The organism is Bradyrhizobium sp. R2.2-H (assembly GCF_004346455.1).
GTDB lineage: Bacteria > Pseudomonadota > Alphaproteobacteria > Rhizobiales > Xanthobacteraceae > Bradyrhizobium > Bradyrhizobium diversitatis.
In genome coordinates this window covers 1-57,671 of sequence record NZ_SMBR01000012.1, presented here as the reverse complement: position 1 = coordinate 57,671, position 57,671 = coordinate 1, and the positions used below count along the sequence as shown (strand labels likewise).

48 protein-coding genes, 1 tRNA gene and 1 pseudogene (1 of these 50 running past the window's edge) are annotated in these 57,671 nt (G+C 64.1%); 27 read left to right on the top strand and 23 right to left on the bottom strand.

Annotated elements, in window-relative coordinates; genetic code table 11:
• Both rbbA and EDE08_RS27750 read left to right on the top strand, forming a co-directional pair.
• Positions 1-472, top strand: partial view of a ribosome-associated ATPase/putative transporter RbbA gene (gene rbbA / locus EDE08_RS27755; RefSeq protein WP_165936228.1) — the 3' end only. It extends 2,303 nt beyond the left edge of the window; 472 of the gene's 2,775 nt are visible here — the last part of the coding sequence; the start codon falls outside the window, past its left edge; the stop codon is at positions 470-472.
• A 2-nt stretch (positions 473-474) separates the two neighbouring features.
• Positions 475-1,587 carry an ABC transporter permease gene (locus tag EDE08_RS27750; protein WP_131872041.1) on the top strand — a complete coding sequence of 371 codons (1,113 nt, stop codon included), beginning with the start codon at positions 475-477 and terminating at the stop codon, positions 1,585-1,587.
• Positions 1,588-1,772: 185 nt separating this feature from the next.
• Here EDE08_RS27750 and EDE08_RS27745 read toward each other — a convergent pair whose 3' ends face one another.
• Positions 1,773-4,820 (bottom strand): ATP-binding protein, encoded by a 3,048-nt coding sequence (locus EDE08_RS27745; protein ID WP_131872088.1) that lies wholly within the window; start codon positions 4,818-4,820, stop codon positions 1,773-1,775.
• Between the two features lie 256 nt (positions 4,821-5,076).
• On the opposite strand from EDE08_RS27745, the gene EDE08_RS27740 reads away from it, so the two are divergent.
• Positions 5,077-5,568: a hypothetical protein gene (locus EDE08_RS27740; protein ID WP_131872042.1), complete on the top strand. Its 492-nt coding sequence runs from the start codon at positions 5,077-5,079 to the stop codon at positions 5,566-5,568.
• Between the two features lie 449 nt (positions 5,569-6,017).
• Positions 6,018-6,353, top strand: a pseudogene (locus EDE08_RS27735) (DsbA family oxidoreductase); the annotation flags it as partial.
• Between the two features lie 92 nt (positions 6,354-6,445).
• Here EDE08_RS27735 and EDE08_RS27730 read toward each other — a convergent pair.
• Positions 6,446-7,618 carry an FAD-dependent oxidoreductase gene (locus tag EDE08_RS27730; protein ID WP_131872043.1) on the bottom strand — a complete coding sequence of 391 codons (1,173 nt, stop codon included), beginning with the start codon at positions 7,616-7,618 and terminating at the stop codon, positions 6,446-6,448.
• Positions 7,619-7,665: 47 nt separating this feature from the next.
• Here EDE08_RS27730 and EDE08_RS27725 point away from each other — a divergent pair, with 47 nt between their 5' ends.
• The 6 genes from EDE08_RS27725 to EDE08_RS27700 all read left to right on the top strand — a co-directional run bounded on the left by EDE08_RS27725 (position 7,666) and on the right by EDE08_RS27700 (position 15,313).
• Complete coding sequence (locus tag EDE08_RS27725; protein ID WP_131872044.1) at positions 7,666-8,352, top strand: TetR/AcrR family transcriptional regulator; 687 nt, start codon at positions 7,666-7,668, stop codon at positions 8,350-8,352.
• 648 nt (positions 8,353-9,000) lie between these two features.
• A complete protein-coding gene (locus tag EDE08_RS27720; RefSeq protein ID WP_131872045.1) occupies positions 9,001-9,924 on the top strand; it encodes a formylglycine-generating enzyme family protein in 924 nt (307 codons plus the stop codon).
• A complete protein-coding gene (locus EDE08_RS27715; protein ID WP_131872046.1) occupies positions 9,921-11,597 on the top strand; it encodes an arylsulfatase in 1,677 nt (558 codons plus the stop codon). Before EDE08_RS27720 ends, EDE08_RS27715 begins: the two co-directional genes overlap by 4 nt.
• A 77-nt stretch (positions 11,598-11,674) precedes the next feature.
• Positions 11,675-12,700, top strand: a complete 1,026-nt coding sequence (locus EDE08_RS27710; RefSeq protein ID WP_207913106.1) for an HAD family hydrolase — start codon at positions 11,675-11,677, stop codon at positions 12,698-12,700.
• Positions 12,701-12,745: 45 nt separating this feature from the next.
• A complete protein-coding gene (locus EDE08_RS27705; protein WP_131872047.1) occupies positions 12,746-13,138 on the top strand; it encodes a cyclic nucleotide-binding domain-containing protein in 393 nt (130 codons plus the stop codon).
• A gap of 24 nt (positions 13,139-13,162) precedes the next feature.
• Complete coding sequence (locus EDE08_RS27700; protein WP_131872048.1) at positions 13,163-15,313, top strand: adenylate/guanylate cyclase domain-containing protein; 2,151 nt, start codon at positions 13,163-13,165, stop codon at positions 15,311-15,313.
• Between the two features lie 303 nt (positions 15,314-15,616).
• On the opposite strand, the gene EDE08_RS27695 is transcribed toward EDE08_RS27700, so the two are convergent.
• Positions 15,617-15,693 (bottom strand) — tRNA-Met (locus EDE08_RS27695).
• 307 nt (positions 15,694-16,000) lie between these two features.
• On the opposite strand from EDE08_RS27695, the gene EDE08_RS27690 reads away from it, so the two are divergent.
• A complete protein-coding gene (locus EDE08_RS27690; protein WP_131872049.1) occupies positions 16,001-17,434 on the top strand; it encodes a coniferyl aldehyde dehydrogenase in 1,434 nt (477 codons plus the stop codon).
• Positions 17,435-17,552: 118 nt separating this feature from the next.
• Positions 17,553-19,145 (top strand): GMC family oxidoreductase, encoded by a 1,593-nt coding sequence (locus EDE08_RS27685; protein ID WP_131872050.1) that lies wholly within the window; start codon positions 17,553-17,555, stop codon positions 19,143-19,145.
• 223 nt (positions 19,146-19,368) lie between these two features.
• Here EDE08_RS27685 and EDE08_RS27680 read toward each other — a convergent pair whose 3' ends face one another.
• Positions 19,369-20,130 carry an SDR family oxidoreductase gene (locus tag EDE08_RS27680; RefSeq protein ID WP_131872051.1) on the bottom strand — a complete coding sequence of 254 codons (762 nt, stop codon included), beginning with the start codon at positions 20,128-20,130 and terminating at the stop codon, positions 19,369-19,371.
• 141 nt (positions 20,131-20,271) lie between these two features.
• On the opposite strand from EDE08_RS27680, the gene EDE08_RS27675 reads away from it, so the two are divergent.
• Positions 20,272-20,784, top strand: coding sequence for a CvpA family protein (locus EDE08_RS27675; RefSeq protein ID WP_131872052.1), 513 nt, complete (start codon positions 20,272-20,274; stop codon positions 20,782-20,784).
• A 127-nt stretch (positions 20,785-20,911) separates the two neighbouring features.
• On the top strand, positions 20,912-21,694 hold the full coding sequence (locus EDE08_RS27670) for an SDR family oxidoreductase (RefSeq protein ID WP_131872053.1): 783 nt from the start codon (positions 20,912-20,914) through the stop codon (positions 21,692-21,694).
• A 172-nt stretch (positions 21,695-21,866) separates the two neighbouring features.
• Here the strand turns inward: EDE08_RS27670 and EDE08_RS27665 are convergent, their stop codons facing one another.
• The gene (locus tag EDE08_RS27665; protein ID WP_131872054.1) at positions 21,867-22,343 is read right to left on the bottom strand and encodes a DUF3775 domain-containing protein; all 477 of its coding nucleotides are present in this window, start codon (positions 22,341-22,343) and stop codon (positions 21,867-21,869) included.
• A 113-nt stretch (positions 22,344-22,456) separates the two neighbouring features.
• On the opposite strand from EDE08_RS27665, the gene EDE08_RS27660 reads away from it, so the two are divergent.
• The 7 genes from EDE08_RS27660 to EDE08_RS27630 all read left to right on the top strand — a co-directional run bounded on the left by EDE08_RS27660 (position 22,457) and on the right by EDE08_RS27630 (position 29,770).
• Positions 22,457-23,305, top strand: a complete 849-nt coding sequence (locus EDE08_RS27660) for an MBL fold metallo-hydrolase (RefSeq protein WP_165936226.1) — start codon at positions 22,457-22,459, stop codon at positions 23,303-23,305.
• Positions 23,306-23,390: 85 nt separating this feature from the next.
• Positions 23,391-24,233: a fumarylacetoacetate hydrolase family protein gene (locus EDE08_RS27655; protein WP_131872055.1), complete on the top strand. Its 843-nt coding sequence runs from the start codon at positions 23,391-23,393 to the stop codon at positions 24,231-24,233.
• Between the two features lie 154 nt (positions 24,234-24,387).
• Entirely contained in the window at positions 24,388-24,999 is a 612-nt protein-coding gene (locus EDE08_RS27650; protein WP_131872056.1) for a glutathione S-transferase family protein, read from the top strand.
• Positions 25,000-25,014: 15 nt separating this feature from the next.
• Positions 25,015-25,881: an MBL fold metallo-hydrolase gene (locus EDE08_RS27645; protein ID WP_131872057.1), complete on the top strand. Its 867-nt coding sequence runs from the start codon at positions 25,015-25,017 to the stop codon at positions 25,879-25,881.
• Between the two features lie 126 nt (positions 25,882-26,007).
• Entirely contained in the window at positions 26,008-27,156 is a 1,149-nt protein-coding gene (locus EDE08_RS27640) for an alpha/beta hydrolase (protein WP_131872058.1), read from the top strand.
• A 66-nt stretch (positions 27,157-27,222) separates the two neighbouring features.
• Positions 27,223-28,194 (top strand): iron exporter MbfA, encoded by a 972-nt coding sequence (gene mbfA, locus EDE08_RS27635; RefSeq protein WP_131872059.1) that lies wholly within the window; start codon positions 27,223-27,225, stop codon positions 28,192-28,194.
• A 103-nt stretch (positions 28,195-28,297) separates the two neighbouring features.
• Entirely contained in the window at positions 28,298-29,770 is a 1,473-nt protein-coding gene (locus EDE08_RS27630; protein WP_131872060.1) for an amidase, read from the top strand.
• Positions 29,771-29,936: 166 nt separating this feature from the next.
• Here EDE08_RS27630 and EDE08_RS27625 read toward each other — a convergent pair whose 3' ends face one another.
• Entirely contained in the window at positions 29,937-31,025 is a 1,089-nt protein-coding gene (locus EDE08_RS27625; protein WP_131872061.1) for a Zn-dependent alcohol dehydrogenase, read from the bottom strand.
• A 213-nt stretch (positions 31,026-31,238) separates the two neighbouring features.
• Positions 31,239-33,023, bottom strand: a complete 1,785-nt coding sequence (locus tag EDE08_RS27620; RefSeq protein ID WP_131872062.1) for an acyl-CoA dehydrogenase family protein — start codon at positions 33,021-33,023, stop codon at positions 31,239-31,241.
• Positions 33,024-33,256: 233 nt separating this feature from the next.
• On the opposite strand from EDE08_RS27620, the gene EDE08_RS27615 reads away from it, so the two are divergent.
• On the top strand, positions 33,257-33,958 hold the full coding sequence (locus EDE08_RS27615) for an SDR family NAD(P)-dependent oxidoreductase (RefSeq protein WP_131872063.1): 702 nt from the start codon (positions 33,257-33,259) through the stop codon (positions 33,956-33,958).
• A 117-nt stretch (positions 33,959-34,075) separates the two neighbouring features.
• Complete coding sequence (locus tag EDE08_RS27610) at positions 34,076-34,906, top strand: enoyl-CoA hydratase (protein WP_131872064.1); 831 nt, start codon at positions 34,076-34,078, stop codon at positions 34,904-34,906.
• Between the two features lie 229 nt (positions 34,907-35,135).
• Here the strand turns inward: EDE08_RS27610 and EDE08_RS27605 are convergent, their stop codons facing one another.
• Both EDE08_RS27605 and EDE08_RS27600 read right to left on the bottom strand, forming a co-directional pair.
• Complete coding sequence (locus tag EDE08_RS27605) at positions 35,136-35,759, bottom strand: GNAT family N-acetyltransferase (RefSeq protein ID WP_131872065.1); 624 nt, start codon at positions 35,757-35,759, stop codon at positions 35,136-35,138.
• Between the two features lie 68 nt (positions 35,760-35,827).
• Complete coding sequence (locus EDE08_RS27600) at positions 35,828-36,031, bottom strand: DUF1127 domain-containing protein (RefSeq protein WP_131872066.1); 204 nt, start codon at positions 36,029-36,031, stop codon at positions 35,828-35,830.
• A gap of 110 nt (positions 36,032-36,141) precedes the next feature.
• On the opposite strand from EDE08_RS27600, the gene EDE08_RS27595 reads away from it, so the two are divergent.
• Positions 36,142-37,041, top strand: a complete 900-nt coding sequence (locus tag EDE08_RS27595; RefSeq protein ID WP_131872067.1) for a transcriptional regulator GcvA — start codon at positions 36,142-36,144, stop codon at positions 37,039-37,041.
• Between the two features lie 145 nt (positions 37,042-37,186).
• Positions 37,187-38,515, top strand: coding sequence for an MFS transporter (locus tag EDE08_RS27590; protein ID WP_131872068.1), 1,329 nt, complete (start codon positions 37,187-37,189; stop codon positions 38,513-38,515).
• Positions 38,516-38,675: 160 nt separating this feature from the next.
• On the opposite strand, the gene EDE08_RS27585 is transcribed toward EDE08_RS27590, so the two are convergent.
• Genes EDE08_RS27585 through EDE08_RS27575 form a run of 3 tightly spaced genes read right to left on the bottom strand, consistent with a single transcriptional unit; the run spans position 38,676 to position 41,337 of the window.
• Positions 38,676-39,089: a Rieske (2Fe-2S) protein gene (locus EDE08_RS27585; protein ID WP_061024077.1), complete on the bottom strand. Its 414-nt coding sequence runs from the start codon at positions 39,087-39,089 to the stop codon at positions 38,676-38,678.
• 52 nt (positions 39,090-39,141) lie between these two features.
• The gene (locus tag EDE08_RS27580) at positions 39,142-40,254 is read right to left on the bottom strand and encodes an amidohydrolase family protein (protein WP_131872069.1); all 1,113 of its coding nucleotides are present in this window, start codon (positions 40,252-40,254) and stop codon (positions 39,142-39,144) included.
• Between the two features lie 24 nt (positions 40,255-40,278).
• On the bottom strand, positions 40,279-41,337 hold the full coding sequence (locus tag EDE08_RS27575; RefSeq protein ID WP_165936225.1) for an amidohydrolase family protein: 1,059 nt from the start codon (positions 41,335-41,337) through the stop codon (positions 40,279-40,281).
• Positions 41,338-41,480: 143 nt separating this feature from the next.
• On the opposite strand from EDE08_RS27575, the gene EDE08_RS27570 reads away from it, so the two are divergent.
• Complete coding sequence (locus EDE08_RS27570) at positions 41,481-41,963, top strand: CinA family protein (RefSeq protein ID WP_131872071.1); 483 nt, start codon at positions 41,481-41,483, stop codon at positions 41,961-41,963.
• A gap of 35 nt (positions 41,964-41,998) precedes the next feature.
• Here EDE08_RS27570 and EDE08_RS27565 read toward each other — a convergent pair whose 3' ends face one another.
• The 11 genes from EDE08_RS27565 to EDE08_RS27510 form a co-directional block, all read right to left on the bottom strand.
• Positions 41,999-42,274 carry a DUF1488 family protein gene (locus EDE08_RS27565; protein WP_131872072.1) on the bottom strand — a complete coding sequence of 92 codons (276 nt, stop codon included), beginning with the start codon at positions 42,272-42,274 and terminating at the stop codon, positions 41,999-42,001.
• Positions 42,275-42,356: 82 nt separating this feature from the next.
• Positions 42,357-43,826 (bottom strand): AMP nucleosidase, encoded by a 1,470-nt coding sequence (locus tag EDE08_RS27560; RefSeq protein ID WP_165936224.1) that lies wholly within the window; start codon positions 43,824-43,826, stop codon positions 42,357-42,359.
• A 239-nt stretch (positions 43,827-44,065) separates the two neighbouring features.
• Positions 44,066-45,400 carry an HlyD family type I secretion periplasmic adaptor subunit gene (locus EDE08_RS27555; protein WP_131872073.1) on the bottom strand — a complete coding sequence of 445 codons (1,335 nt, stop codon included), beginning with the start codon at positions 45,398-45,400 and terminating at the stop codon, positions 44,066-44,068.
• A gap of 163 nt (positions 45,401-45,563) precedes the next feature.
• Complete coding sequence (locus EDE08_RS27550) at positions 45,564-47,312, bottom strand: type I secretion system permease/ATPase (RefSeq protein WP_131874823.1); 1,749 nt, start codon at positions 47,310-47,312, stop codon at positions 45,564-45,566.
• Positions 47,313-47,812: 500 nt separating this feature from the next.
• Complete coding sequence (locus EDE08_RS27540) at positions 47,813-48,790, bottom strand: ABC transporter ATP-binding protein (protein ID WP_131874822.1); 978 nt, start codon at positions 48,788-48,790, stop codon at positions 47,813-47,815.
• A complete protein-coding gene (locus tag EDE08_RS27535) occupies positions 48,787-50,202 on the bottom strand; it encodes an amidase (RefSeq protein ID WP_131874821.1) in 1,416 nt (471 codons plus the stop codon). The genes EDE08_RS27540 and EDE08_RS27535 overlap by 4 nt, the downstream gene beginning before the upstream one ends.
• On the bottom strand, positions 50,199-50,396 hold the full coding sequence (locus EDE08_RS27530; RefSeq protein ID WP_131874820.1) for a hypothetical protein: 198 nt from the start codon (positions 50,394-50,396) through the stop codon (positions 50,199-50,201). The genes EDE08_RS27535 and EDE08_RS27530 overlap by 4 nt, the downstream gene beginning before the upstream one ends.
• Entirely contained in the window at positions 50,393-51,454 is a 1,062-nt protein-coding gene (locus tag EDE08_RS27525; protein WP_165936223.1) for an ABC transporter ATP-binding protein, read from the bottom strand. Before EDE08_RS27525 ends, EDE08_RS27530 begins: the two co-directional genes overlap by 4 nt.
• Before the next feature lie 185 nt (positions 51,455-51,639).
• Complete coding sequence (locus EDE08_RS27520) at positions 51,640-52,542, bottom strand: ABC transporter permease (protein ID WP_131874819.1); 903 nt, start codon at positions 52,540-52,542, stop codon at positions 51,640-51,642.
• 233 nt (positions 52,543-52,775) lie between these two features.
• Complete coding sequence (locus EDE08_RS27515; protein ID WP_131874818.1) at positions 52,776-53,729, bottom strand: ABC transporter permease; 954 nt, start codon at positions 53,727-53,729, stop codon at positions 52,776-52,778.
• Between the two features lie 220 nt (positions 53,730-53,949).
• Positions 53,950-55,611 (bottom strand): ABC transporter substrate-binding protein, encoded by a 1,662-nt coding sequence (locus EDE08_RS27510; protein WP_131874817.1) that lies wholly within the window; start codon positions 55,609-55,611, stop codon positions 53,950-53,952.
• A 199-nt stretch (positions 55,612-55,810) separates the two neighbouring features.
• Here EDE08_RS27510 and EDE08_RS27505 point away from each other — a divergent pair, with 199 nt between their 5' ends.
• Positions 55,811-57,406: an ABC transporter substrate-binding protein gene (locus tag EDE08_RS27505; RefSeq protein WP_131874816.1), complete on the top strand. Its 1,596-nt coding sequence runs from the start codon at positions 55,811-55,813 to the stop codon at positions 57,404-57,406.
• The last annotated feature ends 265 nt before the right edge of the window (positions 57,407-57,671 follow it).

The window sequence follows — 57,671 nt, the reverse complement described above, 5'->3', positions numbered from 1 at the left end:
GACGCGGCTGGAGTTCCTGCTCGGCACGCAACTACCCTATGTCGTGCTGGCATTCGGAAACTTCCTCCTCCTCGTCGGCTTTGCCCTCGCCGTCTTCCGCGTACCTTTCACCGGGAGCTTTCCGACCTACGCGCTGGCCGCGCTGCTCTACGTCACGGCCACGACCGGCATGGGGATGGTGATCTCGGCCTTCATGAACAGCCAGATCGCGGCCCTGTTCGGCACCGTCCTGATCACGCTGATCCCGGCCATCCAGTATTCCGGGCTGATCGATCCGGTTTCGTCGCTGCAGGGACTGGGCGCCCTGATCGGGCGGCTCTATCCCACCACCTATTTCGTCACGATCTCGCGCGGCACGTTCTCCAAGGCCCTGGGGTTCGACACCCTCCACAACGATCTCCTGGCGCTCGCCGTCATGGTCCCCGTCCTGGTGATCGCCGGCACGATGCTGCTGAAGAAACAGGCCCGCTGACCATGCGCTTCGACAATGTGTTTCAGCTCGGCATCAAGGAATTGCGCGGCTTGGTGCGCGACCCCATGCTGCTGGTGCTGATCGTCTATTCGTTCACGCTGGCGGTTTATGCCGGCGCAAAGGCGCTGCCGGAAACCCTGAACCACGCCGCGATCGCCATCGTCGACGAAGACCATTCGCCGGTCTCGACCCGGATCGGGATGGCGTTCACCGCGCCCTATTTCTCGACGCCGCGCCTGATCTCGCAATACGAGATGGACCGCAGGATGGACGCCGGCCTCGACACTTTCGCGCTCGACATCCCGCCGGATTTCCAGCGCGATCTGCTGGCGCGCAAATCGCCCACGATCCAGCTCAACATCGATGCGACGCGCATTTCGCAGGCGTTCAACGGCGGCGGCTATATCGAGCAGATCGTCAGCGCGGAGGTCGCGGAGTTCCTGGCGCGTGCGCGCAATGCGCAGGCCGCGCCGATCGAGCTGACGCTGCGGGCAAGGTTCAACCCGGAGCTGAAGAAGTCGTGGTTCGGCGCCATCGATCACATCATCACCTCGATCACCATGCTCTCGATCATCCTGACCGGCGCCGCGCTGATCCGCGAGCGCGAGCACGGCACGATCGAGCACCTCCTGGTGATGCCGGTCACGCCCCTGGAGATCATGGTGAGCAAGGTCTGGTCGATGGGAGCCGTGGTGCTGATCGCCTCCGCGCTGTCGATCGCCTTCGTCGTCAAGGGCTGGCTGGCGGTCACGATCGACGGCTCGCTGGCGCTGTTCCTGGTCGGCGCGGCGCTGCAGCTGTTCGCCACCACCAGCATGGGCATCTTCCTCGCCACCGTCGCCGGATCGATGCCGCAGTTCGGACTGCTGCTGATCATGATCCTGCTGCCGCTGCAGACCCTGTCGGGCAGCATGACGCCGCGGGAGAGCATGCCGCAATTCGTCCAGGACATCATGCTGGCGGCGCCCAACACGCATTTCGTGATGCTGGCGCAGGCGATCCTGTTTCGCGGCGCAGGCCTGGAGGCGGTGTGGCCGCAGCTTGCCGCGCTCGCCGTGATCGGCGGCGTCTTCTTCGTGATCGCGCTGCGGCGGTTTCGCGCGTTCCTCGCCTGATTGGCCCTCCGCCACGCGGCTCGGAGCCGGTGTCCGGGCACGGCTTCGATCTGCCCCAACCAAAAAGGGCGAAAACAACCCCATGCACAGTAGCGATCCCCTTGTTTTAGCTACGGGATTTATTTGACGCGTCGGGCAGGTTCGTGGGGGCGCCGGCGCTGTCGCCAGACCGACCGGGAGCAGGCTCAGCTGAGCCGATCGTCCCGGGCGACCATCCCGGTCAGCATCGCCTCGGCTTTCTGCTTCAGCGGCAGCGCGCCGCTTTCGGAGGTGATAGCGATGGCGGCGCGCAGGGCGACGACGATGGCGGCCTTGTTCGCCGCATCCGATGGCGGCGTCACGACAGCCTCGCCGAACAGGGCCTCGGCCTCGAGGCCTGAAAACCCCTGCTGGCGGGCGGTGTTGCGGGCCTCGCGCAGCATGTTCTGCGCGGCCCTGACGTCGCCGAGGCGGTGGGTGGCGAGCGCCAGGTAGATCGAGCTGCGCAGCACCGCCGAGGTGTAGCCGACCGCCTTCGCTTCCTCGCGCGCCTCCGTCAGCATGCCGCGCGCCCGGTCGAACAGGCCCTGCTCGAGATAGGCGATGCCGAGGTGGCAGGCCAGCACCGGCACGAACAGCCGGATGCCGTGCTTCTGCGCGAGGACGAAACCTTCTTCGAGGATTACGGCGGCCGCCGCGGGATCGTTCTGCCCAAGCTTCAGCCAGCCGCCGCTATAGGCGGCGGCGACGCGGTCGTAGGGACGGCCGGTCTCCTCCGCGATCTCGGCGGCCTGTTGCTGGAGCTGCTCGGCGGCGTCGAGCTCACCCATGACCGTGTGGGTGAAGCTCTTCATCATGCAGCAGAGCAAGAGCAGAGAGCGCGGGGTCGTGCCGATCGGGGCACTCGGCGCGGAGCCCGCGAGATGGGCCCGGGCGGTCGCCAGCATCTTCTCGGCGGCGTGGTACCGACCGGCAAGAAAATACGCCTGCCCAAGCCCGTATTGCGCGAGATTGCGCCAGCCGGAATTGCCCGAGCTTTCCGCCAGGTGCACGACGGCTTCGCCGATCGCGACCGCTTCGAGCGGCGTTCCATAGAAGTTCTGAGCACCCGCTCTCATCGTCATGGCCGCGATCTTGCGTCCGGTGTCGTTGATCGCATCGGCTCGCCGTTCGGCCTCGCTTCCCAGGTCCAAGGCTTCGGCCACACGCCCAGATCCGGCAAAGGCCAAACGAGCCTCCATCCGGAGGTCGATAGCGCCCGCCTCTCTCGCGTGTGTCACAGGGGTCTTGTCGAGCGCTTCCATCGCGATCTCGAAATAATCGACCGCCTCGGCATAGGCTGAGCGAGCCAGGCATCTACGAGCAGCGCTCCTGCCATGTTGAAACGCCTTCTGCCAATCCTTCGCCCTCGTCGCGTGATAACAGAGCGTATCCGGCCCGTCGGTCCATGCTTCCTCGCCCTCGATAGCCGCGAGGATGCTGGCATGGATGCCTTCGCGCACCTTTTCGACCATCGAATCGTAGGTCACCTGTCTGACCATCTCGTGCCGGAATTCGAGTGAATCCTCCAACTCGCTATCGATCCTGACGAGTAGTTCAGCCCGGTCGAGCGCGGTGAGGCAATCTTGCAGGACGTCTTCCGGCAAGCGCGCTACTTTTCGCAGCAGGGCCTGATTTGCCCGGGGGCCGAGCGCCGCCGCGATCTGGAGAAGCGACCGCTCCTGTCGCGACACCCGATCAAGCCGCGCCGCGATCACTCCTTGAATGCTGCTGGGGATGCCGAGTTCATCAATGGGACGTGCGAGAGAAAGGTCGCCCCACTGTCCAAGCAGCATGCCGCTGTCCTTCAGACTGCGGCAGACCTCCTCGATGAACAGAGGAACGCTGGATGTATGAGAGATAATCCGGTTCTTCAACTCTGAGTTCGTCGTGGCGGGGCCAAGTATCTCCGCGAGCATGGCAAGGCCCGAATCATCGTCAAGAGGCCGCATGGCCACGATTTCCGCGTGACACCGCGCGATCCACACCGGCATTCCATTGGGCCGCGTCGTCAGCAGCACGAGCAAATCGGGGCATTGCAGGGTGGAGAGAGTGGCCACGACCGCGTCGCTGGCCCGGTCGATCCAGTGCAGATCCTCGATCAGCAGGACCGTACGCTGGCGCCGGGCGACGCTCTCGACGAGAGAGCAGCTTGCGTCTGCAATGGCGCGGCCGCGGGCGTGAGGCTCCAATTCGTCCCATTGCGGATCGGAGATCGGCAGGTCCAGAATCGCATCGATGGCTCGCTGCTGCACCACAGGCAATGCGTCTCTGAGATTGTCCAGATCGCGCACGGCCGCATCAAGTATCGACAGCACCAGGCGCTTGAGGGCGCTGTACGGCGCGCCCTGGAGATTCGGGCTGCACTCGGCATCGACCAGCCGCCAGCCACCGGCCCGAAGGTCCTGTGCGAACTCATGTGCAAGGCGCGACTTTCCAATGCCGGCATCCCCCGTCAGCAATACCGTTTGCCGGCCGGCGGCGACTCTCTCTGTGGCGCGCCACAGCAGCGCCCGCTCGGCCGCGCGATCGACGAATCGGGAAACACTGCGCGCGCGTCGGACCCGCCAGCTCGAAAGATCGCTTGCGCCCATGACGCGGTACACGGGCAGCGGATCGCCGAAGCCACGGAGCGCCTTGCGGCCCAGGAATTCAAAGCGGACATGCCCTTCCGCAAGCTCCCGGCAGGCTTCCGACACGTAGATCTGGTTCGCCTCGGCCGCCGACTCCAGCCGCGCCGCCAGATGCTGGGCGGCACCGCCGATCTCGTAGACCTTGGAAAATTCACTGGCGACCATATAGGCCACCACATGGCCGGAGTGCAGGCCGACCCGGACCTGAAGTCGGGGATCGCCCAGGCTGGCGACACGCCGGACCAGCTCGATCGCCGCGTGGCAGGCCAATGGCGCATGGTTGTCATCGGCGATCGGGGCGCCGAAGACCGCAGCAAGCCCGTCACCCAACTCCTTGCTGACGATGCCGCCGAACTGGCGTACTGCGCCTCGCATCGCCGCGAGAGCCGGCTCGAGGCGCGAAACCGCCTCCTCAGGCTCCAGTTCGGCAACGAGTCCCGTGGAATCAACGACGTCGGCGCGCAGAATGGTCACAAAGCGTCGCTCGCTGTCGGGGTCAACGCGCTCGCGCACCGCCGCTCCGCATTTGGCGCACCAGCTGTCGCCCGGACCGATCGTCGACTGACACGCGAAGCAATGCATTCCAGCGCCTTCAACGAACTGCCGCGGCAGTCCCGCTCCAACGCCCGCGAGGCGTTTGACGTACATTACCCATGGAGGAATGCATGGCAATTAGGCTTGCGGGATACGCGATGTTACCGGATGGCGGCTCTCTGGACGAAGCGCAACGTCGGATGGTAGCGTGCCTGCACACAACAATATGTGTGATCTGCTGCGCTGCCTGCTTCGGGCGGCCAGCTACAGGTTTTGACAAACGAACGTATCGGGGAAAGAGACGATGGCCGGACTGGTATATAGCGGCAAGGCATTTCGAGACTTGATGAACAGTAATTACTATCCCTTGGCGAACATGAAAAAGAGCGTCGCCAAGCTCAAGGCATCGGAGGACATCGACCTGCCGACCCTGGAATACGGTCAGTACCACCTGATCCTGAACCCGGCCTCGAAGTGGCCGCAGGGAAGCGCCAAGTACTGGCACAAGGAGAAGGGCCGGGCTCGTCTCGACCTCAGCACCCAGCCGAACACGGTCCCGCTGTCCAGGGACGAGCCGGGCGTGATCCCGCTGACGCGATGCGATCTGCTCGATGCCTGCGTCCGGAAATGCTTCAACTCCGAGCCGCCGATCCCGATGAAGACCAACATCATCGTCCACGGGCCGAACGACGCCTATGCCCACCGGCATGAGATCCGGTTGGAGTGGGAATACAAGAAGGGCTCGAACACGCCGACGCTGCTGAACCTGACGATGGTCTGCCCGTACCGATCCTGATTGGAAGGATTCTACTCTGTTGAATTGCGGGTCCAGTGCATTCGTGAACCTGCAGTACGTTCATTTGTCCGGGGGGATATATCCCCCCGGTCGAGATGGAGCTAAAAGCCGCTTAACCCGTCCACTTTATCGGGGGAGGATCAGGCTCCCGCCAGTACCGACCTCTCAGGCCATCGATAGAGTTGCAGAACAAGTCAAAGGTCCGAGGACTTACCCAGACCCGGAAGCGTACCTGTCGAGCCGAACGCTCCGCCTGATCTCTCGGGTTCGCTGTACGGTAGGGCTCCAACCAAGTTCTCGGAATTTTCGCCTCTGAAGCTATGGACCGCGCAATGGTCTCAAAGCCCCAGTCATCATCAAGATAACCGCGTCGATCAGCAGAGAGGTTGGAAGTATCCCACATGCACTGATCTTGCTTTGAAGAGTTAGTCTCGATGAACCGGCGCAATCTTGCCGCCAGGGAACGTGGCACGCAGCATCGGCTCGCGATGGCGATCACCGAAGCCTACTTCCTGGGCGCAAAGAACATCGGTGATGCCGATGTGCTTGCCGGTATCGCCGCAGACTATGGGTTCGAGCGTGCGGAAGCACACGCGATCGCCCTCGATCCCGTCCGGCATAAGCGGGTCGAACAAGAGGCTGTCCGGTCTGCGGAGGCAGGCGTCCGCTCGGTGCCCCATTTCATCTTTGGCGGACGTACCGCAATCAACGGTGGCCGCAGCGAAGACGAGATCGCTCTGCACATCCAAGAAGCCGCGCGCGCTCGGGTGAACCAGCATCAATAGCAAGATAAAGGTCGCGATCCAACGCCCCAAGGCACGGGTGGTGATGACGCCGAGAGATGGGCGATACTCTAACGAGCAACGGTCTCGTAGGGTCAGGTAACGTCTTTGTTTCCGGCCTGCTGAAAGAACTCGATCAATCCGTAGGGAGCACGTTCACCCAAGCAGAGATCAAGCAGCTTATGCGTTCCGGCGGCTTCAGTTGCATTACGCGGGAATAGAGCCTGCTCGTAAGCGGCAAGCGCGGCTTCCGTATCGCCGGGATGTGCAATGATGGCCTGCGCGAGTTCGGCCCCGTCGAGCATCGCGAGGTTTGCTCCCTCGCCATTAGGCGCCATTAGATGCGCTGCATCGCCAACAAGCGTCACTCCGGGAATGCGAGCCCAGCGATGTTCATCTGGCAGGTTGTAGATAAGGCGAGGGACCAGCGGGGTGTCGCTGCCAGCGATCAGCGCGGTCAGCGCGGGCGACCAACCACCAAACAAGGCCGCAACCTGCATCTTCGCCGCCGCACTTTCTGTAAAATCGATGCTGGCGGCCCAATCAACGGGACACTTGAGCTGAACGTAAGCGTGAATAACGTTCCCGGCTTCGCGATGTGCCGTAATGCCTTTGCCTGAGGTCAATGCGATCATCGATCCAACGCCAACCGCTTCCGCTGCCGCAGGGTGGCGGGCATCGACATCATGCAGATAGGTCTCCACAAAGGTTATGCCTGAGTAAGCCGGTTGGGCATCCGACAACAGCCTGCGCACCCGAGACCAAGCGCCATCCGCGCCCACGAACAGATCAGTGCTGACCTCAGAGCCATTCGCAAATGTAAGGTTATGCCGTCCGTCCCCCAGTGCGTCGACACTGACAAGCTTGCTTCCCCACTGAACTGTGCCTGGAGGTAGCGCATCGAGAAGAAGCTGGCGCAGATCGCCGCGCAAAACCTCGGGGCGCCGGTTATCGCCAGTGTCAGGTATATCGAGCAGAACCTTACCGTTTGGGTCCAACACACGGGTCGCCTCAGCACCATGGTGGATGATCGCGTGAAAGGCTTCCGTCAGTTTGGCGACTGCCAGCGCATGCTGACCGCTGTGAGCATGAATATCGAGCTGACCACCTTGCGAGCGTGCCGAGGCTGAAGCTTCTGCTTCGTAAACTGTCACGGGCAGCCCATGGATATGGAGGACGCGGGCAAGAACAAGTCCGCCGAGACCTGCGCCTACGATTGTTACTGATTTCAATAGCTTATCTTCCGCAAGACTTGTATGGAACGTCATTCCATAATGGATTGGAACATCATTCCATTTATGTCAAGGTGCATTTCATGAAGACCATCCCGGCCCAACGGCGCGAACGGCGCACCACTTCCCTCTCAAAAACCCAAATCGTTGAAGCAGCGATCGCAATCCTCGACGTTGAAGGCGAGAACGCTCTGACGTTTCGCGCCCTCGCGGCCCGACTGGCCACCGGCAGCGGGGCGATTTACTGGCACGTTGCAGACAAGAACGAACTCCTGACGGCGGCCACCGATATGGTGATTGCACCCGTTATGGCTCAGGCAGCGAGGGATACTGATCCGGTTGACGCTATACGCACGCTTGCGCTCGGCGTCTTCGAGACTGTTGATGCTCGTCCTTGGGTCGGTGCACATCTCGCTCGTGCGCCATGGCAGCTCGCAATGCTGCTCCTCTTCGAAACCATCGGCCAGCAGCTGCGAGCACTTAACGTTCCACCGAGTCAGCGGTTCGATGCCGTGTCGACCTTAGTGAGCTACATACTCGGTGTGGCGGGTCAAAACGCTGCAAATGCCAGGCTTCTGCCACAAGATACGGATCGCGAGTCCTTTTTGGCCGATGTGGTAGCACGGTGGACACAAAACGATCCGGCTGAGTACCCATTCATGCATGAGATCTCGCATAAGTTCCGTGAACACGACGATCGGGCTCAGTTTCTCGCAGGTGTCAACCTTATCCTCGCTGGCATCAAGAGTGGCCAATCCAGAGTTGAATAGGCCAGCACACGTGTCCCTTAATCCGCTTGCTAACCTTGGGTAGTAGAGCCTAGCGTGATACGCGCTCTGATCCCGGAGACGTTTCGCGCGGGCTCCAAACGGAGCCGGCGCGGGGACTTGCTGTCTGGTCTGGCAGTGTCGCGAGAGAGCTGCGAGTAATGAGACGCGTGGGCACTGCGCTGGCGTGCTTGTTTTTTAATGCTCGGGACGAGCGACGTATTCGCTGCCGACCCAAGGGGCCTGCTGCTGTTGCCCTGCGGCCTGCAGCATCCGGGACGCGCATCCGGAGGCTCGTATTTTTTTCATTTCGGCTCTGGACGAGCCGGCCGTCATCAGAAAAGCCCCTGCGGAAGGAGCGTTGGGATACGTCATCAAATCCGGCGTCGGCGATGAACTGGCGGATGCCGTACAAACGGTTCTTGGTGGAGGTCTCCATGTGTCTTCTTCTGCGCGGCACGCGCTGAAAAGCGCGCATTGACGGGTAAGCCCCGCGCGAAGCACCCAAGGCACAACAACAGCAGGGTGAGGGACGCGATGTCTTCAAGAACGGCATCAAACGACGCGTTCGATCTCGCGGGCGATCGTCAGTGCGGAAGCGGTCAGCGCAGCACGGAAAGCGACCCCGCATCCATCTCCGATCGAGCGGAGATGATCCTCATCCCCGGCGGCACCTTCCGCATGGGTTCGGACCGGCACTATCGGGAAGAGGCGCCAGTGCACCGCGTCACCGTCGATCCGTTCTGGATCGACCGGACGCCGGTGACCAACCGTCAATTCAGGGCGTTCGTAAAGGCGACGGGCCACGTCACCTTTGCCGAGATTTCCCCGGATCCGAAGGACTATCCCGGCGCGTTGCCTCACATGCTCTATGCCGGGTCGCTGGTCTTTGCACCCCCGCTCCGTCCGGTCGATCTGCGCGACTGGAGCCAATGGTGGAGCTTCCTCAATGGCGCCGACTGGCGCCATCCTTACGGCCCGAAGAGCAACATCAACACGCTCGACGATCATCCCGTGGTGCACGTCGCCTATTCCGATGCGCTGGCCTATGCGCTCTGGGCCGGCAAGGACCTGCCGACGGAAGCGGAATGGGAATTCGCCGCGCGCGGCGGGCTCGACGGCGCCGAATTCGCATGGGGCGACGAGCTTGCCCCCGGCGGCAAGCACATGGCCAATACCTGGCAGGGCCACTTCCCCCATGAAAATCTCAACAGCGACGGTTTCAAGCGCACCTCGCCGGTGACGGCGTTTCCGCCGAATGGCTACGGCCTGCACGACATGATCGGCAATGTCTGGGAATGGACCTCCGATTGGTGGTGCGCACAGCACGAGGCCGACGCGGCCAAGCCGTGCTGCATCCCGGAAAACCCGAGCGGGGGTCGCGAGGCCAACAGCTACGACCCCTGCCAAGCCAACATCAGGATTCCACGCAAGGTGCTGAAAGGCGGCTCACACCTGTGCGCCCCGAACTACTGCCGCCGCTACCGCCCGGCCGCGCGTCATGCAGAGCCGATCGATACGTCCACGAGCCACGTGGGATTTCGTTGTGTCATTCGCGAAAGGAGCAAGTCATGAGCACAGAGAAGGATGGAGACAAGTCCAACACGAAGGCCAGTGCACTTGATCGGCGCAGGATTCTGCTCGGTGGTACGGCGCTCGCCGCCACGTCCGCGCTCGTCGCGGGCGCGCGGGTCGAGGTGACGCAGGCGCAAGCGCAGCAGCCCGCTCCTGCCGGGCAACGGCCGAACATCCTCGTCATCTGGGGCGACGATGTCGGCGTCGCCAATATCAGCGCCTACACGTTCGGCCTGATGGGATACAAAACGCCGAACATCGACCGTATCGCCCGCGAAGGATTGATGTTCACCGACTATTACGCCGAGCAGAGCTGCACGGCGGGGCGGGCCTCGTTCCTCACCGGTCAGGCGGGTCTGCGCACAGGGATGACCAAAGTCGGCCTGCCCGGCGCGGCGCTCGGCCTCCGTTTCGAGGACATCACCATCGCCGAGGCGCTGAAACCGCTCGGCTACGCCACCGGCCAGTTCGGCAAGAATCATCTCGGCGACCGCAACGAATTCCTGCCGACGGTGCACGGGTTCGATGAGTTCTTCGGGAACCTCTATCACCTCAATGCCGAGGAGGAGCCCGAGCATCCCGACTATCCGAAGGACCCCGGGTTCAAGGCGAAATTCGGCCCGCGCGGTGTGCTCAAATGCAAAGCCGCCGATCGGGAAGATCCGACCGTCGATCCACGCTTCGGCAAAGTCGGGAAGCAGACCATCGAGGACACCGGCCCGCTCACCAAGAAGCGAATGGAGACGGTCGATGACGAAACATCCAGCGCGGCAATCGACTTCATCAAGCGGCAGGTTCAGGCCAACAAGCCTTTCTTCTGCTGGTGGAACGGCACCCGCATGCATCTCTATACCCACGTCCGGCCTGAATATAAGGGCCGCAGCGGTCTCAGCGAATACATGGATGGGATGCTGGAACACGACGGCCAGGTCGGCAACCTGCTCAAGGCGCTCGACGACCTCGGCATCGCCAACAACACCATCGTGATCTACGGCACCGACAACGGTGTGCACATGAACTCGTGGCCGGACGGCGGCATGACACCGTTCCGCAGCGAGAAGAACACCAACTGGGAAGGCGCCTATCGCGTTCCAGCAATGATCCGCTGGCCAGGCCGCATCAAGCCCGGACAGGTCAGCAACGAAGTCTTCGCGGCGCTCGACTGGTTCCCGACGCTGCTGGCTGCAGCCGGAGAGCCGGACATCAAGAGCAAACTTCTTACGGGTTATAGTTCCGGCGGCAAGACGTTCAAGGTGCACCTTGATGGATACAACCAGTTGCCGCTGCTCACCGGCCAGCAGGAGAAGTCCGCTCGCAAGGAGTTCTTCTACATCAACGACGATGCCCAGCTCGTGGCGATGCGCTACGAGAACTGGAAGATTGTATTCTGCGAGCAGAAGGTCGCTGGCACGCTGGAACTCTGGGCCGCTCCCTTCGTCTGCCGTCGCCTGCCGAAGATGTTCAATCTTCGCCTGGACCCCTACGAGCGGGCGGACATCACCTCCAACACATACAACGACTGGGTAATCCAGCGAGCCTTCCTGATCGTGCCGGCTCAGGCGCTCGTTGCGCAATTCGTCGAGACATTCAAAGACTTCCCGCCGCGGCAGAAGCCGTCAAGCTTCAGCGTTGATGAGGTCCTGGCGCAGATGTCGAATGCGCACGGCGGTTGACGACCGCAAGAGAGCGTCGGCCAGCAGTCCTTCAGGCCGGCGCTCCCTCTGATAATCCCGATCGAGGGGAGATCATTATGGCTGCCATCATGCAACAAACCACCCGACGCACAATGCTCGCTGGATCGCTTGGAGCAGTACTTTGCATGCTCGCGGATCATGGGGCGTCAGCACAACCCGACCCGCTGCCGTCGTGGCAGGATGGTACTGCGAAGAAGTCGATCACAGATTTCGTCGTACGCGTAACCACGCCAGGTGCGGCTGATTTTGTGCAACCGGCGTTGCGCATCGCCGTGTTCGACAACGATGGAACACTATGGTCCGAACAGCCGGTCTATTTCCAGTTGGCCTTTGCGCTGGATCGCATCAAGGCGTTGACGCCACAGCATCCGGAATGGAAGGACGCGCAGCCATTCAAGGCGGCCATTGAGGGCGACGCGAAGGCGCTTGCGGCCTCAGGCGAGAGGGGGCTGCTCGAAATCGTGGCGGTCACTCATGCCGGCTTGACGACCGATGCCTTCTCCCGGAGCGTCTCCGACTGGTTAGCGTCGGCGCGCCACCCGCGTTTCAATCAGCCCTACGACAAACTGGTTTACCAGCCGCAGCTCGAGCTCCTCGCCTACCTTCGCCAAAACGGCTTCAAGACATTCATCGTGTCTGGCGGCGGCGTCGAGTTCATGCGCGTGTTCGCCGAGCGGACCTACGGCATCCCGCCGGAGCAGGTCGTCGGCTCGTCCGGCGTGGTCAAGTTCCAACTCGAACCGGGTGGCACGCCTGAACTCATCAAGGAGCCCAAAATCGAATTCATAGACGATGGCCCCGGAAAGCCGGTTGGCATCAACCGCTTCATCGGCCGTCGGCCGATCCTCGCTTTCGGCAACTCGGACGGTGACCTTCAAATGCTGCAATGGACCGCAGCCGGCGGCGGGGCGCGCTTCATCGGCATCGTGCATCATACCGACGGTGAGCGTGAATGGGCTTACGACCGCATCTCTCCGGTCGGCAAGCTCGACAAAGCGCTGGAGGAAGGCCTGGCCAGGGGCTGGACCATCGTGGACATGAAGCGGGATTGGAAGGTGATCTATCCGTTCCAGAATCCCTGAGGGGTGCACGATGAGCATCCGCCGCCTCAATTGGGGGGCTTTCGAATGACGTTCGAGCCCGGAAATCCAAAGACCCCGGCCCGGTCCGCATGGAAAGGCCTAGATCGAAGGGTGTTTCCCGCGGGCGCAACGATCTTCGCCGAAGGTGAGTTGGGAACGATCGCCTATATCCTGCTTCGGGGCGACGTCACGATTTTCGTTGGATACGGAACGGCTCAACAGCGTGCTTTGACGGAGCTGAAGCCCGGGCAGATGTTCGGCGTTCACGCGCTCATGGCCGGAGCGCAGCGCGCCGCGTCGGCTTTTACGAAAGGCGGATGCGAGTTGCTGGCCGTGAGCGAGGAAAAGCTCAAACAGAAACTGGATGAAGCCGACCCGTTCCTTCGCTACTGGGTCGACTATCTGTCGAAGCGCATTATCGACCTGTCTACGCAATAAAACGTCCGCGGAGGCGGCAGTTCAATGCATCCCGCTCCGGCTCGCATCTCGCGCATCCCTCTCTTCGTGACGGTCCTGACACTCTTCCTGACCGCCTCGCTGCTGGTAGGCGCCGGAGTTACGGTCGCCAACTACGTTGAGGACCGCAAGACCGCGATCAAGGTCGCATCCGATACGTTCAAGGCGAAAATAGACCGGATCAATGAGCGACGTCTCGCATTTTTTGCGACCGCCTTCTTGATGACCGAGCAACTCGGCAACGATCCCACGTTCCATCAGGCCTCCGGCTCGAAGGAGGCGATCCTGCCTTTGATCCTCTCCAGCTTGACGCTGAGCCCGCAGATATCCGCGGTGTATGCTGGTTTCGAGAACGGGAATTTCTTTCACGTTCTGTCGATCTCGGAAGCCGAAAACTCCTTTATCGCAGGTCTGGGCGGGCCTCAGACGACCCGGTTCGCGATTCGGGAGATCCGCGTCGACGGCAGCGGCGTTCGCGTCGAAACCTGGCGATTTCTCGACTCCAATCGCCAGCAGATTGGGACGCTTGGCAATCAGCTTCCCGCCTATGACCCTCGTCGCCGCGATTGGTATCGTAGTGCGCGCGCACAACCGCAAAGCGTCGCCCGCACGCTGCCGTATATTTTCGCGGCCACCTCGCAGGCAGGAATGACCCTGGCAAGGGCATTTGAAGGCGGTGTCGTCGGCGTCGACATCACACTCGACCGATTGATGGCCTATGTCCGGTCGGTCAGATCGAATGAAGAGCAGCGATTCGTGGCATTTGACGAAGAGAATCGTCTGCTCGCTCACTTCGATCCTGATCGGATGTTCAAAGCCCCCAGCGCAGGGGAAACCCAAGCGACCGAACTCGCAAGGACCACCGATCTTACCGACCCCGTGGTTCGGGAAGCATTGCAGATCTTCGCACGCGGCGGTCCCTACCAACTGGCCAATCTTGATGTAGCCGGTACGGAGTATCTGGCCACAGTGGTCCGGCAGGTCGCCAGAGACGGAGGCGTCTTCTTTGTGCTTTATGCGGCTCCTCTCTCGGACTTTCTGGGGTCTCTGGCCCACGCCGCTGCGCGAAACATCCCCACCGCATTGCTCGTCTTTGTTCTTGCCCTGCCGGCCATCATTTACCTCGCGCACTCGATTTCGAAGCCGCTCAGGAAGCTTTCCGACGAGGCGGAATTGATACGATCGTTCCAACTGGCTGATCCGATCAGAATGGAATCGCGGGTGCGTGAGATCAACACGCTCATCAGGTCAATGTCCGGCATGAAGGGCACGATTCGCGAAGTTTCCAAATTCGTACCGAAGGCGCTGGTCAAGGATCTTCTCGAAAGCGAGAGCCTGGTTGAGGTCGGCGGAGAGACCCGTCGCGTCAGCATACTGTTTACCGATGTCAAGGATTTCACTCGCATCGCCGAGGGCATGCCAGCTGAGAATCTCATGGTGAGACTGTCCGAATACTTTGAAGAGCTCGCATCCTTGATCATCAAGGAGAGTGGAACGGTGGACAAATTCATCGGCGACGCAATTTTCGCTTTCTGGAATGCGCCGCTTCCGGTTGCGCGACACGAACATGTGGCCTGCGCGACGACCCTTGCATGCCGCGCCGTAGCGCGACGTTTGAACGAGCGGTGGCTCAAGGAAGGTTTGCCCCCTTGGCAGACGCGCTTCGGGATTCACGTCGGCGAGGCCGTGCTGGGAAATGTCGGGTCGTCCGATCGGATCGACTACACCGCGATTGGCGACACCGTGAACATCGCCGCGCGCCTGGAGGCACTGAACAAGTATTATGGGACCGGCATTCTCGCGAGTGGACAGGTCGCAGATCTCTGTTCGCGAGAATTCCTATTCCGGCGCGTGGACCGCAGCCAGCCGAAGGGCGCAGGAAAGGCGCTGAACGTCTTCGAACTTCTCGGCATGATCGATGGCCCCGAGGAATACCGCGTCACCCCGGAAATGGCGAAGCTCGTCCGGGACTGGAATAGTGTTTATGAGATGTACGCCAGCAAGGATTGGCTGCGCACGCTCAACGCTCTGGAAGGGTTTGCCACAGAGCATCCCGAAGATGTCGTGGCTGGAATCTATCTCGATCGCGTTGTCGGATTTCTGCTGGAGCCCCCGCCCCAAGATTGGGACGGCGTCATCCACTTCAGGTCCAAATAGGGCAGTTCCTCGCTGGACCCAGAACATGCTGCGCTCGATGAGCTGTTGAAGTAAGCGCGCGGCCGGTCTTTGATTCAGACACCGCGAACAACAAGGCGGTGCCGGAAGACGAATTGGCCGATCGAAATATCGACGCCGCGAAGCTTTCCCACTGGGAGACTTTCTCGTCTGGTGAAGATGCGAATGGGTCGTTGCGGGGCGATTTGAACCCGCAAGCTAGGCTATTGATGTTGTTGGGTTCGACCTCGGCACCAAAACAATACCCCAGCAATCCTGTGAGATTGCTGGGGTATTTCATCAACTTGGTTGCGGGGATAGGATTTGAACCTATGACCTTCAGGTTATGAGCCTGACGAGCTACCGGGCTGCTCCACCCCGCGTTAAATCGTTGCGTGCCTTTGCGAAAATCCCGGGGACGGTCGGTTGAGGCCGGCGCTGTTCGCGTGGCTTGCTCTTCCGTCCCAAAGGCTTCCTTGGAAGGCGACCCCGGGGCAATGCCCGTCGGGTGCGGGGCGTATGTATCAAGGCGGGGTGCCTTTGGAAAGGGCTGCGCGAACGTTTTTTTCGACTTTATGACAGGGGATGGACGAATTTCCGCTGCGTTCCGCGCGCTCTTGCCAGAAGTTCCGCAAAGCGCCAGCTTGCGGCAACAAGATTCAGGCTGAAACGCCTGGAGGGAGGAACGCCGTGGACAAATCCCCGACGAGCGCCCCACTGCGGGCCCTCGAAGAGGCCCTCCATGCCATGCGCGCGCGGTCGCGGGAGGAACCGGCCCCTGACCTGGCCCAGCGACTCGACCGGCTGGCGCGGCTGCGCGCGGTGATCGCCGATAACGAGGAGCGCTTCCGGCAGGCGATCTCGGCCGATTTCGGCCACCGCTGCGCGGTCGAAACCACCATCGCCGAGACCATGCTGCTGTTCTCCGAGATCCGGCATGCCACCAAGCACCTCAAGGCCTGGATGGCGCCGCAGCGCGTCGCCACCGCGCTGCAATTCCTCCCCGCCCGCAACCGGCTGATGCCGCAGCCGCTCGGCGTCGTCGGCATCATCGCGCCGTGGAATTATCCGCTTCAGCTCACGCTCGCGCCCGCGATCGGCGCGATCGCCGCCGGCAACCGCGTCATCATCAAGCCGAGCGAGCTGGTCCCGCACTTCTCGGCGCTGCTCCATGAGACGGTCGCGCAGCGATTCGACGCTGCGGAGCTGTTGATCACCGGCATCGAGGACGAGATCGCCAAGGGTTTCGCAAGCCTGCCGTTCGATCATCTGGTCTTCACCGGCTCGACCCGGGTCGGCCGGCTGGTCGCGGAGGCCGCGGGACGTAATCTCACGCCTGTTACGCTCGAGCTCGGCGGCAAGTCGCCCGCGATCATCGATGCCTCGGCCGATCTCGACGAGGCCGCCGAGCGCATCGCCTATGGCAAGCTGCTCAATGCCGGGCAGACCTGCATCGCGCCGGACTATGTGCTGGTGCCGGAGCGCTCGGTGCAGGCCTTCGCCGAGAAGGTCCGCGCGCAGATGCGGCGCATGTTCGGCACCGATCCCGCCAACAAGGATTACACCTCGATTATCTCCGACCGGCACTATGCCCGGCTCGAGGGCCTGGTCGCGGACGCAGCCCAGCACGGCGCAAAAATCCTGCAACCGGCGAAGCCCGACGATCCGAACTGGAAGGCGCATCGCAAATTCCCGCCAACGCTGATCGTCGGTGCGAGCGAAGCGATGGCGGCGATGCAGGAGGAGATCTTTGGACCCGTGCTGCCGGTGCTGGGCACGCGCGACCCGGCGGAGGCGATCGCTTTCGTCAACGCCCGCGACCGGCCGCTGGCGCTGTACTGGTTCGGCAGCGACCAGAGCGCGCGCGACGAGGTGCTGGCGCGCACCGTCTCCGGCGGCGTCACGATCAACGACTGCCTGTTCCACTTCACGCAAGTGAACCAGCCGATGGGCGGCGTCGGTGCCTCCGGCACCGGCGCCTATCACGGCGAATGGGGCTTCAGGACGTTCAGCAAGCTGAAGCCGGTGTTCTATCGTTCCCGGTTCAATCGCCTCGCAGATCTCTATCCACCCTATGGCGGCAGGATCGCGCGGCTGGAGAAGCTGATGCGGTTCATGTCGTAGGGGCTACACAAACGCCGTCTTTGCGAGCGCAGCGAAGCAATCCAGAATCCCTCCGCGGTAACAGCCTGGATTGCTTCGCTGCGCTCGCAATGACGAGAAAAGGCAGGGGGAAACAACATTGACCGACACATTCGATTTCGTCGTCGTGGGCGCGGGCTCCGGCGGCTGCACTGTCGCGGGACGGCTATCCGAAGATTCGGCGACATCCGTGGCGCTGCTCGATGCCGGCGGACGGAACGACACTTGGCGGATCACCACGCCGTTCGGGCTTGCCCTGCCGTACAAAACGGCCAACTGGGCCTTCGATACCGTGCCGCAGAAGGGGCTGAACGGCCGCATCGGCTATCAGCCGCGCGGCAAGGGCCTCGGTGGCTCCTCGGCGATCAACGCCATGGTCTATATCCGCGGCCACAAATGGGACTACGACCACTGGGCCTCGCTCGGCAATGCCGGCTGGTCCTATGCCGACGTCCTGCCCTACTTCAAGGCTTCCGAGAACAACGGCGATTTCGACGGCGAATATCACGGCAAGGGCGGCCCGCTGCATGTCAACAAGCTGCGCTCCGACAATCCGATCCACGACGTCTTCCATCAGGCCGCGCGCGAGGCGCAGTTCCGCATTCGCGACGACTTCAATGCCGAAGACCATGAAGGACTCGGCGGCTACCAGGTGACGCAGCACAATGGCGAACGCTGGAGCGCCGCACGCGCTTATCTTGATCCCCATATGGGCAAGCGCACGAATCTGCGGATCGAGACCGGCGCGCACGCCACCAAGATCCTGTTCGAAGGCAGCCGCGCGGTCGGCGTCGAATACCTGCAGGGCAAGCAGACAAGGACGTTGCGCGCACGCCGTGAGGTGATCCTGGCCTCCGGCGCCTTCCAGTCACCGCAATTGCTGATGCTGTCGGGAGTCGGCGACGGCGACGCGCTTCGATTGCACGGCATTGGCGTCGTGCATCATCTGCCCGGCGTAGGGCGCAATCTGCAGGACCACCCGGATTTCGTGTTCGTCTACGCCTCCGACTATCCGCACTTCGTTCACGCCTCGCTCGGCCGGCTACCGTCCCTGCTCCGCGCCATCCAGCGGTATCGCCGTGAACGGCGCGGCCTGATGACCACCAATTTCGCCGAGTGCGGTGGCTTCCTGAAGAGCCGGCCCGCCCTCGACATACCCGACATTCAACTCCACCTCGTCATCGCAATGCTCGACGACCACGGCCGCAAGAAGCACAAGGAGGCCGGCTTCTCGTGCCATGTCTGCCTGTTGCGACCGAAGAGTCGCGGCAGCGTATGGCTGAAGAGCGACGATCCGCTCGCAGCGCCGATGATCGATCCGAACTTCCTGGGCGAGGCAGAGGATGTCGAAGCGATGGTCGCGGGCTTCAAGACCACGCGCCGCCTGATGGAGACGCCGGCGCTGCGCGCTTTGCAGAAGAGGGACATGTTCACCGCGAACGTGCGCAGCGACGACGATATCCGCGCCGTGCTGCGCGAACGCGTCGACACCGTCTATCATCCGGTCGGCACCTGCAAGATGGGGACGGACGCGATGGCCGTGGTCGATCCGGCATTGAAGGTGCACGGGCTGGAAGCCCTGCGCGTCGTCGACGCCTCGATCATGCCGACGCTGATCGGCGGCAACACCAATGCGCCGACCATCATGATCGGCGAGAAAGCGGCGGATATGATCAGGGGGGAGATGCGGTAATGTGAAGCTGCCGCCGCGTCATTCCCCTCTGTCGTCCCGGACAAGCGTAAGCGCCTATCCGGGACCCATAGCCACAGGACATGGTTTGGCGAAGACTCGGAGTTGCCATCGCGCGCCCCAACTTCTCCCTGTGGTTATGGGTCCCGGATCTGCGCGCGCTTTGGGCGCGCTTGTCCGGGACGACAGCGGAGCAAAAAGCGCTTGTCCGCAACGACGACGTGAATCAATTCAGCAAGAACCCGCCGTCCACCGTCACCACGCTCCCGGTCATGTACCGCGACGCGTTGGACGCCAGCAGCAGGATGGCGCCGTCGAGATCGGATTCTGCGCCGACGCGGCGCTGGGGGATGCGTTTGGCGAGGCGTTCGCCTGATGGCGTCGACCAAAACGCATGGTTCATTTCGGTGTCGATATAGCCCGGCGCCAGCGCGTTGATGCGGATGTTCTGCCCCGCCAGCTCCAGCGCCATCGCCCTGGTCGCCTGGATGATGCCGGCCTTGGAGATCGCATAGGGCGAGACCGCCTTCAGGACGCCGGTGCCGAGCACCGAGGCGATGTTGACGATGTTGCCTTCCTGCTTGCGCGCGATCATGCGGCGGGCAATCTCGGTCGCGAGGAAATAGGCGCCCTTGAGGTTGGCGCCGATCACCGCGTCCCAGTCCGCCTCGGTCTGCTCGGTCGCGAGCTTCTCGATGGCGATGCCGGCATTGTTGATCAGCACGGTGACGGGGCCGAGCGCGGCTTCGGCGGCGTCGACAGCCCTGGCGATCGAGGCGGTGTCGGTGACATCGAGCGCGACCGCGGCCGCACGGCCGCCCTTGCCGCGGATCTCCTCCTCGAGGCTCTTCAGCTTGTCGGTCTGCCGCGCAGCCAGCGCGACCGCCGCACCATGCGCCGCCAGCACCCGTGCAAATTGCCGGCCCAGCCCCTGGCTCGCGCCCGTGACGAGGATGGTTTCTTTACTGACGTCGAATAGGTCTGACATGACGATTTCCTTGCCGATTTCCTTACCGATTCCTTAGGCGCATCCCGCGAGCTTTGGGGCCATCAATACAGACGATTTTAACGATCTGAAACCGGAATGATCGGTTCGGCGTTCATTCGTTCCAGAGGCGGGGTTTCGCTCATGAACAGTTTCGATCTCGCCGTGTATGCCGCGCTCGCCGTCGCGGTCGGCTTCGGGTTCAGGACCGGCCTGCTGCGCAGCGCCATGACCATCCTCGCCTATCTTCTCGCCGCGCCGATCGCGGTGGCGCTGATGCCGATGATCGCACCGCAGATTGCCGGCAATGCAAACTCGCCGCTGCTCCAGAACTGGATCTGGTTCTTCGCGATCTTCGTGGTGGTGGGCATGCTGTTCGGCCATATCGGCCGCATCGCGCTGAACGACACCGTCGGCGAAGCGGGAATCGGCGACCGGCTCGGCGGCGCCGCGCTCGGCGCCATCAGGGTCGGCCTTGTCGCCACCACGCTGGTGCTGGTGTTCGACCAGATCGTGCCGGCCAACCGCGAGCCGCCCTTCCTCGCCGGCTCGCATCTGCGGCCGCTGTTCTCGGCCGCCGGCCAGATGGGCTTCAAGTCGCTGCCGCCGGAGGCCGCCTCCGCGATCGACCGCCTCAAGCAGGAGCGGCGCATCTGATCTGGCGCATTTGCATCGCAGCGTGGACGCGCATGCATTTTGGTGCGAGCCGATCCCTTATCAGCGGCGCAACAGTTGGCTAGAGTGCCGCCGTCCAAAACCTGCCTGACATTACGGGAGTGAAACAGTGGATCTTGGGATCAAAGGTCGCCGCGCCATCGTCTGCGCATCCAGCAAAGGCCTCGGGCGCGCCTGCGCCATCTCGCTGGCGGACGCCGGCGTTCACGTCACGCTGACCGCGCGCGGCGCCGAAGCCCTGAAGAAAACCGCCGATGAAATCCGCAAGGCCTATCCCGATGTCACGGTCACCGAGATCGTCGGCGACATCACGACGCCCGCCGGCCGTGAGGCGGTGCTGAAAGCCTGCCCCGAGCCCGATATCCTGATCAACAATGCCGGCGGCCCGCCGCCCGGCGATTTCCGCAACTGGACCCGCGACGACTGGATCAAGGCGATCGACGCCAACATGCTGACCCCGATCGAGCTGATCAAGGCGACGGTGGACGGCATGATGGCGCGCAAGTTCGGCCGCATCGTCAACATCACCTCGGCCGCGGTGAAGGCGCCGATCGACATCCTCGGCCTCTCCAACGGCGCGCGCGCCGGCCTCACCGGCTTCATCGCCGGCCTGTCGCGCAAGACCGTGATCAACAACGTCACCATCAACGGCCTGCTGCCGGGCCCGTTCGAGACCGATCGCCTGACCAGCACCGCGAAGGGCGAAGCCGACAAGCGCGGTGTCACGCCGGAGCAGATCCTGGCCGAGCGCGCCAAGCTCAACCCCGCCGGACGCTTCGGCCAGCCCGACGAGTTCGGCTATGCCTGCGCCTTCCTGTGCGGCGCCAAGGCCGGCTTCATCACCGGGCAGAACATTCTGCTGGATGGTGGTGCGTTCCCGGGCACGCTGTAGCCGCGTTTGCAGGTGTACTCCCTCGCCCCGTTCTTACGGGGAGAGGGCTGGGGTGAGGGACTCTCTCCACAAGCACCGTGAGGACTGGACTCGCGGAGGCTCCCCCTCACCCGGAATTCAAACTGCGTTTGAATTCCGGCCTCTCCCCGCAAGCGGGGAGAGGCAAAGCAACTCACCGCTGCTTCGTCGGTTCGTCCTCGTCCCGCTCGCTGGGATCGGAGGAATCGGCGGTGAGGCGCTCGCCGGTCCAGTCGATGCCGAATTCCTCGAGCCCGTTGGCGAGCAGGTCGCCCAGCATCGGCTCGCCGAGCAGATAATGCACGGTTTCGCGGCGCGGGCTGCGATATTCACCCCGCGCCTCCACGGCGCGGGCGCGCAGATCGTCCCAATCGTCGATGGTACCGTCGCCGCGACCAAGCCAGGTCAGCGCGACGAGATCGACCTGCTCGTCCTCGTTCAACGCAATCATGAAGCTTCCGAGCTCGTTGACGACGGGGTCGGAGCCATCATCTCCGAGGACGTCGATCGCATCGTCGTCGCTTGGGTTCGAGCCGGAATCCGGATCGGAATCCCCCTCCTTGACGTCGAATTCACGCGCCTTCTCGATGATGAAGGCAACCTTCTCGGCGGAAATCGTAAGCTCCGGCATGGCTCTCTCCAGGGTTCCCGCGATAACGCCGCATCGCGTCAGATGATCCATTGCGCTTGACGGCGGAAAACCGCATGTTTCGGCACCAAAAAAAGAAGCTGGGAAGGTGCCGGATGCAGTGGCAGGTGGGCAAGGTCAAAATCACCAAAGTGGTGGAATTGGAGACGGTCGGCTCGACCCGTTTCATCCTGCCGCTCGCGAGCAACGAGGAAATTTGCAAGCTGCCCTGGCTGATCCCGCATTTTGCCACCGAGGAAGGCCGGCTGAAAATGTCGATCCATTCGCTGGTGGTGGAGACGCCCGGCAGGCGCATCGTGGTCGATACCGGCCTCGGCAACGACAAGCAGGGCCGCAACGTCCCGACTTGGAACAACCGCAGCACGCCGTTCCTGGAGACCATGACGGCGGCCGGCTTTGCCCCCGACAGCATCGACACCGTGCTGTGCACGCATCTTCATGTCGATCACGTCGGCTGGAATACGAAATTGTCCGGCGGCAAATGGGTGCCGACGTTCCCGAAGGCGCGCTACGTTTTCGGCAGGACCGAATACGAACACTGGCGCGACCATTCGACCGAGCCGGACAAGCAGGCCGTGTTCGGCGATTCCGTGCAGCCGATCGTCGATGCCGACAGAGCCGATCTGATCTCGAGCGACCACCGTCTGTGCGAGGAGATCAGCATGATCCCGACCCCGGGCCACAGTCCCGGCCATATGAGCATCCTCATCCAGTCGGACGGCGAACAGGCCCTGCTCACCGGCGACGTCGCCCATCACCCCTGCCAGATGGCCCATCTCGACTGGTCCTCGACAGCCGATTCCGACCGGGCGCAATCGGCGGCGACGCGGGCGGCACTGTTCGGCCGCTTCGCCGACACGCCGACGCTGGTGATCGGCGGACATTTTTCGGCCGGGCATATCAAGCGGGAGGGGGACGCGTTCAGGTTCGTAGCGCTGGGGTGATCTCTGTTTTGGGCGGTTGAATTTCCTGCCGCCCTGTTCCATGAAGCTGTTAACCGACCGGTCCAATCTCCAGGGAGAAACGAGAATGAAGCTTGTTCGTTACGGCGAGAAGGGTGCGGAAAAGCCCGGCCTGATCGACAGATCCGGCCAGCTGCGCGACCTGTCGGCGCATGTGAAGGACCTCACCGGCGAAGCCTATTCGCCCGAGTCCCTGAAGAAGCTGGCGGCGCTCGATCCCGCCTCGCTGCCCGCCGTTTCCGGCAAGCCGCGGTTCGGTGCGCCCGTCACCGGCATCTCGAAATTCGTGGCGATCGGCCTCAACTATTCCGACCATGCCAAGGAGACGGGCGCCGAGATCCCGAGCGAGCCGATCATCTTCATGAAGGCCAACACCTCGCTGTCGGGGCCGAATGATCCGGTCGAGAAGCCGCGCGGCTCGACCAAGCTCGACTGGGAGGTCGAGATCGCCGCCATCATCGGCACCCGCGCCAAATACGTCTCGGAAACCGATGCGCTGAACCACGTCGCCGGCTATTGCGTCTGCAACGACGTCTCCGAGCGCGCATTCCAGATCGAGCGCCTGGGCCAGTGGACCAAGGGCAAGTCGCACGACACGTTCGGCCCGCTCGGGCCGTGGCTCGCCACCAAGGACGAGATCAAGGACGTGCAGGACCTGTCGATGTGGCTCGACGTCAATGGCCAGCGCCGCCAGACCGGCTCGACCAAGACCATGATCTTCTCCATGGCCAAGTGCATCTCCTACGTCTCGCAGTTCATGACCCTGCTGCCCGGCGACGTCATCACGACAGGCACCCCGCCCGGCGTCGGCCTCGGCATGAAGCCACCGACCTTCCTCAATGTCGGCGACGTCGTCACGCTCGGCATCGAAGGCCTCGGCGAGCAGCGCCAGGAGATCGTGGCGGCGTAAGACGCGCGCGCATCATACACCGTCGTCATGCCCGGGCTTGACCCGGGCATCCACGTCTCACAGTCTGACCACGACGCGACGCGTGGATGGCCGGGTCAAGCCCGGCCATGACGAGGAGACACCGTTCGCACAAGACCGAATGCAGGACATCCTCATGAAACTCACCTTCTCCCCTGCCTCGCCCTTCGCCCGCAAGGTGCGCATCGCCGCGATCGAGCTCGGGCTGATCGACAAGATCGAGTTCGTGCCCGCAAGCGTGACGCCGGGCACGGCCAACGAGGATTATTCGAAGATCACGCCGCTGAAGAAGCTGCCGGTGCTGATCACCAATGACGGCGACGTGATCCTGGATTCCTACGTCATCGTCGAATATCTCAACGAGATGGCCGGCGGCAGCCTGATTCCGGATTACGGCCCGCGGCGCTGGAAGGCCAAGACCAACCATTCGCTGATCAACGGCATGCTCGATTCCATGCTGCTGTGCCGCTACGAGAAGATGGTGCGCCCGCAGGGCTCGCAATGGCAGGCCTGGTCGGACGACCACTGGAACCGGGCCTGGACCGGCATGGCGCGCTTCGAGAACATGCCCGACGTCCTGAACGGCCCGTTCGACATCTCGCAGATCGGCCTCGTTTGCGTGCTCGGCTATGCCGACTTCCGCTTCGCCGATTGCGGCTGGCGCAAGGCCTATCCCAAGCTCGACGCCTTTCACCAGAAGATGCTGGAGCGGCCCTCGGTGAAGATCTCGGTGCCGCCTCCGGCATAAATCGCAGGAGTTTTCATGAGCCTGAAGTTCTCAGTCGGCGATCTCACCATCCATCGCGTCATCGAGCAGGAGACCTCGTTCGTCCCGGCTCTAGAGATGCTGCCAGCATTGACGCCGGACGTGCTGGCCGAAAACCGCGCGTGGATGCGCGAGGCGAAGGCGCTGGACGAGCAGGACGTGCTGCTGCTCTGTTTCCAATCGTACGTGGTGAAGACGCCGCACCACACCATCCTGGTCGACAGCTGCATCGGCAACGACAAGCCGCGGCCGCGGCCGAAATGGAACATGAAGACCGACGATACCTATCTGCGCGGGCTCGATGCCGCGGGGTTCTCGGTCGACGACATCGACTTCGTGATGTGCACGCATCTACATGTCGATCATGTCGGCTGGAATACGCGGCTGGAGAACGGCCGCTGGGTGCCAACCTTCCCCAAGGCGCGCTATCTGTTCGCCAAGCAGGAATTTGATCACTGGTCCGCGCAGAACGCGAAGGCGGAAGTCCCGCCTTTCGCCGACAGCGTGCTGCCGGTGGTCGAGGCTAACAGGCACGAGCTCGTCGCCGACGACCATCAGATCGGCGACCATGTGCGCATCCTGCCGACGCCCGGTCACACACCCGGCCATATCGCCATCACGATGGGACGGGGCAAGGACGATGCGGTGTTCTCCGGCGATCTCATGCACTCGCCGTTGCAGACGCTTTATCCGGAGCTGTCGATCAAGTTCGACGTCGATCCGGCCAAGGCGGCGACGACGCGCCGCAGCTTCCTGGAGCGCTATTGCGACACCGACACGCTGTGCTGCACCGCGCATTTCCCCTCGCCGTCGGTCGGAAAGATCAAGCGCAAGGGCAGCGGATTCGTTTGCGCGGCGGTTTAGCGCAAGCGGTCTTCCTGCTTCCTCACGTCATGGCCGGGCTTGTCCCGGCCATCCACGCTCTTACAATCCATCGATCACGAAGAACGTGGATGGCCGGGACAAGCCCGGCCATGACGAGGAAACAACATGCCTGATCTGCCCGACATTCCGCTGCCCGCCGACATTCGCTCGCGTACCATCGACGGCATCAACGGCTTGCGCGTGCATGTGCTCGAGGCGGGATTCGAGACCAGCGGACGGCGCTGCATTTTGCTGCTGCACGGCTTTCCCGAACTTGCCTTCTCCTGGCGCAAGGTGATGCCGGCGCTGGCCGACGCAGGTTATCACGTGATCGCGCCGGATCAGCGCGGCTATGGGCGCACGACGGGATGGAGTGCGGATTACGACGGCGATCTCGCCCCCTTCTCGCTCCTCAATCTCGTGCGTGACGCGCTCGCCCTGGTGTCGGCGTTCGGCTACAGGCAGGTCGATGTGGTCGGGCATGATTTCGGCAGCCCGGTCGCTGCCTGGTGCGCCTTGATCCGGCCAGACGTGTTTCGGTCAGTGACGATGATGAGCGCGCCGTTCGGCGGACCGCCGCCGCTGCCGTTCAACACCGCGCATGCGCCGGCTGAGCCTGCGGCCGAAGACGCGGTCCATCGCGAGCTCGCCGCGCTGCCGCGTCCGCGAAAGCACTATCAATGGTACTATTCGACGCGCGAGGCGAACGCCGACATGCACCGCGCACCGCAGGGCCTGCATGATTTCCTGCGCGCCTATTATCATCAGAAGAGCGCGGACTGGACCGGCAACAAACCCTATCCGCTGGCGTCGTGGTCGGCGGGCGAGCTGGCGAAGCTGCCGACTTATTACGTGATGGACCTGAACGAGACCATGGCGGAGACGGTCGCGAAGGAGATGCCCTCGCCCGCGGCGATCGCCGCCAATCGATGGCTGCCGGACAGCGACCTCGCCTACTACAGCGCCGAATATGGCCGCACCGGATTCCAGGGCGGGCTGCAATGGTATCGCTACGGCACCTCGGGCACGATGAACAACGAGCTGCAGCTGTTCGCCGGCCGCAGCATCGACGTGCCCTCCTGCTTCATCTCGGGCAAGCAGGACTGGGGCACTTATCAGCGCCCGGGCGTGTTCGAGGCGATGCAGAGCCGCGCCTGCACGAAGATGCTCGGCTGCCATCTCGTCGACGGCGCCGGCCATTGGGTGCAGCAGGAGCAGCCGGCCAAGGTGAGCCGGTTGCTGCTCGACTTCCTCGCCAAAGCCCGCGCCGCATGATTTGACCGGGGAACCGCGGCCTTCTATATAGTTTAGAATAATTCTAAATTAGGAAGACAGGCGGCCGTGAAGAATTTTGCCGATCTGACCGAGCGCGAAGTGCTGGCGGTTGCGATCTCCTCCGAGGAGGAGGACAGCCGGATTTACATGACCTTCGCCGAGGATCTGAAGGAACGCTATCCCGACTCCGCGAAGCTGTTCGAGCAGATGGCAGAGGAAGAGCGCGGCCATCGTCACATGCTGCTGGAAACCTACGAGCAGCGCTTCGGCCAGCATTTGCCGCCGATCCGCCGCGAGGACGTCAAGGGCTTCCTGCGCCGTCGCCCGATCTGGCTGACCAAGAACCTGCCGCTCGACACGATCCGCCGGGAAGTCGAGACCATGGAGCTCGAAGCCGAGCGCTTCTACGCCAAGGCCGCCGAGCAGGCCGAGGACGTCAACGTGCGCCGGCTGCTCGGCGACCTCGCAGAGGCCGAGAAGGGCCACGAGCATACCGCCGCGAAACTCACCGACGAGATCCTGAAGCCCGACGTGCGGGCCGAGGAGGACCGCACGCGCCGGCGGATGTTCGTGCTGCAATATGTGCAGCCGGGCCTCGCCGGCCTGATGGACGGCTCGGTCTCGACGCTCGCGCCGCTGTTTGCGGCCGCCTTTGCCACGCATCAGAACTGGCAAACATTTCTGGTGGGCCTCGCCGCCTCGATCGGCGCCGGCATCAGCATGGGCTTTGCGGAAGCGCTGTCCGACGACGGGTCGCTCACGGGGCGCGGCTCGCCCTGGCTGCGCGGCATCACCTGCGGCGCGATGACGACGCTCGGCGGGCTCGGCCACACCGCGCCGTATCTCGTACCCGACAGCTGGGCCAACGCGTTCTGGATCGCGACCGGAATCGCCTGCATCGTCGTGTTCTTCGAATTGTGGGCGATCGCCTTCATCCGCTCGCGCTACATGGACACGCCGTTCCTCCAAGCCGTGTTCCAGATCGTGCTCGGCGGCGCCATCGTGCTGGCGGTCGGGATCGTGATCGGGGCGGCGTAGGAGCCACACTGTCCCACTGACATAGCAATCGCCATCAAACAACCGTTGCCGCGTTCGGCCAAACTGCGCATCATCCTCCAACAACCAGAGCGGGAGAAGCGCCGTGGCGAGGTCGGAATGGAGTTTCAAGAGTGCGGTCGAACTGTCGGCCGCATTGAGCGCGAAGAAGGTCTCCGCGGTCGAGCTCACGCAGGATGCGATCGCGCGCATCGAACGGCATGACGGCACGATCAACGCGATCTGCGTGCGGGATTTCGATCGCGCGCTCGTCGCGGCGGGCGAGGCGGACGCGGCGCTGGCGCGCGGCGAGCGCAAGCCGCTGCTCGGCCTGCCCGTGACGATCAAGGAATCCTTCAACGTCGCCGGCCTGCCGACGACCTGGGGGTTCGTTCCGCAGAAGGATTTCAAGCCTGTGGAAGACGCACTACCTGTCACCCGCATCAAGGAGGCGGGCGGCGTGATCCTCGGCAAGACCAACGTGCCGGTCGGCCTCGGCGACTGGCAGAGCTACAACGACATCTACGGCACCACCAACAACCCCTATGATCTCGGCCGCACGCCGGGCGGATCGTCCGGAGGATCGTCCGCAGCCCTCGCCGCGGGCTATTGCGCGCTCGCCACCGGCTCCGACATCGGCGGCTCCCTGCGTGTGCCGGCATTTCATTGCGGCGTCTTCGCGCATAAGCCGACCCTCAATCTCTGCGCGGCGCGCGGCGAAACCCCGCCGCCGTTTCCGGCCATTCCGCGCGAGGGCGACCTCGCCGTCATCGGTCCGATGGCGCGCACGGCAGCGGATCTCTCCCTGCTGCTCGACATCATGGCCGGACCGGATCCGCTGGATGCCGGTGTCGCCTACAAGCTCGACTTGCCCGTTGCACGGCATCAGTCGCTGCGGGATTTTCGTGTCCTGGTGATCGACAGCCACCCGCTGCTGCCGACCGATCGGGACGTGCGCGGCGCGATCGACAGGCTCGCAACCGATCTGTCGAAGGCCGGCGTGACGGTCGCCCGCGAGAGCGCGCTGCTTCCGGACTTCGTGGAGACGTCGCGGCTTTACATGCGCATGCTGCTGAGCTTCCTCGGCGCGTTCTTACCTCCCGACGAGCTGGCGGACTCGCAGGCACGGGCGAGCGAGCTTTCGCCGGAGGATCGCAGCCTCGGCGCGGAGCGATTGCGTGGCATCACCGCAAGCCACCGCGCCTGGGTGCTCGACGCAGGCAGCCGCGCCGGCCTGCGGGCGCAATGGCGCGCGTTGTTCAAGAGCTTCGACGCGGTGATCTGCCCGATCATGCCGACGCCGGCCTTTCCGCATGACCATTCGCCGGAGCAGCGGCTGCGGCGTATCAGCATCGACGGCAAGGACTATCCCTATTCCGACCAGCTCGCCTGGCCGGGCATTGCCACGCTTCCGGGGCTGCCTGCGACGGCCGTTCCGCTCGGTCTGTCGAATGACGGCCTGCCCGTCGGCGCTCAGATCGTCGGTCCGTGGCTGGAAGATCGCACGCCGCTCAAGCTCGCCGAGCTGATCGAGCGCGAGTTCGGCGGGTTCGTGCCGCCGAAGATGTTCGATGATTGATGCATCGCTTGTCGCGGTCAGTTAGGGCAGGCGGTCCTCACACTCCGCTGTCATGCCCCGGCTCGACCGGGGCATCCAGTACGCCGCGGCGGAGTTCATTCACACAAGTCCCGCCGCGGCGTACTGGATAGTCCGGTCAAGCCGGACGATGACACCGTGACGACCGCTAGCTATCGAACATGATCACGCTACGCAGCGTCTTGCCGGCTTTCATGTTGGCAAAGCCCTCGTTGATCTCGCTCAGCTTCAGCTTGGCCGAGATCCAGTCTTCGAGGTGCAGCCGGCCGCGCAGGTAGAAATCGACCAGGCGCGGCATGTCCACGCGGAAGTGGTTCGAGCCCATCGAGGAGCCCTGGATCTTGCGTTCGCGCAGGAAATCGAAGCCGTGCAGCTCGATCTTCTGGCCGAACGGGATCATGCCGACGATGGTGGCGGTGCCGCCCGAGGCGAGCATGCCGAACGCCTGCTCGGCGGTCTCCTTGCGGCCGAGCACCTCGAAGGAATGATGCACGCCGCCATTGGTGAGGTCGCGCACCTGCTTCACGACGTCACCATCCGCCGGGTTGATGATATCAGTCGCCCCTAACTTGGTCGCGAGCTGGAGCTTCGCCGGATTGGTGTCGATGGCGATGATGCGGCCGGCGCCCGCGATCTGCGCGCCGTTGATCGCGGCCATGCCGACGCCGCCGCAGCCGATCACGGCCACGGTCTCGCCCGCCGTCACCTTCGCCGTGTTCACCACCGCGCCATAGCCGGTGATGACGCCGCAGCCGATCAGCGCGGCGAGATCGAGCGGCATCTCCTTCCTGATTTTGACGATGGCATTCTCGTGCACCAGCATCTGCTCGGCGAAGGAGGAGAGGTTCAGGAACTGGTGCAGCTTCTCCGGCTTCGACCATTGCATCCGGTTGGAGACGCCCGGCAGCATCTTCACCGTGGTGTCGGTGCAGAGCACGGTGCGGCCCGTGGTGCAGTTGTCGCAGGTGCCGCAGAACACGGACAGGCAGGTGACGACGTGGTCGCCCGGCTTGACGTAGGTGACGTCGGAGCCGACCTGCTCGACCACGCCGGCGGATTCGTGCCCAAGCACCGCCGGCAGCGGATGCGGATAGAGCCCTTCCATGAAATGCAGGTCGGAGTGACAGAGGCCGGCAACCGCGGTGCGGATCAGCACCTCGCGCGGACCGGGCTTCGGCAGGCTGACATCCTCGATGACGAGCGGCTTGTTGACTTCATGGAGGACGGCGGCCTTCATCGGTGTTTCCTCAGTGTTTGTTTCGTTGATTATCGCTCGCGCGATCTAGGCTCTTCACCTCTCCCGAAGGGAGAGGTCGGAAGCGCATCGTAAGATGCGATTCCGGGTGAGGGGTTCAGGTCTCACGTGAGAACGCAACCCCTCACCCGGATCGCTCACGCGATCCGACCTCTCCCTATGGGAGAGGTGAACTGCGCCCGCTGCCGCAGTAGCCTACGCTGCCAGAACCAGTTCGCCAACCTCGCTCATGCCGCCTGCGCGATCGCCGAGCAGCAACGCGGCGATCTTCGCTTGCGCGGCATTTTCCGTCAGCCGGAACGGATCGCTCGGCAACACGCGATGATCGATGACGAGGCGCGACAGCAGCAGGCGGCGCGCATCGCCGCGCATGTCGTGGATGCGATGCGCCTCCCAGGCGAAGGTGACCGCGCTCGCGACATGATAGAGCAGGCTGGTGGCGCGGCGCGCCTCCGCCTCGTTCTCGGACTTGCTTGCGACCTCGCGCGCAAAGCCGACGGCGCGATCGGTGAGACCGCGCAGACGGTCGCGCCAGGCCTGCGGCACGGAGGCGCTGTCGTCGAGCCGGGCGTGCAGATCGGCCGCGAGCGCGGACTCCGCGCCGTGGCGACCGACCGCGCGTCGCAGCGCATCGATCGCCACAATGTTGCCGGTGCCCTCCCAGACCGAGCCGAGATGCGCATCGCGCAGCAGGCGAGCGGTGGCGAATTCCTCGATATAGCCGATGCCGCCGCGCATCTCGAGCGCATCGCCGCAGACCTTTCGGGCATCGCGCGTGGCGCGGAATTTCAGCGTCGGGGTGAGAATGCGCAGGAGCGCCGCCGCATCCTGGCTGCCGGCTTCGGCGCGATCGAGCGCATCGGCGGTGAGGAAGCTCATCGACAGCGCCTGCTCGACCGGCAGCATGATCTTCAACATCTGCCGCCGTCCGAGCGGCAGGTCGATGATGCGGCTGCCGAACACCACGCGGTTCGTCGCCACCGTCATCGCGTCGTGATAGGCGCGGCGCATCAGCGCGGTGGACTTGACGCCGTTGGAGAGCCGCGACGAGTTCACCATCTCGGCCATCTGCACGAAGCCGCGGTCGAGCTTGCCGACCGCGTAGGCGATCGCGCCTTCGAGCTTGATCTCGCCCGAGGCCATCGAACGGGTACCGAGCTTGTCCTTGAGGCGCACGATCCGGTAGTTGTTCTGCGAGCCGTCGTCGAGAAAGCGCGGCATCAGGAACAGGCCGACGCCGCGCGTGCCGGGGCCCGCGCCTTCAGGACGCGCCAGCAGCATCACGACCTTCGCGTCCGCATTCGAGCAGAACCATTTTTCGCCGTAGAGACGCCAATGGTCGCCCTCCTGCACCGCACGCGTGGTCAGCGTGCCGACGTCGGAGCCGCCCTCCTTCTCGGTCATGAACTGGCCGCCTTGCGTCAGCTTGCTCATGTCGGTCGAGGTCAGGCCGTCGAGATATTTTGCCTTCAGCGCCTCGCTGCCGAAACTTGCCAACAGCTTGGCGCAGCCGTCGGTGACGTTGATCGGGCAGCCCATGCCGAATTCGGTCTGGTTGAACAGGAAGGTGAAGGCGTGCTTGGCGACGACGGGGTATTTGTCCGGCCAGCCCATGATGCCCTTAGCGATAGAGAGCGCGTGGATGCCGAACTCACCGAACGCAGCATTCTCCAATTCGCGATAGGCCGGGTGGTATTCGATCCATTGCGTGTCGCGGCCAAACTTGTCGCGCTGGTGCAAAACGGGTGTGTGCCGGTCCGCGAGCCGCGCGCACTCGTCGAGATGGCCGCCGGCGAGCGCGCCGAGACGGTCGAGATGCGGCTCGATATGACGGAACAGCGTGTCCGGCAGATGAATGCGCAGGAGATCGGCCAGCGCCGGATCGGCGCGGTAGAAATTCATGCCTGACGTATCGGGCGCCAGCAGGCCGGATGGTGCGGCCGCGACATTTTGTGGCTGCGCTGTGACCGGCTTGTGCATGATCGTCCTCTTCGTTTCCGTCCGACGGCAATTCTTTGCGCTTGCCGCTTTGGATGATGTCGATCATGCTCCAGTCGCGGACAGCGATAAAGCCGCAAATTGTCAGGGCGGCATGATCGCCGTGGAGGAGCAATTCGCTCTGCGGAATTGTGATCGCCGACCCAAACCCTTTGGCTGGTTGTTCGCACAGCTCATGCATAGATCAGCGGCTCCTGCTTCCGAGAAATCACGCCATGGAACATCCGAAATACAAGATCGCCCTCATCGTCGGTGCCGGCGAAGGCCTCAGCGCCTCGCTGGCGCGCCTGCTCTCCGCCCAGGGCATCCGCGTCGCGCTCGCCGCGCGAAAGATCGAGAAGCTCGGCGCGCTCTGCAGCGAGACCGGCGCCAAGGCCTATGCCTGCAACGCCACCGAGCCCGACGAGGTCGAACGGCTGTTCGGCCTCGTCGAGCGTGAGATCGGAACGCCCGACCTCGTCGTCTACAATGCCAGCGGCCGCTCGCGCGGGCCTTTCGTCGAGCTCGTTCCGGCCGATGTCGCGCAGGCGATTGCGGTCAGCGCCTATGGCGGCTTCCTGGTGGCGCAGCAGGCGGCCAAGCGCATGCTGCCGAACAAGCACGGCGCGATCCTGTTCACCGGCGCCTCCGCCAGCGTCAAGGGCTATGCGCAGTCGGCCCCGTTCGCGATGGGCAAGTTCGCGCTGCGCGGCCTTGCGCAGAGCCTGGCGCGCGAATTGTCGCCGCAGGGCATCCATGTCGCGCATTTCGTCATCGACGGCGGCATCCGCAGCGCCGCGCGAGCCGATCCAGCGGACAAGCCGGATTCGATGCTCGATCCCGACGCGATCGCGCAGAGCTACTGGAACGTGCTGCAGCAGCCGCGCAGCGCCTGGAGCTGGGAGCTCGAGCTGCGGCCCTGGGTCGAGAAGTTTTGAGGCGATAACATCACAACAATCGTCATTGCGAGCGAAGCGAAGCAATCCAGAGATGTCTCCACGGAAGCAGCCTGGATTGCTTCGCTTCGCTCGCAATGACGAAAGAGAGGAAGCGACATGACCAGCGAAACCACCATCGACACCGGCACCAGCGAGCTCCTCTGCACGATCCGCGATCGCGTCGCGATCATCACACTGAACCGGCCGGAGGCGCGCAATTCGCTGTCGGACGCGCTGACGCCGGCGCTGCGCACCATGATCCGGATCTGCGCCGAGGATCCGAATGTCGGCGCGCTGCTGCTCACCGGCGCGGGCGAAGCGTTCTGCGCCGGCGGCAACGTCAAGGGCATGGGCGCACATCGCGACAAGGCGAAGCTCGATATGTCCTTTGACGACAAGGTTGCCGACCTTCAGGAGCGGCAGCGGCTGTTGACCGGCGCGCTGGTGTCGGTGCGCAAGCCGACCATCGCGGCTTTGCCCGGTCCCGCGGTCGGCGCCGGGCTTGCCATCGCCATGGCCTGCGATATCCGCATCGCCGCACAATCCGCCTTCGTCGCGACCGGCTATGCCCGCATCGCGCTCAGCGGCGATTACGGCATCGCATGGCTCCTGACCCGGCTCGTCGGCACCGCGCGGGCGCGCGAGCTGATGTTCACCGGCGATCGCGTCGATGCGGTACGCTGCGAAGCCATCGGCCTCGTCAACCGCGTGGTGCCTGATGACAAGCTGCAAACCGAGGCCTTCGCGCTGGCCAGATCGCTCGCCGAAGGCCCGCGCCTGGCGTTGCGCTACATGAAGGACAATCTCGACGAGGCCCTGCTGTTCGACTTCGAAACGGCGCGCGACCACGAGGCTGAACGACTGATCCGCCTGACCACGACCGCGGATCACAAGGAGGCGGTGCAGGCCTTCATCGAGAAGCGCAAGGCGGTGTTCACGGGGAAGTAGCTGACACCCGAAATCTGTGACCGTCACCCTGAGGCGGCCGCTTCTTCAGCGGCCCTCGAAGGGCGACGGCCCGACTGTTGCTGCGAGAGACTGCTTGGAAACAGCGGGGCCGTTCATCCTTCGAGGCTCGTTCTGCGAAGTGCGCAGAACGAGCGCCTCAGGATGACGGATCGGGCAGGAAAGGAAAAAAAGCCCGGCTCTGGCTTGGCCAGGCCGGGCTGCAGTGGTGTCAGGCCGAGGCTGAGGGGCTGTCGGCCTGACGGGAAAGGGCGGCGAGGCGCCAGCTTGCGCAGGGAATGTCTCTGGGCGCGACGCTGATCTCCTTGTCGAAACGCACCAGCTTCCAGTCGTCGGGATGGTTGACGAAAGCGAAGCCGGATTTGCGCGCGAGCGAGACCATCGCCTCGTTAGAACGCAGCGTGTCGCCGAACATGTGCTCGGCGCCAAGCGCGGCGGCGCGGCATTCGAGGTTCTTCATCAGCGCGGTAGCGATACCGCGGCCCTGCCAGCGATCGTCGACCGACAGGCCGAACTCGAGAGTCGCGGTCTCGGCATGGAAGGCGTAGCGCGCTTCGGCCACGATGGTCTCGAAGCCGTCGACCATCATGGTCGCAACGATCGTGAAGCGCTCGCCCTCGCCCACCCGAAGGAAGTCGTGCAGCAGGCCCTGCGGCAGTTCGCTGATCGCGCCGAAGAAACGGTTGTAGCGGGAGCGGGTCGAGAGCGAGCGGAAGTAGTGCTGGAGCTCGTCGGTGTCGCGCGGCTCGACGAAGCGGACGTTGAGCGCCGTGCCGTCGCTTGTGCGCACCCTGTCCGAATATTGCTTCAGGTCTTCGAGGCGAAGGATGCTCATGACACATGCCGTGCGAAAAAGGGACCGCCGGCGCCCCCACAGTCGGGCGGCGCCGGCCTGGCGGCCTATCAGGCCCGCCAAAAGGGTTTGTCGGCCTCATAGGCGACATCGGACCAGGACAGCCCGACATCATGGAGGTCGCGGGCAGTCCAGTTGGTCAGCTCGCGCCTGGTGCGGTAGCGCTCATGCCAGACGTGAAGCGTCTCGCCGATCTGCTGGATCAGCCCCGGTGCATGATGATTTGTCATCGAATTGTCGGTCAAAGTAGACATTTTCAGCTCCTGGAGCTAAGTTGACTGCTAATATCTGCTTCCTACCGCGCTGCGACAAACGACAATTTGTACCCATTCGCATGAAATAACGTCATGCATCCTACTGCCAGATGACTGCCAGATTGCCGTCCCTGAACGGATTGCGGGCGTTCGAGGCCGCCGCGCGCCATCTCAGCTTCACGCTGGCAGCCAGCGAGCTGAACGTGACCCAGACCGCGATCAGCCATCAGATCCGCAGGCTGGAGGAGGAGCTCGGCATCCGCCTGTTCATCCGGCAGAACCGCGCACTGGCGCTGACGCCGGAGGCGCGCGACTACCTCCCGGGCGTCCGCGCCGCCTTCAACGACCTCCGGCTCGCCACCGATCGACTGCTGCGCAAAGAGGACGACAAGGTGCTGACCGTGTCGACGCTCGCCTCGCTCGCGGCAAAATGGCTGCTGCCGCGGCTGACCGACTTCCAGGAGCAGCATCCCGGCATCGACGTGCGCATCACCACCTCGACCAGCCTCATCGACTTCCAGCGCGACAATGTCGATGCCGCGATCCGCTATGGCCGCGGCCAGTGGCCGGGCGTGCGCGCCGACTGGCTGATGGCGGACGAGCTGTTTCCGGTATGCAGTCCGTCACTGCTGCGCGGCGACAAGCCGCTGCGCCGGCCCGAGGATCTGCGCAACCATCCGCTGCTGCACACCTCGAACACCAACAGCGACGACTGGCGGCTGTGGCTGACCGCGGCGGGCCTGCCCGTCGATATCGCAAGGCAGCCCGGCATCACCTTCGACATGATCTTCATGACCATCCAGGCCGCGATCGACGGCATCGGCGTGGCGATGGGACGGACCTCCTACGTCCAGGACGACATCGCCAAGGGCCGCCTCGTTGTGCCGTTCAAGATCGCGCTGCCGGCCGATGCCGGGTTCTACCTGGTCGCGCCGGAGGGCCGCCGCGAGGCGCCGAAGCTTGCCGCGTTCCGGCAATGGATCGTCGCTGCAACGCAAAATAAAGCCTGAAAAATCATCAGCTTCCTCCGGAATACCGGTTGACTCGCTCCGCTCCGCGCGGGAAGGGGTATGACAGATTGTCGCAGCATCAATCTGTCGCCTTGCCGTGCAATGCATTTCGGCCCGGCCACGTCTTTCCAAGGGGAGCAACGTCATGGCTGGACCAGCCGCCTCAACCAATCCACCCGCCATCAAGTCGCGCGTCGGCGCGATCCTGCGCGCAACCAGCGGCAATTTCCTCGAACAGTTCGACTTCTTCCTGTTCGGCTTCTATGCCGCCGCGATCGGCAAGGCGTTCTTCCCCTCCACCAACGAGACCGCCTCGCTGCTCAACACGTTCGGCGTGTTCTGGCTCGGCGCCTTGATGCGCCCCGTCGGCGCCATCGTGCTGGGGGCCTATATCGACCGCATCGGCCGCCGCCAGGGCCTGATCGTCACGCTTGGCATCATGGCCTTCGGCACGATCGTCATCGCGTTCTGCCCGAGCTACGCGACCATCGGCATCGCGGCGCCGATCATCGTGCTGATCGGCCGGCTGCTGCAAGGCTTCTCGGCCGGCGTCGAGCTCGGCGGCGTGTCGGTGTATCTCGCGGAGATCGCGACGCCCGGCAATCGCGGCTTCTACACCTCGTTCCAGTCGTCGAGCCAGCAGGTCGCGATCTTCGTGGCCTCGATCCTCGGCTACATCCTCTCCGAGGTGATGCCGGCCGACACCGTGGCCGCCTGGGGCTGGCGCATTCCCTTTTTCGTGGGATGCCTTATCATTCCGCTGATCTTCCTCCTGCGGCGGACGCTCGAGGAGACGCCGGCCTTCCTCGCCATGAAGAAGCATCCGACCGCGAGCGAGGTGTTCGCCTCGGCGCTCGCCAATTGGCGCATCGTCGTCCTCGGCATGATGATCGCGATCCTGACCACGACGACGTTCTACTTCGTCACCGTGTACACGCCGACCTTCGGCAAGACCGTGCTGAAGCTGTCGACGCATGATGCGCTGCTGGTCACGCTGCTCGTCGCGGTGACCAACTTCATCTGGAATCCGGTCGGCGGCGCGCTCTCCGATCGCATCGGCCGCAAGCCGGTGCTGATTGCGATCGCCTGCCTGTCGCTGGTGACCGCCTATCCGGCATTGCACTGGCTGGTGGCGGCGCCGACCTTCGGCAAGCTGCTCGCGGTCGAGATGATGTTCTCGTTCTATTTCGGCGTCTACAGCGGCACCATGTTGGGTGCCCTCGTCGAGATCGTGCCGGCGCATGTCCGCACCACCTGCTTCTCGCTGGCGTTTGCGCTCGCCGCGGCCCTGTTCGGCACCTTCACGCCGTTCGCCTCGACCTGGCTGATCGAGCGGACCGGCGACAAGGCCTCGCCCGGCTTCTGGCTGATGTTCGCCGCCCTGCTCGGCATCATCGCGGCCTCGACGGTGTATCGCGGCGGCAAAGCGGTGCCGGCCTATGATGCGGTGCCGGAGCCGGTCGCGGGGCGTTGATGGCTCTTCACCTCTCCCCGCTTGCGGGGAGAGGTCAGATCGCTCTTGCGATCCGGGTGAGGGGGTACAGGTCCGGCGGGAATCTCATGCGCGGAGAGAGGCCCCTCACCCCAACCCTCTCCCCGTAAGAACGGGGCGAGGGAGCGCACTGCCGGTGCGGCTACAGCTCCACCACCACGTAGTCGCTCTCGATCCTGACCGGGATCGTCTCGGCGACATATGGCCCCTTCACCACGCTCGCGCCCGGCTCGACATGGGCCGGATAGGCCTTCACGCGGAAGCGGCGGGGGTCGCAGTAGGATTGGCCGGTGCGGATGTCGAACTCCCAGCCGTGCCACGGGCAGCGGATGATCTCGCCGAGCTTCGTGTACTCGATCTCGCCGGGATTGTTCGATTGCGCGAGCCCGATCAGCGGGCCCTCGCACAGCGCCGCGCCCTGATGCGGGCAGCGGTTCATCAGGCCGAAATACTCGCCCTTGATGTTGAAGACCGCGATCGGCCGTCCGTCGATCTCCAGGAATTTTCGCGTGCCCGGCGGAAGCTCATCGACCGCGGCAATGACATGCCGGGCCATGCTTAGGTTTTCCGCATGATCTGATCGAAAAACCGCTTCCCACTTTTTCGGATCATGCGGCTATCCCGTAAAGCTTCTTCGCATTGCCGAGATAGAACGCCTCGCGATTGGCCTCGCTGACGCCCGCCGGCAAGACGCGCGAGGGCTCATCGTAATCCCAATGCGGATAGTCGGTCGCGAACAGGAGCCGATCCCAGCCGATCCATTTGATGACGTCGAACAGATCCTCGCGCCGCTCCGGATCCTCCATCGGCTGCGTCGTCCACCACACCTGCTCGCGGATATATTCCGACGGCGGCCGCTTCACATGCGGCACCTCGCTTCTGAGCCGCTGCCAGGCCTTGTCGAGCCGCCACGCCAGCGACGGCGCCCAGCCGAAGCCGGCCTCGATCATCACCATCTTCAATTTCGGGAAGCGCTCGAACACCCCCTCCAGCACGAGGCTCGCGAGCGCCGATTGCTGGCACTGCGAATGGCCCACCATCTCCTCGATGTAGTAGGACGGCCAGCCCGAGGGCGTGATCGGGTTGCCGCCGAAGCCGAAGGCGTGGACGCCGACGGGAAGGCCTGCCTCCTCCGCGGCCTGGTAGATCGGCCAATAGCGGCGCTGGCCGAGCGGCTCGACATTGCGACTGAGCAGCAGCACCTGCACGAAGTTCTTGTCCCCGGCGCGCTCGCGAATTTCGGCGGCGGCCGACAACCCGTCCTCGTTGCCGACGACAATCGAGGCCTTCAGGCGCTTGTCCTTGCTGGTCCATTTGTCGATCTGCCAGTCGTTGATCGCCGAGCACAGGGCCGCCGAGAGCTCGTGATTGCGGATGCCCTGTCCGGTATTGAGCGGATTGAGCACTCCCAGTTGCACGTTGTTGGGATCGAGCAGCTGCTTCTGCATGAACGACAGCGAGGAGCCCTGCGGCCCGCCCTCCGGCGGATAGGCGTCGCGGCGCGAGGCGTTGGGCTGGGCTTTCGGATAGGGCGGGCCTTCCATCATGCCCTGATAGGCATGGACGCCGTAGACTTCGAGGTGATGCTGCCAGCGTTTGGCGAGGTAGGGATAGAGTTCGGTGCGGGTGGCGCGTGCCGGATGGATGTCGCAGTCCGCGATCGCGGTTTTGACGGTCAGTGGGGAAGCGGCTTCTTGGCTCTCGCGGAACTGGATATTCATCGCCTTGCCTCCTTTGGCAGCGGCTCACGTCAGGCGGGGATAGGTTGCATGCGGATTGTCGATCATGATCTTGCGCACGAGATCGGGGGACAGACCTCCGGGCAGCGCGTCCTGGCCGTCGAACTGCCAGTGCGGATAGTCCGTGGAGAATAGGACCAATTCGTCCGACTGCATATGATCAAACAGGCGAATTAATGTCTGAGGTTCCGGCGGCGCATCAAATGGTTGTAACGAGAAGCGGATGTTGCTGCGCACAATTTCCAGCGGCGCGCGATCGACCCATGGGGTCTCCATCCGCACCCCGCGCCAGAACTTGTGCAGGCGCCAGAGATAGGGCGCGATCCAGGACGCGCCGGACTCCAGCAGCACCATTTTCAGACGCGGATATTTGGCGAACACGCCTTCCACGATCAGGCTGGTGAGCTGGGTCTGGAACGCCTGGGCCTGCCCGACATAATCCTCGATGTGATAGGACCCCCAGCCCACGGCGGTCGGCGGATTGTGATAGGCGGAACCGGCGTGGATGCCGACCGGGAGTTCCAGACGCTCCGCGGTCTCGTAGATCGGCCACAGCGCGCGCTTGCCGAGCGGCACGTCGCCCATGACCAGCACGAGCACCTGGACGAAGCGCTTGTCCGGGGCGCAGCGCTCGATCTCGGCGACGGCCTTCTCGACGCTTTGCGTCGGGATCACGATCGAGCCGCGCAGCCGCTTGTCGCGGTCGAGCCATTCCTTCGCCAGCCAATCGTTGAGCGCGCGGCAGAAGGCGGCCTGCATGTCCTCGGAGAACACCATTTGCACGCCATACAACGGATTGCAGATGGCATGCTGGAGCTGGAAGGGATCGAGCACATGGCGCTGCATGTCCGCCAGGCTTTCGCCGGGTTTGCCTGTCTCGGGACGCCAGTCCGGCCGTGCCGTAATCGGCGAGTTCTGCGGATAGGATTGCGAGACGAGGTCGACCATGCCGCGCGTCGTCACCTGATCGCGCCAATAATCGTTCAGGTACGGCAGCAGGCTGGTCAGATGCGGCACGGCCGGATGCACATCGCAGTCCACCCCGCCGGCGATCAGGGACGCCATGACGTCTCCTTCACGTTTCCTCGTCAATTCTTGTCTCGTGCCCGCATTCAAGCAGGCCTGCCCGCCGCCCGCAACTCAGCCGGGGCCGCCGGCATATGCTAGGAAGGCGCAGCTCGGTTGCGAAGGAATGAGAGGTTTCAGGGATGAAAGAGCTCGTCGACATTGCGGAACGGGTCGCGGCCCAACTGATCGCGCGCAAACAGACCATCGCGGTTGCGGAATCATCGGCCGGCGGCCTGATCTCGGCCAGCCTGCTCGCGGTATCCGGCGCCTCCGCCTATTACCTCGGCGGCGCGGTGGTCTACACCCGCGATGCCAGACGGGTGCTGATGGATATTTCGGATGACGGCATGAAAGGTTTCCGGTCGTCGTCGGAGCCCTACGCGCAATTGCTGGCCGAGCAGATGCGCAGCCGCTTCAATTGTGATTGGGGCCTGTCCGAGACTGGTGCGGCCGGCCCCACCGGCAACCGCTACGGCGATGCAGCGGGCCATAGCTGCATGGCGGTCGCAGGACCCGCCGCGGAGGTGATGACGCTGGAGACGGGCAGCGATGACCGGTTTGCGAACATGCAGGTGTTTGCAGCGACGGCACTGAAATTGTTGCTGAGGAAGCTGGAGGGGTGACGGTGAGGGGGATGTGTCCGCGGCAGCGCTCAACGTCACCGCCCCAAATGCCGCATGAAAATCCGCACCACATAGCCGTGAAAGCGCGGCGCTTCGTCGTAGAGGTCCGACGCAATGCGTTCGATGGTTTCGCGCAGCGACAAGAATTGTGCCTGGCGCGCGCTGCTCTCGGTGCCCTGCATGCCCGCGAGCTCGTCCATGGCAGCGTCGCTGATCTGGCACTGCACGACCTCGCCATCGTTCAGCATGGTGAAGCGAAAGGCCAGACGTTCGAGATCATGGCCAATGATCTTGTCGCGCGTGAGCGGCATTGCAAGCGTCCCGGTCGGCCCCCCTCGCGGACAATGCGAAAAATTCTCCGGCTTGTCAGCAAGGATGAAAGGGGGCCCCGACCTACTGGAACGCGACTTCGGCGAAACTGCGGAGCTTTCGCGAATGCAGGCGCTCCGATTCCTGCTGCTTGAGCCGCTCCAGCGCCTTCAGGCCGATCTCGAGATGCTGGCCGACGCGGCGGCGGTAGAATTCGCTGGCCATGCCGGCGAGCTTGATCTCGCCGTGCAGCGGCTTGTCCGAGACGCAGAGCAGCGTGCCATAGGGGACGCGGAAGCGGTAGCCGTTGGCGGCGATGGCCGCTGATTCCATATCGAGCGCGACCGCGCGCGATTGCGACAGGCGGCGGATCACTTCAGGCCCGGAAATCTCCCAGTTGCGGTTGTCGACGCTCGCCACCGTCCCCGTGCGCATCAGACGCTTCAGCTCGAAACCTTCGAGCCCGGTGACATCCTCGACCGCCTCCTCGAGCGCGACCTGCATCTCCGCAAGCGCGGGAATCGGCACCCACAGCGGCAGCTCACGGTCGAGCACATGGTCCTCGCGCACATAGCCATGCGCGAGCACGTAGTCGCCGAGCCGCTGCGTGTTGCGCAGGCCCGCGCAATGGCCGAGCATGAGCCAGGCATGCGGCCGCAGCACGGCCACATGGTCGGTGACGTTGCGCGCATTGGACGGACCGGTGCCGATGTTGATCAGCGTGATGCCGCGATAACCCGGCGCGACCAGATGGAAGGCCGGCATCTGCGGTGCGCGCGCGGGGGCAGCGCCCGCCGTCGCGCCGCCGCTGCGCGTGACGATGTTGCCGGGCGCGACGAAAGCGTCGAGGCCCGCCTCGCCGGACTGAAGACGCTGCTGGCACGCTTGCGCGAAGGCGTCGACATAGAACTGGTAATTGGTGAAGATCACGAAGTTCTGGAAATATTCGGGATCGGTGCCGGTGTAATGATAGAGCCGGCGCAGCGAGTAATCGATGCGGGCCGCGCGGAACAGGGACAGCGGCTTGGGCGTCCCCGGCTGCAGCTCGAAGGTGCCGTCGGCGATGGCATCGTCCATGGTGGCGAGATCAGGCACGTCGAACGCATCGCGCAGCGACCGCGTGACGGCGGAGTTCTCGCTGGTCGTGATGGCGGCTTCGATATTGATGTCGCGGCGATAGGCGAAGTGGATTGGGATCGGCTCGGCGGATTCGCCGATCTCGACCGGCACGCCGTGGTTCTGGATCAGCAATCCGATCTGCTCGGTGAGATAGCTGTGGAACAGATCCGGCCGCGTCACGCTGGTCTCGTGCACGCCGGGCCCTGCGACGAAGCCGTAAGACAGGCGCGAATCCAGCCGCGCATGCGTCGCGGTAGTGATGCGGACAAAGGGATAATAGGCCCGCACCCGTGTGGTGACGGCCTCGCCGCCGACATAGGCCTCGAACCGCTCGCGCAGGAACTTGGTGTTGCGCTCGTAGATCTCTTCGAGGCGGGCAACCGCGAGGCTCGCGTCGGTGAAGGATTCGGTGGCGATGGAGGGTGGAGATTGCATGATTCGACCGCCGGGCTGTTTGGGCTTGAGTCGAACTATAGCAAAGAATGAGAAAGCGTAGGGTGGGTTAGCGCAGCGTAACCCACCACTTCCGCTTCTGCGGAGACCAAAGAGGTGGGTTACGCCAGCGGACTGCGCTTCGCGCAGCCGCAAGGCTGACCCACCCTACGAGACCGAGTATGCCGCACGAGATCCCCGATGCGCGCCAGGCGCGCGCCGGGATGACGCGCTTTCGTGCGTCACTTCTCCCGGAAGGCGCGCATCAGCTGGTCGTGCAGCGGCTTCATCAGATAGGACAGCATGGTGCGGTCGCCGGTCTGGACGAAGGCCTCCACGGGCATGCCGGGGATCATCTTGACGTCGCCGAGCCGGGCGATCTCTTCCGGGGGCATCGAGACGCGGATGGTGTAGTAGCCCTGGCCGGTGCGCTGGTCGGTCGTGACGTCGGGCGAGACGCGGCTGACGACGCCGTTGAGCTCCGGCGTGGTGCGCTGGTTGAACGCGGAGAGACGCAGCAGCGTCTTCTGGCCGATCTGGAGCTTGTCGATGTCGACCGGATTGACCTTGGCCTCGACCTGGAGATCGTCGGTCTGCGGCACGATCAGCATCAAGGTATCGCCGGCCGTGACGACGCCGCCGACGGTATGCACGGTCGATTGCAGCACCATGCCGTCCTGCGGCGCGCGGATGTCGATGCGGCGGAGCTGGTCTTCGGCAGCGACCTTGCGCTCGATCAGCTCGCCGATCTTGTCGTTGGTCTCGCGCAGGTCCTTGGAGACCTCGCTGACCACGTCCTTGTCGATCTGGATGATCTGGAGCTCGGTCTCGGTGATCTTGCCCTTGGCCTGGGCGCGCGAGGCGATGTACTGCGCGCGCTCGCCGTTGAGACGCGCCGAGTCGCGTTCGAGCTGGGTCAGGCGCGAGATCTGCACCAGGCGCTTTTCGTAGAGCTCGCGCACGCCGGTGAGCTCGTTCTGCACCAGCGCGATCTCCTGGTCCTTGGCCTTCTCCTGGGCGCTGAGACCGGAGATTTCCTCGTTGAGCTGCGTGATGCGCTCGCGCAGCTGCGCCTTCTGCCCGGTGCGGCCGTTGACGCGGACGTCGAACAGCTTGGTTTCGGCCGAGAGCAGCACCTTGACGTCGGGATCGCTGGCGCGCTCGAGCAGCGTTTGCGGGAACTCGATGCTGTCGAGACCGCGCTGCTCGGCCTGGAGTCGCGCCGCGCGCGCCTGCGCGGCGTCGAGATTCTTGGTGACGATCGCAAGGTTGGCCTTGGTCACGGTGTCGTCGAGCCGCACCACGATGTCGCCGGCCTTGACCCGGTCGCCGTCGCGGGCGCGCACCTCGCCGACCACGCCGCCGGTCGGATGCTGCACCTTCTTGACGTTGGATTCGACCACGATCTGCCCCGGCGCGATCAGCGCGCCCGAGATCAAGACGGTCGACGCCCAGCCGCCGAGCCCGACGACCAGGACCACCACGATGGCGAGGCCGAGGACCAGATGAAACCTGATGGAATCACCTACAGTCTTCTTGGCGGGGGGCTTCGTTCCACCGATAGCCAACGTGTTCATCTTTCACCTCTCCCCGCCTGCGGGGAGAGGTCGATCGCGCAGCGATCGGGTGAGGGGGACTCTCCACGAGTCCAACTCTCACCTCCCCTGTCGAGACTCCCCCTCACCCCGACCCTCTCCCCGCAGGCGGGGAGAGGGAGAGGATAAACCAGTGATCGCAGCCTCATGATTTGGCCACTCCGCCTTCGCTGACGATCTTGATCGGTGCCGGCGGCGTCGCGCGCGGCTGCAGCACCTGGGCGAGCACCTGCTCCTTGGGGCCGAACGCCTGCATGCGGCCGTCGCGCAGCACCAGGATCTGGTCGACCGCCTCGACGCCGATCGGGCGGTGCGCCACCACGACGACGATGGCACCGCGTTCGCGCGCGGCACGGATGGCGCGGGTCAGCGCCTCGTCGCCTTCGGTGTCGAGGTTGGAGTTGGGCTCGTCGAGCACGACCAGGAACGGCCTGCCGTAGAGCGCGCGCGCCAGCGCCACGCGCTGCGCCTGGCCCGCGGAGAGCGCTGCGCCCTGCTCGCCCACCTGGGTATTGTAACCCTCGCGCATCTTGATGATCATATCATGCACGCCGGCTTCTTTCGCAGCCGCGATGATGTCCTCGGAGGTCGCCTCGGGATCGAACCGGCTGATGTTCTGCGCGATGGTGCCGCCGAACAATTCGACGTCCTGCGGCAGATAGCCGATGTGGCGGCCGAGCGCGTCGCTTGACCACTGATCGAGCGCCGCGCCGTCGAGCCGTACCTTGCCGCGCACCGGCTGCCAGACCCCGACCAGCGCGCGGATCAATGACGACTTGCCGGAGCCGCTCGGGCCGATCACGCCGAGGCCATTGCCTGCGGCGAGCGCGAAGGTGACGTCCTGAACGACGAGGCGCTGATCGCCGGGCGGCACCATGGCGACACCTTCGACCGAGAGCCGGCTGGAAGGCGCCTGCAGCTGGGTCTGCATCGCCTGCGCCGGCATCTGCTCCAGCAGGCGGGTGAGGCGGTGCCAGCTCTGGCGTGCGGCGACGAAGGATTTCCAATGAGCGATGGCAAGATCGACCGGCGCGAGCGCGCGGGCGGAGAGGATCGAGCCGGCGATGATGATGCCGGCCGTCGCCTCCTGGTGGATGACGAGATAGGCGCCGACCGCGAGCACGGCCGATTGCAGCATCATGCGCAGTACCTTTGCGATCGCGCCGAGACCGCCGGCGACGTCGCTCGCACGCTGATTGCCGGCGAGATATTTTTCGTTGGCCTCGCTCCAGCGCTGGTTCATCCGTCCGGCCATGCCCATCGACACCATCACCTCGGCGTTGCGGCGGCTGGCCTGGGCGAGATCGTTGCGCTGGGCGGCGAGGCCCATCGCCTCCTTCGCCGGCTGGCGGGACATGAACTCGGTGACCAGCGTCAGCCCGACCAGGATGATGGCGCCGACCAGCGCGGTGACGCCGATCAGGACGTGGAAGGCGAAGCAGATGGCGAGATAGAGCGGCAGCCAGGGCAGATCGAAGAACGCGCTCGGGCCCATGCCGCCGAGGAAGGAACGGACGTTGTCGAGATCGCGCAGCGGCTGGAGGCCCTCGTTGCGGCTGCCGACCAGAAGCGGCAGGCGCACGATGGTGTCGAACACGCGCTTGTTGAGGGCCTCGTCGAGCGACGTGCCGATCCGCCCCAGGATGCGGTTGCGAATCATGTCGAGCACGCCCTGCGCCATGTAGAGGAAGCTGGCGAGGATGATGAGGCCGACCAGGGTCGGGATGCTGCGGCTCGGCAGCACCCGGTCGTAGACCTCCAGCATGAAGATCGACCCGGTCAGATAGAGCAGGTTGATCATGCAGCTCATCAAGCCGACGCCGATGAATGCCGTGCGACAAGCGCGCAAGGCGTCACCGAGCTCCGAACGGCGGACGCCAGGGATGGCTGCCATCAGTCTGATCTCTTTCGACTAAGGGGGCAAAGCCCCTGATTTCACGGGCAATTCAGGGTACTCGCCCCGGATTAACATCATGTTTGCCCGGCGTCCAACGCAGCCAAGCTCATCCAGAGTCCTGATGAGGCCACATCTACCCCTGATGCCCCCCCGCGCAAGTCCGGAATTTCACAGGCTTGCGGCTTTTTCTTGCAGGCTTTCAGTCTCTTCCGGGAAAACGAGAGGCTGGAAGTTCCCCTGCCGAATGCGGGGCTAAAGCGCGATGCGATCAGGATGAATCGTCATCGCGCTTTAGGTCGTTGTTTGAGATCTTTTCGGAAAACCGCTGCGCGCTTTTCCGGATCGTGCCTAGAACCTGCCCCCGCCACGCACCAGGCGCACGACGACCAGCAGAATGACGGCGCCGATGGCGGAACGCGAGCCGGGATGAATCCGGGATGAATAAGGTGTGAATGCTGGCGGCGAGGCTCGCGCAGTCTGGCCCAACTCATCCGGGACTATGACACCACGGTGACCGGCTCCGCCAGCACGCATCTCGCCGCCCGGCCCGGTCCGACCTCGACATTGGCAGGCAATTGCTCCAGGCAGCGCGGCTCTGCGAGCTTGCAGCGGGGAGCGAAGGAGCAGTTGTGCGGCTTCTCCGCCAGCGAGGGCGGGGTGCCGGGAATGGTCTCCAGGCGGGCGCCGCGCTTGGCGCCATGGATGGTCGAGGCGAGCAGGCCCTTGGCGTAGGGATGCACCGGCGAGCGGACGATGTCGCGAAGCGTGCCCTGCTCCACGATCTGGCCGGCATACATCACCGCGACGCGGTCGCAGATCTCGATGGCGACACCGATGTCATGGGTGACGAAGATGACGGACATGCCAAACTCGCGCTGCAGCTCGCGCAGCAAGAGCAGGATCTGAATCTGCACGGTGGCATCGAGCGCCGTGGTCGGCTCGTCCGCCAGCAGGATCTTGGGACGGCAGGCGAGCGCGAGCGCGATCATCGCGCGCTGACGCATGCCGCCCGACATCTCGTGCGGATAGGCGTCGAGCCGGCGCTTCGCCGAGGGGATGCGCACGACCTCGAGCATTTCGAGCGCCCGCGCCCTTCCTTCCGCGAAACTCTTGCCTTCGTGGCGCACCACGCTTTCGGCGATCTGCGCGCCGATGGTGTAGACCGGATCGAGCGCGAGCGCCGGCTCCTGGAAGATCATCGACACGGTCTGGCCGCGAAACGACGACAGCTCCTCGTCGTTCATGGCGAGCACGTCGCGGCCCAGCACGTTGACCGTGCCCGTGATCTGCGTGCGCTTCTTCGGCAGCAGCCGCATCAGCGCACGCAGTGTCACGCTCTTGCCGGAACCGGACTCGCCGAGCAGGCCCAGCACCTCGCTGTTGCCGAGCGAGAGGCTGAGATCGTTCACGGCATAGACCGTGCGCTCGCCGGTGAAGCGAATGTTGAGGCCCGATATCTCGACGAGCTTTGTCATGACGGCAGTTTCGGCAATCGATCGTGATAATCGGTGGCGCGCTGGAAGGCCGCGCCGATGGTGAGCAAGGTCGCTTCGTCGAAGGAGCGACCGATCAGCTGCATCCCGACCGGCAGGCCGGTCTTCGTGAAGCCGGAGGGCACTGTGAGCGACGGCAGGCCGAGAAAATTCACCGGGCGGGTGAACAGCGTGAGCCGCTGCAACAGCGCCGGCGCGTTCGGGCCGCCGCCGACGTCGCTCTCCTCGATCGTCGGCGCCGGCACTGGCGAAGCCGGTGCGATCACCGCATCGACGCCTGACGTCGCGGCGTCGTGCGCGGCGAGCGCCGGCCCGCGCCAGCGCATCGCTTCGAGATAGGTGATGGCGGGAACGGCGAGGCCGTTCTGGAGCCGCATCAGGACCTGCGGGCCATAATCCTGCGGACGCTCGATCATCCAGCGCTTGTGGAAGGCGGCGGCTTCCGCGGCGAGCACGAGCTGGCTCGCCGAGGACAATTGCCGCTGGTCCGGCAGCTCGACCTTGACGATCTCGGCGCCCTCACGCTCGAGCACCGCGATGGTCTCGTCCAGCACGCGCGCAACCTCGCTGTCGAGATCGTCGACATAGAAGGAGACCGGCACGCCGATCTTGAGGCCCTTCAGCGCGCCTTTGGTGGCCGCGACGTAGTCCGACAGCGGCTCGTGGCTGCAGGTCGAATCGGCGGGATCGGGGCCGGCCATCAGCGCCAGCAACAGCGCGCAGTCCTCGACGGTGCGGGCCAGCGGGCCGACGGTGTCGAGCGATTGCGACAGCGGCATCGCGCCGGCGCGGCTGACGCGTCCCACCGTGGTCTTGAGGCCGGTGACGCCGCAGAAATGCGCGGGCATGCGGATCGAGCCGCCGGTATCCGAGCCGAGCGCCGCATAGGTCAGGCGCGCGGAAACCGCGGAGCCAGAGCCGGATGACGACCCGCCGGTGATGTGGGCGACATTCCAGGGATTGCGCACCGGACCATAGTGGGCGTTGTGCCCGGTCGGCCCATAGGCGAATTCGGCGAGATGCAGCGTGCCGAGACGGACCTGGCCGGCGTCCTTCAACCGCTGCAAGGCCGTGGAGGTCACGGTCGGCACGAAGTCGCGGCGGATCAGCGAGCCACAGGTCGCGACGTGACCCGCGTCGTAGTACATATCCTTGTGCGCGAGCGGCACGCCGTGCAGCGGACCACGGACGTTGCCCTTGGCAAGCTCGGCATCGGCTGCATCGGCCGCCTTCAATGCAGCCTCCGCCTCGATCGACATGAAGGCATTGAGGTGCGGCTGCCACTGCGTGATGCGATGCAACAGCGCGCGCGTCACCTCATGCGAGGACAGCTGCTTCATCGCGATCGCACGCGCGACCTGGGTGAGGGTCATCAATGCGGGTTCGGTGCTCATTTCGACACCTTCTGCGTCTGCGCGAGCACATAGCCGGCAGGCTCGAGGTCGAACGGCAGCGTGCCGGCAATGGCCGCGAAGCCCTCGAAGGCAGGTCCGATGGCATTGGAGATGCGGGTTGCGATCTCGTCGTCCACGGGCACGCCGGCGACCTGCGCCATCGGCTTGATGTCTTTCGGTATCGGTCTGGTCATGCGGCCTTCTCCCTGGGCGCGCGGCTATGGCCTGAACCCGGTATGGCCATGTAGCACGCCGCCTCGTGGCCCATTCTATCGAGCGCGGTGAGCTTTGGTGTCGCGTTTGCGCAGAGCGGCTCCGCAAACGGACAACGGGTGTGGAAGCGGCAGCCCGGGGGCGGATCGATCGGATTGGGCGGATCGCCTGATATCGGCGGCGTCTCGGTGCGCTTGTCCGGATCCGACGACGGCATCGCCGCGAGAAGGGCACGCGTGTAGGGGTGGGCAGGCGCGTCCCAGACCTGGTCGACCGGGCCGAGCTCGACGACCTCGCCGAGATACATCACTAGCACGCGATCCGAGATATAGCGAACGACGTTGAGGTCGTGGCTGATGAACAGATAGGTCAGGCCGAACTCGCGCTTGAGATCGGCCAGCAGGTTGAGCACCTGCGCCTCGACGGATTTGTCGAGCGCGGAGACGGCTTCGTCCAGGATCACCAGCCGCGGCGACAGCGCCAGTGCCCGCGCGATATTGACGCGTTGGCGCTGGCCGCCGGAGATCTCGTGCGGATAGCGGTTGGCGAAGGTTTCCGGACGCAAGCCGACCTTGCCGAGCAGCTCGCGCGCGAGCGCGCGTGCCGTGGCGTCGGCCATGCCGTGCACCTTGGGGCCGAAGGCGATCGATTCCTCGATGGTGAGGCGCGGATTGAGCGAGGCGTAGGAGTCCTGGAACACCATCTGCATGCCGCGACGCAATTCGCGCAGGCTCAGCGATTGGCCGACGGTCATGCCGTCATAGATGATGTCGCCGTCGTCGCGCGGCATCAGATGCATCAGCAGCCGCGCGGTGGTGGACTTGCCGCAACCGGACTCGCCGACGATACCGACCGTCTCGCCCTTGGCGACGGTGAACGAGACGTTGTCGACGGCACGCACGGTACGCTTGGCGGCGAACGGCCCACCGCGCACCGGGAAATGCTTCGTCAGGCCGTTGACCTGAAGCAGCGGCTGCGCGACGCCGCCAACGTCCTCGACCGGCTCCAGCATTTCGACGGATGTGTTGCTCTCGCTCATGGCCGCGATCTCCCACCTCTCCCCACCGGGGAGAGGTCGGCGTGCAGCGCCGGGTGAGGGGGCGCGGCAGACTCGGTGGAGCGGTACCCCTCACCCGGATTGCATCTTGCGATGCAATCCGACCTCTCCCTTCGGGAGAGGTGTGCGGAGCGCGCGGCGCTAGCTAGCATCTCCATCATCATTCGTCAGTTCCTGATGTCCATGGCGCTGCGCAGACCGTCCGAGAGCAGGTTGAAACAGATCGAGACCGCGAAGATCATCGCGCCCGGCAATGCTGCGACCCAGGGATTGACGTAGATCGCGGTCCGCAGCGTGTTCAGCATCAGGCCCCATTCCGGTTCCGGCGGTTTCGTGCCGAGACCGAGGAAGGACAGACCGGCCGCCAGGATCATCGAGACCGAGATCAGGCTCGTGGCATAGACGAAGATCGCACCGAGCACGTTGCCGAGGATGTGCACGCGCATGATGGTGAAGGGCCCGGCACCGGAGGCGCGCGCGGCCTCGACGAAATCCATGTTGCGCACGCCCGTCGTGACGCTCTCGGCGACACGGGTGATCTGCGGCACGAACACCACCGTCAACGACACGATGGAATTGAGGATACCGGCCCCGAGCGCGCCGGAGATCGCGATCGCCAGCAGCACGGACGGAAAGGCATAGAACACGTCGACCGTGCGCATGATCGCGGTGTTGAGCTTGCCGCCGACATAGCCGGCAATGATGCCGAGCGAGGTGCCGATGCAGAAGGCGAGAATCACGGGCAGGATGCCGATGACCAGCGACAGCCGGCCGCCGTAGATCAGCCGCGCCAGCATATCGCGGCCGAGCTCGTCGGTGCCGAGCGGATAGCCGGCCGTGCCGATGTGGCGCAGGCGGCGGATCATCGAGCCCTTGTAGGGATCTTCGAGACCCAGCCATGGCGCAAGGACCGCGGAGAGGAAGATCAGCAGCAGCACCAGCGCGCAGGCCACGCTGACCTTGTCGCGCATGATGCGGCGGCCGACCGTCGCCCAATAGCCGCGCGCCTTGGTCGCGGGCGCGGCCTGCAGCGCGGCGTCGGCGGTGGCGTGAAGCGGAAGCTCGCTCATCGGCCGGCTCCCGGCTGGTATTGATACGATCGGTGCAAGTCGCGGAGGCAGTGCACCTCTCCCGCTTGCGGGAGAGGTCGGCGCTCCGGGCGATGCGAAGCATCGTCCCGCGAGGCGGGTGAGGGTTTTCTCCTCTGGGGGGTTCTCGCGAGCGGAGAAACCCTCTCCCCAACCCTCCCCCGCAGGCGGGGGAGGGAGCGCACCTGTTGCGTGGTCACAGCTGGGCTCATCGGCTAGCCCCGCTTGATGCGCGGGTCGATCGCGGCTTGGGCGATGTCGACCAGCAGATTGAGGAACACGAAGAACAGCGCCAGGATCAGGATCGTGCCCTGCAGCAGCGGCAGGTCGCGCTGGAAGATCGCGGAGTTGAGCAGGAAGCCCGAACCCGGCCAGGAGAATACCGTCTCGATCAGGATCGAGCCGCCGAGCATGTAACCGAGCTGAAGGCCCATCACGGCAAGCGCGGTGGGCGCGGCGTTCTTGACGACGTGGCGGAACACGCCGCGCTCGTGCAGACCCTTGGCCCGCAAGGCTTCGACGAAATCCTGCGAGAGAATGTCGCCGGTGAGGGCACGCACCGTGCGGGTGACGATGCCCATGGGAATCACCGATGTCGTGATCGCCGGCAGCACCAGATATTTCAGATGCGCCCAGTCCCAGGCCCAGGAATTGGAGCCGCTGGGGCCGGCGCCGACCGCGGGCAGCCAGTTGAGCTGAACCGAGAAGATGATGACGAGCAGCATGCCGAGCCAGTAATGCGGCACGGAGACGCCGGCGATGGCAAAGGAGGTCGCAACCTTGTCGATCCAGGTCTCGCGAAAATAGCCCGCGATCAAGCCGAGCAGGATGCCCATCGTGAAGCCGATGATGGCCGCGGCAATCGCGAGCGTGACGGTGTTGCCGACGGCGCGCAAGACCTCGGCCAGTACGGGGCGTCCGGTCGCGATGGAATTGCCGAGATCGCCATGGAGGGCGCGAAGCAGCCAGAGGCCGAACTGCACCGGCAGCGGGCGATCGAAACCGTAAGCGGCGCGAAGCTGCGCGGCGAGCTCCTGCGAGGCATCGGCCGGCAGCACCGCGACGAGCGGATCGCCCGGCGTGATGTGCACGAGCAGAAAGCACACCAGCGCCACGCTGATGACGATGGGGACGACATAGACGATGCGTCGGGCGATATAGGCGAGCACGTTGTCTCTTTTCTTCCCTTCTCCCCTTGTGGGAGAAGGTGGCGCGAAGCGCCGGATGAGGGGTTCTGGCCGCGGATACAGTCTTTACGAACGCGAGAGAGGTATCCGCGGAGAGAGACCCCTCACCCGGCTTCGCTTCGCGAAGCCACCCTCTCCCACATCCACCTTCGCCAAGGCTTCGGCGGACAGGAGGGGAGAGGGTGCACTGAGCAAGTCGAGACTACTGCTTGATCGACACCGGCGAGAAGTCGATGAACCAGCTCTTCGGCTGCACCACGCCCGTCACCTTCGGGCTCATCGCGCGCGGGCCGACGTCATGGGCGACGTAGAGGAAGGCGGCGTCGTCGACGGAGGCCGCGTGCAGCTCGGCGAGCGCGGCGTCGCGTGCGGCGGGATCGAAGGTCTGGCGCGCCTTCTTCACCAGTTCGTCGAATTTGGGGTTGTTGATGAAGCCCCAATTGTTCGAGACCGGCGGCGCCATGCCGGATTGCAGGAAGCGCACCAGGGCGAAGAACGGGTCCATCGCCGCATAGGTGACGTTGGTCGCGTTCGAGCCGTTGGCCGAGGGGTCCTTGGCACCGCGGCGCCAGTTGGTGAACAGCGTGTTCCACTCGATGACGTCGAGCTTCACATCGAAATAGCATTCGGCCAGCGCCTGCTGGAGATATTCGTTCATCGCCAGCGGCTGCATCTGACCCGAACCGGACGCGGACGTCTGCGTCTTGACCGTCAGCTTCTTGTTGGGACCGAAGCCCGCTTCCTGCATCAGCTTCTGCGCTGCCGCTTTGTCGTACTTGATCTCGAAGGTCGGCTTGCCGCGCCAGGGATGGCCAGGCTCGAAGGTGCCGGTCGCCGGCACCATCAGGCCGGCGAGCAGGCCGTCCTTGAGGCCTTCGCGATCGATGCAGAGGTTCGCCGCCTTGCGCACGCGGATGTCGTTCCAGGGCGAGCCCTCGACGCGCGAGAATTGCCATGGCCAGACATGCGGTTGCTCGTTGGCGTAGAGCTTGAAGCCGCGCTGCTTGAGCTCGGGCAGCGCGTCGGGTGCCGGTGCTTCGACCCAGTCGACCTGCCCCGAGAGCAGCGCTGCGGTGCGCGCATTCGCCTCTGGCATCGGCAGGAGCACCATCTTGTCGATCTTGGGCACGCGCGCCTTGTCCCAATAGTTCGCGTTCTTGACCAGCTCGAGCCGTTCGCGCGGCGTGAAGCTCGACATCTTCCACGGGCCGGTGCCCGAGGCGTCCTTGGCGAACGCCGTCCAGGCGGCCTGCGACTTCGCCTTGGCATCGGCGCCTTCGGCCTTGTCGTAGAAGGCCTGCCACTTCGCCGGGCTCGCCATGAACAAATTGGTGAGGTTGATCGGCAGGAAGCTGTCGGGCTCCTTGGTGGTGAGCTCGACCGTCATGTCGTCGATCTTCTTCGCCGAGGCCAGCGTCGGCATGCGCGAGGCGGTGACGCCGACCTGGCTGGCGTCGAATTGCGGCGCGTCCTGCTTCAGCACCTTTTCGACGTTCCACACGACGGCATCGGCGTTGAACGGCGAGCCGTCATGGAAAGTGACGCCGGGGCGCAGCTTGAACACCCACTTGGTCTTGTCGGCATCGTCGACCTTCCACTCGGTGGCAAGACCGGGGATCACCACGCTCGCCTTGTCGGCAGAAGACAGGTCCCAGCCGGTCAGCGCGTCGTACATGGTGAGACCGGTGAAGCGATTGCCTTCAAAGCCCTGATCGGGCTGACCCAGGGTGCGCGGAATATCGGCAGCGGTCATGCCAATGCGCAGCACGGTCTCGGCGCTGACCGCGCGCGGCCATGCGGCCACGCTCCCGAGCGCCAACAGCGCGATCAGTGCCGCGCGGGTCTTGTTCTTCTTGATAAGCATCGCCTCAGTCCTTCTCCGGCTTTCGATGACTAATTTTGATGCACTCGTATGCAATGGCTATGCCAAGGAGAAACTTATTCTGCAAATTGCCTTCGGGACGACAAGTACTTGTGATGACGCACCGGCGAAAACGGCGCGCTGCCTATTCTGGCATCAAGATTGCAGGTTCGACCCCAGACCCTCCCAGGAGCTTTGATTCATGCGTGTTCGTCTGTCGACCTGTCTCGCCGTGCTTGCGCTGGCAGTTTCCGCAATCTCGGCGCGCGCCGAAACGGTGGTGCGCTACGGCATCTCGATGGCGGACATCCCGCTGACGACAGGCCAGCCCGATCGCGGCGCCGGCGCCTACCAATTCACGGCCTACACGATCTACGATCCCCTGGTCGCCTGGGAGATGGACGTCGCCGACCGCCCCGGCAAGCTGGTGCCGGGCCTCGCCACCGAATGGAAAGTCGACGATGCCGACAAGACCAAGTGGCGCTTCACGCTTCGCAAGGGCGTGAAGTTTCACGACGGCAGCGAGTTCAATGCCGATGCGGTGATCTGGAATCTGGACAAAGTGCTCAACGACAAGGCGCCGCAATTCGACAAGCGGCAGAGCGCGCAGGTGAAGACCCGCCTGCCCTCCGTCGCCAGCTACGCCAAGATCGACGACTTCACCGTGGAGATCACCACCAAGGCGGTCGACTCCTTCTTCCCATATCAGATGCTGTGGTTCCTGGTGTCGAGCCCGGCGCAGTATGAAAAGCTCGGCAAGGATTGGGACAAGTTCGCCAGCCAGCCCTCGGGCACCGGTCCATTCAAATTGACCAAGCTGGTGCCGCGCGAACTCGCCGAGCTGACCAAGAACCCCGACTACTGGAACAAGAAGCGGATTCCGAAGGTCGACAAGATCGTGCTGGTGCCGATGCCGGAAGCTTTGACGCGCACCAATGCGTTGCTTGCGGGACAAGTCGACCTGATCGAGACGCCGGCGCCGGATGCCGTGCCGCAGCTGAAAGCGGCCGGCATGAAGCTCGTCGACAATGTCACGCCGCATGTCTGGAATTATCATCTCAGCGTGCTGCCCGGCTCGCCCTGGACCGACATCCGCCTGCGCAAGGCGCTCAACCTTGCGATCGATCGCGAGGCGGTGGTCGGCCTGATGAATGGCCTCGCCAAGCCAGCGAAGGGCCAGGTCGACCCGTCGAGCCCGTGGTTCGGCAAGCCCACTTTCGAGCTGAAATATGATCTCGCAGCAGCCAAGAAGCTGGTCGAGGAGGCCGGCTACTCCAAGGCGAAGCCGCTCAAGACCACCTTCATCATTGCGCAAGGCGGCACCGGCCAGATGCTGTCGCTGCCGATGAACGAATTCCTGCAGCAGAGCTTCAAGGAGATCGGCATCGACATCGATTTCAAGGTGGTCGAGCTCGAGACGCTCTATACGCATTGGCGCAAGGGCGCGGCCGACGAGATGAACGCCGGCATCACCGCCAACAACATCGCTTATGTCACCTCGGACCCGCTCTACGCCATCGTCCGCTTCTTCCATTCCGGGCAGGTCGCGCCTGTCGGCGTCAACTGGGGCGGCTACAAGAACCCGAAGGTGGATGCTCTGATCGACGAGGCCAAGCAGACCTTCGACAGCGCCAAGCAGGACGCATTGCTGGCCCAGGCGCATGCGCTGATCGTGGACGATGCCGCGCTGGTCTGGGTCGTCCACGACACCAACCCGCACGCGCTGTCACCGAAGATTAAGCAGTTCGTCCAGGCGCAGCACTGGTTCCAGGATCTGACGACGATCGGGATGGAGTGAGGGGCCGCCCTGCTTCCGCGAACACCAGTGTCGTCCCGGGGCGCGACATAGTCGCGAGCCTGGGATCCATGGCCGCAGGACGCGGTTTTGCGAAGACTCGTAGTTGCCGATCTCGCGCTACGGCTGCTTCCTGTGGTTATGGATCCTCGCCTCCGCGGGGACGACACCTTTAGAGCGTTTCACATTTTGATTGAAGCATAACCGGCGCTTGCGAAGTAGTTTGCGCATTCGCGAGGCTGGATGTCTTGGACGAGGTGACCGATAT

Bases quoted from the DNA above. Each gene is read 5' to 3' on its own strand.
- EDE08_RS27750 (WP_131872041.1), top strand. From the start codon at position 475: ATGCGCTTCGACAATGTGTTTCAGCTCGGCATCAAGGAATTGCGCGGC.
- EDE08_RS27745 (WP_131872088.1), bottom strand. From the start codon at position 4,820: ATGCATTGCTTCGCGTGTCAGTCGACGATCGGTCCGGGCGACAGCTGG.
- EDE08_RS27740 (WP_131872042.1), top strand. From the start codon at position 5,077: ATGGCCGGACTGGTATATAGCGGCAAGGCATTTCGAGACTTGATGAAC.
- EDE08_RS27730 (WP_131872043.1), bottom strand. From the start codon at position 7,618: ATGACGTTCCATACAAGTCTTGCGGAAGATAAGCTATTGAAATCAGTA.
- EDE08_RS27725 (WP_131872044.1), top strand. From the start codon at position 7,666: ATGAAGACCATCCCGGCCCAACGGCGCGAACGGCGCACCACTTCCCTC.
- EDE08_RS27720 (WP_131872045.1), top strand. From the start codon at position 9,001: ATGATCCTCATCCCCGGCGGCACCTTCCGCATGGGTTCGGACCGGCAC.
- EDE08_RS27715 (WP_131872046.1), top strand. From the start codon at position 9,921: ATGAGCACAGAGAAGGATGGAGACAAGTCCAACACGAAGGCCAGTGCA.
- EDE08_RS27710 (WP_207913106.1), top strand. From the start codon at position 11,675: ATGGCTGCCATCATGCAACAAACCACCCGACGCACAATGCTCGCTGGA.
- EDE08_RS27705 (WP_131872047.1), top strand. From the start codon at position 12,746: ATGACGTTCGAGCCCGGAAATCCAAAGACCCCGGCCCGGTCCGCATGG.
- EDE08_RS27700 (WP_131872048.1), top strand. From the start codon at position 13,163: ATGCATCCCGCTCCGGCTCGCATCTCGCGCATCCCTCTCTTCGTGACG.
- EDE08_RS27680 (WP_131872051.1), bottom strand. From the start codon at position 20,130: ATGTCAGACCTATTCGACGTCAGTAAAGAAACCATCCTCGTCACGGGC.
- EDE08_RS27675 (WP_131872052.1), top strand. From the start codon at position 20,272: ATGAACAGTTTCGATCTCGCCGTGTATGCCGCGCTCGCCGTCGCGGTC.
- EDE08_RS27665 (WP_131872054.1), bottom strand. From the start codon at position 22,343: ATGCCGGAGCTTACGATTTCCGCCGAGAAGGTTGCCTTCATCATCGAG.
- EDE08_RS27660 (WP_165936226.1), top strand. From the start codon at position 22,457: ATGCAGTGGCAGGTGGGCAAGGTCAAAATCACCAAAGTGGTGGAATTG.
- EDE08_RS27655 (WP_131872055.1), top strand. From the start codon at position 23,391: ATGAAGCTTGTTCGTTACGGCGAGAAGGGTGCGGAAAAGCCCGGCCTG.
- EDE08_RS27650 (WP_131872056.1), top strand. From the start codon at position 24,388: ATGAAACTCACCTTCTCCCCTGCCTCGCCCTTCGCCCGCAAGGTGCGC.
- EDE08_RS27645 (WP_131872057.1), top strand. From the start codon at position 25,015: ATGAGCCTGAAGTTCTCAGTCGGCGATCTCACCATCCATCGCGTCATC.
- EDE08_RS27640 (WP_131872058.1), top strand. From the start codon at position 26,008: ATGCCTGATCTGCCCGACATTCCGCTGCCCGCCGACATTCGCTCGCGT.
- EDE08_RS27625 (WP_131872061.1), bottom strand. From the start codon at position 31,025: ATGAAGGCCGCCGTCCTCCATGAAGTCAACAAGCCGCTCGTCATCGAG.
- EDE08_RS27620 (WP_131872062.1), bottom strand. From the start codon at position 33,023: ATGCACAAGCCGGTCACAGCGCAGCCACAAAATGTCGCGGCCGCACCA.
- EDE08_RS27615 (WP_131872063.1), top strand. From the start codon at position 33,257: ATGGAACATCCGAAATACAAGATCGCCCTCATCGTCGGTGCCGGCGAA.
- EDE08_RS27610 (WP_131872064.1), top strand. From the start codon at position 34,076: ATGACCAGCGAAACCACCATCGACACCGGCACCAGCGAGCTCCTCTGC.
- EDE08_RS27605 (WP_131872065.1), bottom strand. From the start codon at position 35,759: ATGAGCATCCTTCGCCTCGAAGACCTGAAGCAATATTCGGACAGGGTG.
- EDE08_RS27600 (WP_131872066.1), bottom strand. From the start codon at position 36,031: ATGTCTACTTTGACCGACAATTCGATGACAAATCATCATGCACCGGGG.
- EDE08_RS27595 (WP_131872067.1), top strand. From the start codon at position 36,142: ATGACTGCCAGATTGCCGTCCCTGAACGGATTGCGGGCGTTCGAGGCC.
- EDE08_RS27590 (WP_131872068.1), top strand. From the start codon at position 37,187: ATGGCTGGACCAGCCGCCTCAACCAATCCACCCGCCATCAAGTCGCGC.
- EDE08_RS27585 (WP_061024077.1), bottom strand. From the start codon at position 39,089: ATGGCCCGGCATGTCATTGCCGCGGTCGATGAGCTTCCGCCGGGCACG.
- EDE08_RS27580 (WP_131872069.1), bottom strand. From the start codon at position 40,254: ATGAATATCCAGTTCCGCGAGAGCCAAGAAGCCGCTTCCCCACTGACC.
- EDE08_RS27575 (WP_165936225.1), bottom strand. From the start codon at position 41,337: ATGGCGTCCCTGATCGCCGGCGGGGTGGACTGCGATGTGCATCCGGCC.
- EDE08_RS27570 (WP_131872071.1), top strand. From the start codon at position 41,481: ATGAAAGAGCTCGTCGACATTGCGGAACGGGTCGCGGCCCAACTGATC.
- EDE08_RS27565 (WP_131872072.1), bottom strand. From the start codon at position 42,274: ATGCCGCTCACGCGCGACAAGATCATTGGCCATGATCTCGAACGTCTG.
- EDE08_RS27560 (WP_165936224.1), bottom strand. From the start codon at position 43,826: ATGCAATCTCCACCCTCCATCGCCACCGAATCCTTCACCGACGCGAGC.
- EDE08_RS27555 (WP_131872073.1), bottom strand. From the start codon at position 45,400: ATGAACACGTTGGCTATCGGTGGAACGAAGCCCCCCGCCAAGAAGACT.
- EDE08_RS27550 (WP_131874823.1), bottom strand. From the start codon at position 47,312: ATGGCAGCCATCCCTGGCGTCCGCCGTTCGGAGCTCGGTGACGCCTTG.
- EDE08_RS27540 (WP_131874822.1), bottom strand. From the start codon at position 48,790: ATGACAAAGCTCGTCGAGATATCGGGCCTCAACATTCGCTTCACCGGC.
- EDE08_RS27535 (WP_131874821.1), bottom strand. From the start codon at position 50,202: ATGAGCACCGAACCCGCATTGATGACCCTCACCCAGGTCGCGCGTGCG.
- EDE08_RS27530 (WP_131874820.1), bottom strand. From the start codon at position 50,396: ATGACCAGACCGATACCGAAAGACATCAAGCCGATGGCGCAGGTCGCC.
- EDE08_RS27525 (WP_165936223.1), bottom strand. From the start codon at position 51,454: ATGAGCGAGAGCAACACATCCGTCGAAATGCTGGAGCCGGTCGAGGAC.
- EDE08_RS27520 (WP_131874819.1), bottom strand. From the start codon at position 52,542: ATGAGCGAGCTTCCGCTTCACGCCACCGCCGACGCCGCGCTGCAGGCC.
- EDE08_RS27510 (WP_131874817.1), bottom strand. From the start codon at position 55,611: ATGCTTATCAAGAAGAACAAGACCCGCGCGGCACTGATCGCGCTGTTG.
- EDE08_RS27505 (WP_131874816.1), top strand. From the start codon at position 55,811: ATGCGTGTTCGTCTGTCGACCTGTCTCGCCGTGCTTGCGCTGGCAGTT.